Genomic DNA, 56,289 nt, shown 5'->3' with positions numbered 1-56,289 from the left:
CAGGCTCGGATTCAGGTGACCGTGGACGCCGACACTTCCGATCTGGACTCCCTGGCGAGCCTCAGCACGGAGTTGTCGGCGCTGCTGGACGACGCGGGGGATTTCGGCGAGACGCCGTACTTGCTGGAAGTCACGACTCCGGGCATCGATCGCCCCCTGACCGCCGACCGGCACTGGCGCCGGGCGCGTGGGCGGAAGGTGCGTGTCACGCTGCGCGAAGGCGCGCAGCCGCCGGAACGGTCGGCCGACTTCGAGGCTCGGGTCGGCGCGCTCACCGGTGATTCGGTGGCGCTGGTGCTCGGCGGCAAACGTGACCCACACCGGGTGACGGTCCCGCTCGCCGACATCGCCAGGGCCGTCGTACAAGTCGAGTTCTCCCCGCCCGGCGCGCGGGAACTGGAACTCGCGGGCGGCGTCGTTCCGGGGCGGCCTGTTCCGGGTCAGGAAGATGCGGTGGCGGCCGATGACGCCGCGGAACTCCGGGGAATACCGAATGCACTATCCGAATCAGTGACAGCATCCGATTCGCCGACCGAAGGGATCGTGGAATGAACATCGAAATCGAAGCCCTGCGCGCGATCGTCGCCGACAAGGGGATCTCGATCGAGACCGTGATCTCCGCGATCGAGTCGGCGCTATTGACCGCGTACCGCCACACCGAGGGCCACCAGCCCAACGCGCGCATCGACATCAACCAGAAGACCGGCGTGGTCCGGGTGATGGCGCGCGAGCTGGACGCCGACGGCAACGTGATCTCCGAGTGGGACGACACCCCGGAGGGGTTCGGCCGGATCGCGGCGACCACCGCCAGGCAGGTCGTGCTCCAGCGACTGCGCGACGCGGAGAACGAGAAGTCCTTCGGCGAGTTCTCCACCCACGAGGGCGACATCGTCGGTGGCGTGGTGCAGCGCGACGCGCGCGCCAACGCCCGCGGCACCGTGGTGGTGCGCATCGGCAGCGAGCTGCACGGCGCGGAGGGACTGATCCCGCCCGCCGAGCAGGTGCCGGGCGAGACCTACGAGCACGGCGACCGGATCAAGTGCTACGTCGTCGGGGTGTCCCGCGGGTCGCGCGGACCGCAGATCACGCTGTCGCGCACCCATCCCAATCTGGTGCGGCGCCTGTTCGCGCTGGAGGTGCCGGAGATCGCCGACGGCTCGGTGGAGATCGTCGCCGTGGCGCGTGAGGCGGGGCACCGATCCAAGATCGCGGTGCGCACCACGGTGCCGGGCGTCAACGCCAAGGGCGCGTGTATCGGCCCCATGGGGCAACGCGTACGCAATGTGATGAGCGAACTGGCCGGCGAGAAGATCGACATCATCGACTACGCCGACGATCCGGCGACCTTCGTCGGTAATGCGCTCTCGCCATCGAAAGTGGTTTCGGTCACTATCGTTGACCCGGACGCCAGGGCGGCTCGCGTCGTGGTTCCCGATTTCCAGCTCTCGCTGGCGATCGGCAAGGAAGGCCAGAATGCCCGCCTGGCCGCGCGCTTGACCGGCTGGCGCATTGATATCCGCAGCGACGCCGCACCCGATATGGGCGGCGGATCCGTTCGGACGGAGGCGCATCGCAGTTGACCGGAACCCGCCCGCGGAGTGCCCGGGATGACATGTTCGTAACTTCCGCGGGGGAGGGGTTCGGCGATCCGAGTGTGGCAGCGGTAGAGTGGTCCAAGGTTCAGTCCGAGCCTTCGGCTTCAATGCCCGATCGCACCACCGAGCAGCACTCGGCGCCCCGGCGCCCAGCCGCTCCCGTGCGAACGTGTATCGGATGCCGGAAGCGCGAACTAGCCGTCGATCTGTTGCGGATCGTGGCTCGGGACCGTGAGACCGGAGACGGCTCCCACGTCATCGAGATCGTTCCCGATTCGCGGCGCAGACTGCACGGACGGGGTGCCTGGCTGCACCCCCTTTCGGCTTGTCTGCGCGCGGCAGAACGGCGCCGAGCGATCGGCAGAGCACTACGAGTGTCCGGATATCTGGATATCTCAGCCCTGGAGCATTACCTCGAGAACAGGCACGAGCACTCATGAGCACACCGTGAAGTACCAACGATGAACGTCCATCGGAGATAACCCGAGGTCGTGCGGGCCGCCGTCCCCAGAACGGTGGAGCTGCTCGACCTCTCAGTGAGGAGAGCAGTGGCAGGCAAGGCCCGCGTGCACGAGTTGGCCAAAGAACTCGGTGTCACGAGCAAGGAACTACTCGCAACGCTCAAGGAGCAGGGCGAGTTCGTGAAGTCGGCGTCCTCGACGGTGGAAGCTCCCGTCGCGCGTCGGCTGCGTGAGTCGTTCGCGGCGAAATCCGCCCCGTCGAACGGCAACAAGTCGGGTGCACGCCCCGGACCGTCCGGCCGTCCGGCCGCCAAGCCCGCGGGCGGTGGCCCGCGTCCCGGTCCTCGTCCGCCGGCGCCCGCACCGGCGCCCACCGCGCAGGAGACCGCCGTTCCCGCCGCGCGCACCGGCGAATCCCCGGCCGTGAAGCCGGGCCCCGCCGCGCGTCCGGGACCGGCCCCGTCCGCCAAGCCCGCCGCGCGGGATTCGGTGACCCCGCAGGCCGCTGCGGCTTCGGGCGCGCCCGCGAGTTCCGCGCCCGCCCCGGCCGGACCGCGTCCCACGCCGGGTGGCCCGCGTCCCGGTCAGCAGCAGCGACCCAGCTCACCCGCCCAGGGTGGCCAGCGTCCGGGTGGCGCCGCTCCCGGCCCGCGTCCGGGGCCGAAGACCCCGCGTGTCGGTAACAACCCCTATTCGTCTGCGCCCGAGCGGCCCGCGCCGCGTCCGGCCCCGTCCCAGGGTGGTCCGCGTCCGGCCCCGTCCCAGGGTGGTCCGCGTCCTGGCCCGGCTCAGGGTGGTCCGCGTCCCGGTCCGGCTCAGGGTGGTCCGCGTCCCGGTCCGGCTCAAGGTGGTCCGCGTCCCGGCGGCCCGTCCCAGGGTGGCCCGCGTCCCGGCGGCCCGCGTCCGAGCCCCGGCTCGATGCCGCCGCGTCCGAACCCCGGCGCCATGCCGTCGCGTGCGGCCCGTCCGGGCGGCGCCGGAGGCCCCGGCGCAGGTCGCCCGGGTCGTCCCGGTGGCGCAGGCGCCGGTCGTCCCGGCGGTGGCGGCGGCGGTGGCGGTGGTTACCGCGGTGGCGGTGGCGCCCCCGGTGCGGGTACCGGCGCTCCCGGTGCCGGTGGCGCGGCTGGTGGTTTCCGCGGTCGTCCCGGTGGCGGTGGCGGCGGCGGCGGTCGTCCGGGTGGTCCCGGTGGCCGTGGCGGCGCGGCAGGCGCGTTCGGCCGTCCCGGTGGCGCGCCCCGTCGTGGCCGCAAGTCGAAGCGGCAGAAACGGCAAGAGTACGACTCGATGCAGGCGCCCGCCGTCGGCGGCGTGCGGCTGCCGCGCGGCAACGGCGAGATCATCCGGCTCGCCCGCGGCGCGTCGCTGTCGGACTTCGCGGAGAAGATCGACGCGAACCCGGCCGCGCTGGTGCAGGCCCTGTTCAACCTCGGTGAGATGGTCACCGCGACCCAGTCGGTGAACGACGAGACCCTCGAGCTGCTCGGCAGCGAGATGAACTACGTCGTCCACGTGGTCAGCCCCGAGGACGAGGACCGCGAGCTGCTGGAGTCGTTCGACCTCACCTACGGCGAGGACGAGGGCGGCGAGGAGGACCTCGAACAGCGTCCGCCGGTCGTGACCGTCATGGGTCACGTCGACCACGGTAAGACCCGACTGCTGGACACCATCCGCAAGGCGAACGTCCGCGAGGGCGAGGCCGGCGGCATCACCCAGCACATCGGCGCCTACCAGGTGCTCACCCACCTCGGCGACGAGGACCGGCTCATCACCTTCATCGACACCCCGGGTCACGAGGCGTTCACCGCCATGCGTGCCCGCGGCGCGAAGGCCACCGACATCGCGATCCTGGTGGTCGCCGCCGACGACGGCGTCATGCCGCAGACGGTGGAGGCGATCAACCACGCGCAGGCGGCCGACGTGCCGATCGTGGTGGCGGTCAACAAGATCGACAAGGAAGGCGCCAACCCGCAGAAGGTACGCCAGCAGCTCACCGAGTACGGCCTGGTCGCCGAGGAATACGGCGGCGAGACCATGTTCGTGGACATCTCCGCCAGGCAGAACATCAACATCGATGCGCTGCTCGAGGCGGTCCTGCTGACCGCGGACGCGGCGCTGGACCTGCGGGCCAACCCGGACATGGACGCTCAGGGCGTGGCCATCGAGGCGCACCTCGACCGCGGCCGAGGCCCGGTGGCGACCGTGCTCATCCAGCGCGGCACCCTGCGCGTGGGCGACTCGATCGTGGCGGGAGACGCCTACGGCCGAGTGCGCCGGATGGTCGACGAGCACGGCGAGGACGTCGAGGCGGCGTTGCCGTCGCGGCCGGTCCAGGTCGTCGGCTTCACGTCGGTGCCGGGCGCGGGTGACAACCTGCTCGTCGTCGACGAGGACCGGATCGCCCGGCAGATCGCCGATCGGCGCAATGCGCGCAAGCGCAACGCGCTGGCCGCACGCAGCCGCAAGCGGATCAGCCTGGAAGATCTGGATGCCGCGCTGAAGGAAACCAGCGAGCTGAACCTGATCCTGAAGGGCGACAACTCGGGTACCGTCGAGGCCCTCGAAGAGGCGCTGCTCGGGATCCAGGTCGGCGACGAGGTGCGGCTGCGGGTCATCGACCGCGGTGTCGGTGGCGTCACCGAGACCAACGTCAACTTGGCTTCGGCGTCGAACGCGATCATCATCGGGTTCAACGTCCGCGCCGAGGGCAAGGCGACCGAGCTGGCCAACCGCGAGGGTGTCGACATCCGGTACTACTCGGTGATCTACCAGGCCATCGACGAGATCGAGAAGGCCCTCAAGGGCATGCTCAAGCCGATCTACGAAGAGGTCGAGCTGGGCCGGGCCGAGATCAGGGCGATCTTCCGTTCGTCGAAGATCGGCAATATCGCCGGTTGCATGGTCACCTCGGGGTCGGTCAAGCGCAACGCCAAGGCGCGCTTGCTCCGGGACAACGTGGTGATCGCCGAGACGATGACGATCTCGTCGCTGCGCCGGGAGAAGGACGACGTCATCGAGGTCCGCGAAGGCTTCGAATGCGGTATGACGGTCACCTACTCCGACATCAAGGAAGGCGACATCATCGAGGCCTACGAGTTGCGCGAGAAGCCGCGCGACTGAGCGACCGAGACGAACCCGGACGCCGCGCGCCGCGCGGCGTCCGGGCTGCTCGTCCCGACAGTGGAGGGTGTGGGTGTACCTGGGTGCACTGGAATTCGACCTGCTGCTCGGCGATGTGCACTCACTGAAACAGAAGCGCTCGGTGATCCGGCCGATTCTGGCCGAATTGCAGCGTTTCGGTGTGAGTGCCGCCGAAGGCGGGGAACACGATCTATACCGTCGCTCGCTGCTGGGCGTGGCCATGGTCAGTGCCGGGATGGAGCACCTCACCGAGGTGCTGGACAGATGTGAACGGCATGTCGCGGCTCGTCCGGAGTTACAGTTGCTGGCGGTGCGCCGCCGAATCTTCGGTCCCGAAGACTGACCGCGGCCCAGCGACGGCGCGGAGGATGGAGCTGTGGTGGCCACACCGGCCCATGCTCCGACCGCTATCGAACAGAGTTAGTAGTGAGGAGGAAACGGCCATGGTGGACCAAGCCAGGGCGCGCCGACTCGCCAAGCGGATCTCCTCGATCGTCGCGACCGCGATCGAATACGAGATCAAGGATCCGCGGCTGCGTTTCGTGACCGTCACCGACGCCAAGATCACCGGCGATCTCCGGGACGCGACGGTGTACTACACCGTGATGGGCGAAACCATCGACGCCGAACCGGATTACGAGGGTGCGGCCGCCGGTCTGGAGAAGGCCAAGGGTGTCCTGCGCTCCAAGGTGGGCGCGGGAACCGGGGTGAAGTTCACCCCGACGCTGGCGTTCGTGCTGGACCGGGTGCCCGACGCGGCGCGAGAGATGGAGGAACTGCTCGCCAGGGCGCGGGCCGCGGACGACGAAGTCGCCAAAGCGGCCGCCACGGCGCGGCACGCGGGCGATGCGGACCCCTACAAGGTCGAACGCGACGTCGACGAGTGACATGCGGTAGTCGATGACGACGATGCGGGAAACGGCCGACCTGGACACGGCCGTGGCGGCGCTGGACGCGGCGCGCTCGGTGACCATCGTCTGCCATGTGCAACCCGATGCGGACACCATAGGAAGCGGACTGGCGCTGGCGCTGGTCCTGCATCGGCGCGGGGTTCCGGTACAGGTGTCGTTCGCCGAACCGGCGGAGCTGCCCGCATCCATGCGGTCGCTGCCGGGCGTGCGGCATCTGGTGGCGCCCGCCGAGGTGCGTGCCGAGGTCGACCTGCTGGTGGCGGTCGACTGCGGCAGCGCGGGCCGCCTGGGCGCGCTCGCCGACCGATTGCCCGGCGCGGCAACGACAATGGTGATCGACCACCATCGGTCCAACACGCGTTTCGCGGTGATCAACGTGGTCGATCCGGGCGCCGAGTCCACCACCAGCCTGATCGCACGGCTGCTCGACGCATGGGGCGTGCCGATCGACGCGGAGGTGGCGTATTGCCTCTATGCCGGTCTGGTCACCGACACGGGCTCGTTCCGTTGGGTGCGGCCAGGTACCCACGAACTGGCAGAACGGCTGCTGGCCACCGGGATCGACGGCGCGGAGATCGCCCGCACCTTGATGGACACGCACCCGTTCGGCTGGCTGCCGATGCTGTCGCGGGTGCTGGGGACGGCGCAGCTGGTCCCGCACGTGCGCGGCGGTGTCGGGCTGGTGTACGCGTTCGTGCGTCGCGACGACATCGATGACGTGCGGTCGGAGGAAGTCGAGAGCGTGATCGATATCGTGCGCACGACCGCCGAAGCGGGAATCGCCGCGGTATTCAAGCAATCCCGCGTGGCACCGGATCGGTGGACGGTGTCGCTGCGCTCGCGGGACAGTGGGGCGTGCGCGGGCGACGGGGTGGACGTCGCCGAGGTGGCCACCGCGCTGGGGGGCGGCGGGCACCGCTTCGCCGCCGGGTACACCGCCCACGGCGCGCCCGACGACCTGATCGGCGCATTGCTGACCGCGCTCGGGTGACCGTGGTTTTCGGAAACGTCCCGGCCCGAACCACTTACCGGTTCTGCCTCCGGATCCGTTCATGTCCGAGGCAGCGGACGGATCGATCGACGTCAGCGGCATTCGCGCGCGAGCGTGCTGATGCGCGGTCGTTCCCAGGGCCTGGTTGTCGCATTCACCTCGCTTCCACCGTTCGCTCGATTTCCGGGCGACTCGTGCCCGTCCCGACTGCTCTGGTCGGCCATCCGCCATACATGGTCGAGCTGGTCCGCAGACTCTCCCATACGGGATCGCACGTGCGATGCGTGCCGCGTCGGCCGGTGGTGCGCTCCCCGGTGTTCGTCGATGGGCCGCGCGAGGGGCACGCCCCGACCGGGATGACGGCGGTACCGGAGAAGGGAAGGTGTTCGTGAACGCGAAAGGTTCCGGTGCGGAGATCACCGGCCCGGCGTCACGATCGGGCGGGAAGCCGTCGGCCGATGTCGACCGAGCCGCCGCGGCCGGACCCAAGCGCATCTTCGGGCTCGCGTTGCCCACCCTCGGCGTGCTGGTCGCCGAACCGATCTACCTGCTGTTCGATCTGGCCGTGGTCGGCAGGCTCGGGGCGCTCGCGCTGGCCGGTCTCGCCGTCGGCGGATTGATTCTGGCGCAGACGAGCTCGCAGCTGACTTTCCTGTCCTACGGCACCACCGCGCGTTCGGCCCGTCGCCACGGCGCGGGTGACCACCGGGGCGCCGTCGCCGAAGGCGTGCAGGCCACCTGGCTCGCGGTCGCCGTCGGCGCGGCGATACTGCTACTGGTCCAGGCGTTCGCCGTGCCGGTGACGAACGCCATCGCCGGAGGCGGCGACATCGCGCGGGAAGCGCTGGCCTGGGTGCGGATCGCGCTGTTCGGCGTGCCGCTGATCCTGATTTCCATGGCGGGCAACGGATGGATGCGCGGCGTCCAGCAGACACGCAGGCCGTTGGCCTACGTGGTCGCCGGACTCGCGGTGTCGGGCATCCTCTGCCCGGTGCTGGTGCACGGACTGCTCGGCGTGCCGTACCTGGGACTGCCCGGATCCGCCGTCGCGAACGTCGCGGGCCAGGTAGTCACCGCCATCCTGTTCATCAACGCGTTGACTCGCGAACGGGTCCCGCTCGCCCCGCAGTGGCCGGTGATGCGAGCCCAGCTCGTGCTCGGCCGCGATCTCATCGCCCGCAGCTTCGCGTTCCAGGCATGTTTCGTCTCGGCGGCGGCGGTCGCCGCGCGTTTCGGCGCCGCGTCGGTGGCGGCCCACCAGCTGGTCCTGCAACTGTGGAACTTCCTCGCACTCGCCTTGGACGCACTGGCCATCGCCGCGCAAACCCTCACCGGCGCGGCTCTGGGCGCGGGTGACGCCCCGGGCGCGCGCGGCATCGCACGGCGGGTCACCCAGTGGTCGGAGATCTTCAGCCTCGCGCTCGCCGCCTGTTTCGCGGCAGGCGCGGTGGTCGTCCCGGCGCTGTTCACCGACGACCCGGGCGTGCTCGAGCGCACGCACGTGGTGTGGTGGTTCTTCGTGGCGCTCATTCCGGTGGCGGGTGTCGTCTTCGCTCTCGACGGCGTCCTGCTCGGTGCGGGTGACGCCGCCTATCTGCGCACCACCACGCTCGGGGCGGCGCTGCTGGGTTTCCTGCCCGCCATCTGGTTGTCCCTGGCCTTCGATTGGGGCGTTGCCGGAATCTGGTCCGGCCTCGCCGCGTTCATGATGTTGCGGCTGATCGCCGTCGCGTGGCGGGCGTTGTCGGGCCGGTGGGCCCTGGTCGGCGCCGAGGTGCCGAGGTGAGGTGACACCCGGCTCGGCCGGTGCGCGGGAATTCCGACGGATGTGCCAAGGTAGGTGTGGTGATACCCAAGTTGATGGCGGTGAGCGACATCCATGTCGGGCACCAGGGGAATCGGCCGGTCGTCGAGCAGATCACGGCGGACTCGCCGGAGGACTGGCTCATCGTGGCCGGCGACGTGGGGGAGAAGACCGAGGACATCCGGTGGGCGCTGGAGCTGCTGCGCGGCCGGTTCGCCAAGGTGATCTGGGTGCCGGGCAACCACGAGCTGTGGACGACGGCGAAGGATCCCGTGCAGAGGTCCGGGGTGGCGCGTTACGACTATCTGGTGTCGATGTGCCGCGACCTGGACGTGCTGACGCCGGAGGACCCCTTTCCGGTATGGCAGGGCGCGGGCGCCGAGGAGCACGGTGGATCGATCACGCTGGCGCCGATGTTCCTGCTGTACGACTACTCGTTTCTGCCGGAAGGAGCCACCACCAAGGCGGAGGGTCTCGCGATCGCTCGCGAGCGCAACGTGGTGGCGACCGACGAATTCCTGCTCTCGCCGGAGCCGTATCTGACCAGGGACGCCTGGTGCCACGCCCGCGTGCAGGTGACCAAGCGCAAGCTCGACGCGCTCGCCCCTGGCACGCCGGTCGTCCTGATCAACCACTTCCCGCTGGTCCGGCAGCCGACCGACGTGCTGTTCTACCCGGAGTTCGCGCTGTGGTGCGGCACCGAACTGACCGCGGACTGGCACACCCGCTACAACGTGGTCTGCTCGGTCTACGGTCACCTGCACATCCCGCGGACCTCGCACTACGACGGCGTCCGGTTCGAGGAGGTCTCGCTCGGCTACCCGCGCGAGTGGCAGCGTCGTGGCCTGCCCGAGCGACTGCTGCGCCAGATCTTGCCGACGCCGCAATACCCGCCGGGCACGCTGAACAAGTGGGGCGGCCACTTCCAGGTGACTCCGGAGATGGAAGCCGCCGCCGCGGAAATGCGCAGCAAAGCACAGCAGCGGCGCGGGCTGGCGTAGTCCTCGCCGACCCATCGTCGGGTGGTAAGCCGGACCCGGCGTACGGGCACCACTGCGGCCGTCGACGCAAGTGCGGTCGAGGCGGCGTCGATGATGGGCTGCCTGCGGGTGGTGAGGCGGCCGGATGGGCAGGCACACGGCGCTGTGATACCAGGTATCGCGGCTCGGCTAGGCTCTGCGGTGATGATCGAGAACATTCTGCCCGCCGGTGTGGCCACGGCCGAGTTGCTGGCGTACCCGGAGAATCTGAAGCCGCATCCGGCGGAGGAGCATCTCATCGCCAAGTCGGTGGAGAAGCGTCGCCGGGATTTCATCGGCGCGCGTCACTGCGCCCGGCTGGCGCTGGCGCAGCTCGGTGAGCAGCCGGTCGCGATCGGCAAGGGAGAGCGCGGCGCTCCGGTGTGGCCGCGCGGGATCGTCGGCAGCTTGACTCACTGCGACGGTTACCAGGCTGCCGCGCTGGGCCACAAGTTGCGGTTCCGTTCCATCGGCATCGACGCCGAGCCGCATGCCACGCTGCCCGACGGCGTACTGGACTCGGTCAGCTTGCCCCAGGAGCGGGAGTGGCTGAAGACCACCGATTCCGGGCTGCACCTGGACCGGTTGCTGTTCTGCGCCAAAGAGGCCACGTTCAAAGCGTGGTTCCCGCTGACCGTGCGCTGGCTGGGGTTCGAAGAGGCGCACATCACGTTCGAGATCGAGGACAGCACCGCCGATTCCGGGCACGGCAGCTTCCACACCGAGTTGCTCGTGCCGGGACAGGCCACCGACGGCGGCGCGCCACTGGTCTCGTTCGACGGCCGTTGGCTGATCACCGACGGGTACATCCTCACCGCGATCGCGCACGTCTGATGGACGGACTCGGCGGACTGCTCGTCATCGACAAGGACGGTGGCTGGACCAGCCACGACGTCGTCGCGAAATGCCGGAAACTGCTGCGTACGAAGAAGATCGGCCATGCGGGCACGCTCGATCCGATGGCCACCGGTGTGCTGGTGCTCGGCGTGGAGCGCGCGACCAAACTACTCGGCTTGCTCACCCTGACGACCAAGGCGTACACCGCGACCATCCGGCTCGGTCAGGCGACCACCACCGACGACGCCGAGGGCGAAGTGCTGGCCACGACTTCTGCCCGTCACCTCACCGACGCCGACATCGCCGCCCGGACAGTCGAACTGACCGGGGACATAGACCAGGTCCCGGCCACTGTGAGCGCTATCAAGGTGGACGGTGAGCGCGCCTACGCCCGCCACCGCGCGGGTGAAGACGTGCGGTTGGCCGCCCGGCCGGTCACGGTGTCGCGCTTCGACGTGCTCGCCCGCCGCGACATCGGCGATTTCGTCGATCTCGACGCGGTGGTCGAGTGCTCCTCGGGCACCTACGTGCGGGCGCTGGCCAGAGACCTGGGCGCCGCGCTCGGCGTCGGCGGCCACTTGACCGCGTTGCGGCGCACCAGGGTCGGTCCGTTCACCCTCGAACACGCCCGCACCCTGGACGACTTGGCCGCCGCCGCGGAGTCGGGCGCGCCTCCGCTGAGCCTCGACATGGATCAAGCGGTGCGCACGGCCTTCCCGCACCGTGACATCGATGCCACCCAAGCCGACGACCTGCGCAACGGTCGCTGGCTCGAACCCGCCGGGATATCCGGCGTCTACGCCGCCATCGACCCGGAGGGCCGCGCGATCGCGCTGCTGCAAGAAAGCGGCAAGCGAGCCGCGTCGGTCATGGTCGTGCGCCCGGCCAACTTGTAGGGGTCGACCTGCAAGTTCGCGAGCAGCGATATTTTGCCGCGTTCAAGGTCTTCGACGTCAACGGTGACGGCCGCATCTGCGTCGATGAACTCGAATCGCTCATCCGCCACTGCGGTGCGGGCCGGATCGATGAACCGGCGGATGCTTTGCTGGCCGCCGCCGACCGGGACGGCGACGGCTATCGTTGCCGGAATTCCGCGCGGCGCTGGGCTTTTTGTCCCGGTAGCGCCCCGCGGTCAGGAGTCGATCTGGTGGCGGAGGCGATCGACGGCGTCGTCCATGTGCTCGACGAGCAGGGCGCGGACCCGAGCGGGTTCGGCCGTGGCGATCGCTTCGCGCAGGTCGACGTGCTCGCGGGCCTGTTCCCGCAGGTCGGGGTAGGTGGTCTGGAGGGCGCCCAGGCACATCCGCGTCTCGATCAGCAGGGTGCGGGCCGCGCGCACCAGGCGCGGGCTGGCCGCGCTCTCCACCAGTGCCTCGTGAAATGCCTGGTCGGCGTCCGAGACCCCCACCGCGTCACCGCGTTCGGCGGCCGCGACCATGTCCTCCACACTGGGCCCGAGCGCCTCGAAGGCGATCGGGCGGCGACCGTCCAGGATCAACTCCAGCGCGCCGCCCTCCAGCGCCGTCCTGGCGCGGTAGATGTCGACGACGTCGTCGAGGCTCAGTTCGATGACGAAGATGCCGCGGTGACGGATGCTGTGCAGCAGGCCCTCGGACACCAGGCGTTGCATCGCCTCGCGCACCGGCCCGCGCGAGACCGCGAACCGCGCGGCGAGATCGGCTTCGCCGAGCTGCGACCCGGGCGCGAGACTGCCGCGCATGATCGCCTCGCGGAGCCGGTCGGCGATCATCTCCGCGGTCGACTGCCGGTTCACCGGCTCGAAATCAACGACGGACATCGGTCTGCCTTTCCGCGAACAGGGTGCCGAGTCCGGGAACGACCGGCTCGGCGCCGGCCAGCCGCAGACCCGCCCAGACCGTCACCTGGTTGGCCGTCAGCACCGGTTTGCCCAGCGTAGCCTCCAGCTCCGGCAGCACCGCCAGGGTGTGCATCGCGGTGTCGGGGATGAGCAGCGCCTCCGCGTCGGGATGGTCGTTGTCCACCGCCAGCCGCAGCACTCGAGCCGGAGTGAGGGTGCCCACCTCGGCGGCGGTGTCGATTCCCGCACTGGACATCGAGACGACGTCGATGCCCGCGTCGGCGAGGAAATTCACGAACAGCCGAGCGATCTCGTGGGGATAGCTCGCGGCGACCGCGACGGTACGCAGTCCGAGCGCGTGCGCGGCGTCGGCGAACGCGATGCTGGTGCTGGTCGCAGGCACGCCTGCGACCTCCCCCAAAGCGCGCGCTTGGTCGCGTGCGCCGACGGGGCCGTAGACGAAACTGCCCGAGGTGCAGGCCCAGACGATCGCGTCGGGGCGGTGGGGGGCCAGCAGGGACGCGCCGAGTCGCAATTTCTCCGGACTGCCGAGCTCCAGCAGTTCGGGGACGGCGTGCAGATCGGTGCCGTAGATGTGAGCTACCGGAAGGTGCGCGCCGAGCGCCGCCGCCGCGAGCGGATAATCGTCCTCCGCCGCGTGATCGGGATAGATGAAGCCGACGGTTGGTGCGTGCATGCGATGTTCTTTCCTTCAGAAGACGTTGAGCAGCCACTTGCCGGGGCCCATCATCGGCAGCTTCATCCGGCCGAGACATGCCCACATGGTGAGCTGGTTGGCGGTGAGCACCGGCTTGCCGAGAGCCTTTTCCAGCGGTTCGATCACGTCGTAGGTCGGCAAGTTGGTACAGCTGACGAAGACGGCCTGGGCCTCGGGATCGTCGGCGCCGACGATGCGTTCGGCGATCGTGCGGTAGCTGACCTTCCATATGCCGCCGCCGAGCCCGAGGTGGTCGGAGCGCACCACCGAACACCCGGCTTCGCCGAGGAACTCGTGCAGCCGGTGGGTGAGGATCTCGTCATAAGGGGTGAGCACGGAGATGCGGCTGAGGTCCAGGTGGCGGATCGCTTCGAGCAACGCTCCCGAGGTGGTGACCGCGTCCTGCGCCCCCGCCTGGCAGATGGTCTCGCGCAACGACTTCTCGTAGGCGAGGCCTTTGATGAAGCTGCCCGACGTGCACAGATACGCCACCACCTCGGGCTCCACGTGCAGCACGTTGCGGGTGGCCGCGGTGAGGTGCGCGGCGTCGGACACCAGTTCGGCCATCTCCAGCGACACCGGGACCGGCTCGTAGGGGGTGCGGGCGAGGTGCAGGCTCACCTCCAAGGGCGCCCAGCGCCAGAGCTCTCGTTCGAGGGCGAGATCGAACGGTGCGATGATCCCGATACCCCGTTGGGCAACGGGCCCCTCGAGGTCGGGAAAGCTCAAATCCACTACGGCCCCTCTCGCGCTCAGCCGGGACGACCTCCGAACACGATCGGATTGTTGACAATCATACGATGCCATCTTAGTGTGTCAATGTGGAACAGGGCCCGATTGTCGCCGTCCTGCACAGTGACAGTGTGCCCGACGCCGAACGAATGGACCGGGTAGCCGATCGCGCCACCATTCGTTACACCGAGGCGGCCGGGTTGGCGGGCGCCCTGCGCGGAGCGGAGATCCTGTTCGTCTACGACTTTCGCACGCGAGCGCTGCCCGGCGCGTGGCACGCCGCCGACCGATTGCGGTGGGTGCACATGGGATCGACGGGCGTCGACCCGGCGATGTTCCCCGAGCTGCGCGCGAGTGACGTGGTGGTGACCAATACCCGGGGCGTCTTCGACGCCGCGATCGCCGAATACGTGCTCGGACAGATTCTCGGTTTCGCCAAGGACCTGTCCGGCTCGCTGCTGCTGCAGCAGCGGCACGAGTGGCGTCATCGGGAATCCGAGTGTGTCGCGGGGGCGACCGCGCTGATCGTCGGCACCGGCTCGATCGGACGCCATATCGCCCGGTTGCTGCGCGCGGTCGGGATGACGGTGCGCGCGGTGGGCAGACGGGAACGCGCGTCGGATCCCGATTTCGGCGATGTCACCACCGACCTGCACGCCGGACTGGCCTGCGCCGATTACGTCGTCGCGATCGCACCGCTCACCGAGCAGACCAGGAACATGTTCGACGCCGCCGCGTTCGCCGCGATGAAACCGCACGCCAGGTTTGTCAACGTCGGTCGTGGGGAACTCGTTGTGACCGACGACCTCGTCGCCGCGCTGCGCACCGGATCGATCGCCGCCGCGGCGCTCGATGTGGTGGACCCCGAGCCGCTCCCCGCCGATCACCCGCTGTGGGAACTGCCGAATGTCCGGATCACCCCGCACAACTCCGGTGACTTCATCGGATGGCGCACCGAGATCGTCAACGCGTTCACCGAGAACTTCGACAACTGGATCGCCGGACGTCCGCTGGACAACGTGGTCGACAAAAGGCTGGGGTACGTGCCCGGCTGAAGGAGCCCATCCATGAGCTACCCCGACAAGAACCAACCCACCGACCCGACCGCTATGACGGCGGTCGAGCTGGTCTCGGCCTACGCGGCGGGCAGTCTGTCGCCCGTCGAGGCGACCGAGGCGATCCTGCGCGCGATCGCCGACCGCGACGGCGCGCTCAACGCCTTCTGTCTCGTGGATCCCGATCGCGCTCTGGTGCAGGCGAAGGATTCCGAGGCGCGCTGGCAGTCCGGCCACGCCCGCGGCCTGCTCGACGGCGTGCCGGTCTCGATCAAGGACGTCTTCCTGACCGAAGGCTGGCCCACCCGCCGGGGGTCGACCTCGATCGACCCGGCCGGGCCGTGGCCGGTGGACAGCCCGGTAGCGGCGCGGCTGCGCGAGGACGGCATGGTGTTCCTCGGCAAGACCACCACCCCGGAGATCGCGTGGAAAGCGGTCACCGACAGTCCGCTGGCCGGCGTCACCCGGAATCCGGCCGACCCGTCCACCACCGCGGGCGGGTCCTCCGGCGGGAGCGCCGCCGCCGTCGCGGCGGGCATGGGCCCGGTCTCGGTGGGCACGGACGGCGGCGGCAGTGTGCGCATTCCGGCCGCCTTCTGCGGCATCGTCGGGTTCAAGCCCACCTACGGACGGATTCCGCTGTTCCCGGCCAGCCCGTTCGGTCCACTGGCGCACGCGGGGCCGATGACCCGCACCGTCGAGGACGCGGCGCTGCTGCTGGACATCCTGTCGCTCCCGGATCCGCGCGACCCGACCGCACTGGCCCCCACGCTCACTGTATTCCGCGCCGAAATGCAGCGCGACGTGCGCGGATTGCGCGTGGCGTACTCGCCGACGCTAGGCTACGCCGCCGTCGACTCCGAAGTCGCCGCCATCGTGGACGCCGCGGTGGCTCGGCTGGCCGAAGCCGAACTCCGGGTCGGCGCCGCGGATCCGGGATTCGAGGATCCCCGCGAAGCCTTCGAACTGCTCTGGGCGGCCGGTGCGGCCACCATGCTTTCCGGCTTCCCGGAAGGCACGCGCGACCGGGTCGATCCCGGGCTGCTGGCGGTATGGGAGCGCGGTGAAACCGTCACCGCGGTCGACTATCTCGCCGCGCGCGACGTGGCGGCTCGGATCGGCATCAAGATGGGAACTTTCCACACCGATTACGACGTCCTGATCACCCCGACGGTGCCGATCCCCGCGTTCGAAGCGGGACACGATGTGCCACCGGGCAGCGGCCTGCACAGCTGGCCGGAGTGGACCCCGTTCACCTACCCGTTCAACCTCACCCAGCAGCCCGCGATCAGCATCCCGGCGGGGGTCACTCGCGCCGGCCTACCGGTCGGGCTGCAGATCGTGGGTCCGCGCCACTCCGACGATCTGGTGCTCGCGGTGGCCCGCTACGCCGAGTTCGTGCTGGCTTCCTGAACGGCGGTGGCCCCGCGGATACCGCGGGGCCACCGTACGGGGCATTCAGGCACGGGCGAACGCGAGTGTCTCACCCTGCACGCCGTGCAACCACAGCGCGTTGCACGCCGCGGCCATCTCGGCGAGCCCCTCTTCGATCGTGGCGAAGACATTGCCCGGCACCCACCCGAGGTCGCCGTTGATCAGCAAATTGTTGCGGCCGTAGAACAGCGCGAGATCGGTGGCGCCGCGCTCGTGCTCGGCCGCGGAGCCGGGCTCGTAACCGTAAGCCGGATTGCCGATCTCCCACGGCTCGAAATCGAACAGGCAGACGTCGCCGGGGATCGGCGTGACGGTCGGATTCTCTCGATGCGGTGCCGCGCCGATTCGTGGGAGCAGGGTGTACACCTCGTTGCGTGCGTACTTGGCGTGGAAGGCGTCGCCTTCTTGCGGCAGCGCGTTCCATACCGCCGCGCAGGTGCGCGGCGCCTCCTCGTCCAGCAGACGGGCGCGGCAGGTCACCGCGGCTTTGGTGAGCGTGATGGTGATGTAGCGGGCCATACGGTTCTGCTTCCTGATCGGTGCCCGCCGGGCGGGCACGGGGGCGGCGACGGTCGCGGCGCTACAACTCGGCGAGCACCTCGGACCAGATCGCCAGAGCGTCCTCGACCTGAGTATCGGTCACGATCAGCGGCGGAATCATCCGCACCACGTTCATGTGCGCGCCGCAGGTCAGCAGCAGCAGTCCCTTGTGCACCGCGGCGCGCTGGGCGGCCGCGGCGGTGACCGGGTCGGGTTCGCCTGTGGCCGTGGTGAATTCGGCGCCCGCGAGCAGTCCGAGGCCGCGTACGTCACCGATCGCCTTGGTGGCGCTGTCGCGCAGGCCGCGCAACAGCTGTGCGCCCCGTGCGGCAGCGTTGTCCACCAGCCCTTCGGATTCGATGACGTCGAGCGTGGCGATCGCCGCCGCGCACGCCACCGCGTTGCCGCCGTAGGTGCCGCCCTGCGAGCCCGGCCACGCACGCGACATCAGCTCGCGCGAGGCCGCGATGCCCGAAAGCGGGAAACCGCTGGCCAGGCCCTTGGCGATGGTGATCACATCGGGCCGCACGTCGAAGTGCTGATGCCCGAAGAACTTCCCGGTGCGCCCGAAGCCGGTCTGGATCTCGTCGAACACCAGCAGGATGCCGTGCCGGTCCGCCCGTTCGCGCAGCCCGCGGAAGAACTCGGTGTTGCCCGGGATGTAACCCCCTTCGCCGAGCACCGGCTCCACGATGAACGCCGCGGTCTCGGCGGGCGAGGTGAGAGTGGCGAACAGGTAGTCGAGTTCGCGCAGCGCGAAGGTCGTGGCCTCCTGCTCGCTCCAGCCGTAGCGGTACGCGGTGGGGAACGGCGCGACGTGCACGCCCGACATGAGCGGGCTGAACCCGGCCGAGAAACGGGTCCCTGAGGTCGTCATGGTCGCGGCGGCCACGGTGCGGCCGTGGAAGCCGCCGTGGAAGACGACGACGTTCGGCCGTCCGGTGGCCTGGCGCGCCAGCCGCAGCGCGGCCTCGATCGCCTCGCTGCCGGAGTTGGCGAAGAACAGCGCGTCCAATCCGTCCGGAAGTACCGCGCCGAGCCGTTCGGTCAGCTCGAGCAGCGGCCGGTGCAGCACGGTCGTGTACTGGCCGTGAATCAGCGAGGCGACCTGCGCCTGCGCGGCCGCGACCACGTGCGGGTGGCAGTGGCCTGTGCTGGTCACCCCGATACCCGCGGTGAAGTCGAGGTATCGGCGGCCGTCGGTGCCGTAGAGATAACACCCCGCGCCATGGTCGACCGTTACCGGAGTGGCTTGTTTCAGGATGGGAGAGAGCTCGGTCATGGTGATTCGCCTCCCGCAGCGGTGCAACCACTTGCCGGACAAATGATTGTCTATTGTCGGATTGTCTACAATATGCATAACATGGCGGCACGGGTCGCAGCAATGGCCGAACGCTGCGCGGCGACGGAAGGAGCCACCGACGATGCTCACCGAAAGCGCGCTCAGCGCCGCCGAACGAGCCGCGATCGACACGGTGCCGCGAGGCCTGTTCATCCAGGGGCGGTGGCGTTCGACCGCCCGGACGCTGCCGGTGCTCGATCCGGCGACGGGTGAACCGCTGTGCGCGGTGGCCGACGCGGACCCGGCGGACGGCTTGGCGGCGCTCGACGCGGCATGCGCGGCGCAACCGGCCTGGGCGGCCACGCCGCCGCGCGAGCGCAGCGATCTGCTGATGCGTGTGCATCGCGCTTTGCTGGCCCAGACCGACCGGCTCGGGCTGATCGCCACGTTGGAGATGGGCAAGCCGCTGGCCGAGGCGCGCGGCGAGATCGCTTACGCCGCGGAGTTCTTCCGCTGGTTCGCCGAGGAAGCCGTGCGCCTGGACGGCGGGTACATGCCCGCGCCGACCGGCGGTTCGCGATTTCTGCTCGCCCGGCAGCCGGTCGGTCCGAGTTTGCTCATCACGCCGTGGAACTTTCCCATGGCCATGGGAGCGCGCAAGATCGCGCCTGCCTTGGCCGCGGGCTGCACCTGCGTGGTGAAACCCGCCGAGCAGACGCCGCTTTCGATGCTCGCGCTCGCCGAGGTGCTGGCGGAGGCCGGGCTGCCCGCCGGGGTGGTCAACGTGGTCACGACGGCCGATCCCGCCGCCGTGATGACGCCGCTGATCCTCGACAGCCGCTCGCGCAAGCTTTCGTTCACGGGTTCGACCGCGGTCGGCAAGCAGTTGCTCGCGCAGTGTGCGCAGACGGTGATGCGCACCTCCATGGAACTCGGCGGCAACGCGCCGCTGCTGGTGTTCGACGACGCCGACCTGGACGAGGCGGTCGAAGGCGCCTTGGCGGCGAAGATGCGCAACATCGGCCAGGCGTGCACCGCCGCCAACCGCATCCTCGTCCAGCGCGGTGTCGCCGAGGTCTTCGCACGCAGGCTCGCCGATCGGATGGCGGCCCTGCCGATGGGCCGGGGCACCGAGCCGGACGTCGTGGTCGGCCCGCTGATCGACGCCGAAGCCGTCGCCAAGGTGCAGCGGTTGGTGGACGACGCCCGCGCCCGCGGCGCCACGGTGCTCACCGGCGGCACCGAGCTCGACGGACCGGGCACCTTCTATCCCGCCACCGTCCTGGTCGACGTCCCCGACGACGCCGAAATGTGCCATACCGAGATCTTCGGGCCGGTCGCCGCGATCGGCGTCTTCGACACCGAGGACGAGGCGGTGGGCCGGGCCAACGACACCCCCTACGGACTGGTGAGCTACGTGTTCACCGAGAACCTCCGGCGCGGATTGCGGGTGTGTGAAGCACTGGAAACCGGCATGGTGGGACTCAACCAGGGCGTGGTGTCGAACCCGGCCGCGCCGTTCGGCGGCGTCAAGGAATCCGGGCTCGGGCGCGAGGGCGGATCGACCGGGATCGATGAATTCCTGGAGACCAAGTACATCGGAGTGCGACTGTGAAGGAGTGCCAGTGAGCGAGTACCGCATCGCCACCATCCCGGGTGACGGGATCGGCGTGGACGTCACCGCGGCGGCGGTGCGCGTGCTCGACGCCGTGCTGCCCGGCCTGGAATGGACCGAATTCGACTGGTCCTGCGAGAACTACCTGCGCACCGGGGCCATGATGCCGCACGACGGCGCGCAGCGGCTCGCGGACTTCGACGCCATCCTCCTCGGCGCCGTCGGCTTTCCCGGTGTGCCCGACCATGTCTCGCTGTGGGGGCTGCTGATCCCGCTGCGCCGCGCTTTCGGTCAGTACGTCAACCTGCGCCCGGTGCGCCTGCTGCCCGGCACCGAGTCGGCGCTGCGCGGCCGGACCGCCGACGACTTGGACATCCTCATCGTGCGGGAGAACTCCGAGGGCGAGTACTCCCGGATCGGCGGCATCCACAACGAAGGCCGCCCCGACGAATTCGTGCTCCAGGAGTCGGTGTTCACCCGTACCGGGTGCGAGCGGATCATCCGCTACGGGTTCGAGCGGGCCGCCGAACGATCCGGTCGGCTGTGCTCGGCGACCAAGTCGAACGGACTCATCCACTCGATGCCGTACTGGGACAGCGTCTTCGATCGCGTCGCGTCCGAGTACCCGGAGGTGACGACGCGGCAGATGCACGTCGACGCGCTGGCCGCTGAACTCGTGCTGAACCCGGACCGGCTCGACGTGATCGTGGGCTCGAATCTGTTCGGCGACATCCTCTCCGACCTCGCCGCCGCCGTGACGGGAGGACTCGGTCTCGCGCCATCGGGCAACATCAATCCCGAGCGCACCGGCCCTTCGATGTTCGAAGCGGTGCACGGCAGTGCCCCCGACATCGCCGGGCAGGGCATCGCGAACCCGGTCGCGCAGATCCTCGCGGGTGCCATGCTGCTCGATCAGCTCGGCGAGTCCGCCGCGGCCGTCGCGGTGGATCGAGCGGTCTGCGACGTGCTCGCCACCGGAGAGATCCGCACCCCGGACCTCGGCGGCACCGCAACCACCGCCGAACTCGGTGACGCCATTGCCACCCGTGCGGCCGAACTGACCCGCCGCGCCGCGCCGGCCGAACTCGGCTGACCGGGTCGCGGAGGCGGTCGGGGAGCGTTCCGCCCGAGCAGGCGCAGCTGCGACAGTCGGTGTGCAGCTCTACCCGGACGTAACGGGGCAATCAGGTGATCACGCGCGGCGGTGGGAGCCGACACCGCCGTGGGAGGCGGTGACAGCGCAGACCGGGTCAGGCGGTGAGCCAGATGGCCTCGGCGGCGGGGCGCCCGAGGTCGGTCGGCGACTCGGTGGCGCCGATCCGGATGGCGATGGTGCCCGCGAAGTCGCGGCGTTCGACGACCGTGATGACGGTGTCCAGCGCGATGCCGACGGAGTCGAAGTAACGCAGCATGTCGGGATCGGCGTCGGAGATGCGCGCGACCCGGCCGGATTCGCCCGCCTGGAAATCGCTGAGCTGGCGCGCGGGCGGAGTGGGGACCGCGCCGTCCACCGACGGGATCGGATCTCCGTGCGGATCGCGGTCGGGGTAGCCGAGTTTGGCGTCGATCCGGGCCATCAGCAGCTCGGAGACCGCGTGCTCGAGCACCTCGGCCTCGTCGTGCACCTCGTCCCAGCCGTAACCGAGCTCGTTCACCAGGAACGTCTCGATGAGCCGGTGCCTACGCACCATCGCTACGGCGGCGCGACGCCCCGCGAGGGTGAGGGCGATCGCGCCGTAGCGGGCGTGTTCGACCAGTCCCTGATCGGCGAGTTTGCGGACCGCTTCGGACACGGTGGAGGCCGACACCCCGATCCGCTCGGCGAGCAACTTGGTGGTCACTTTCTCCTGCGACCACTCCTGCGCGGTCCAGATGACCTTCAGGTAGTCCTGGGCGACCGACGAGAGCACAGGCGCGATCGTCGCGGTACCGCCCTGCGCATCGCCCGGCGCCGGGGCGTCGGCCAACTCGCGTCGAGTGGCGATATCTCGTTTACCTGGCACACCCCGAGCTTAGGCACTGGCGTGCCGATGCACACATCGTCGGCCCCGTCGTCGCCCGATCGCGAACGGAACGCGATTCTCCGTTCACTCCCGGTCGGGCGCGACGACGGCCGCTCGAGCGTGTCGTCCGCGGCGGGTGGGTCACACGGTTCCCGGAACCTCCAGCGCACTGTGGAACGCGGCCACGCCGTCGAATCGCGCACCGGCCAGCCGTGCCGTGGCCGGCGCGCCGATCGGCGCACCGGACAGTTCGTAGAACGTCGCCGTGGCGAGTCCGGAGAACCGGTCCCCGGTCACCTCGAGTTCGAAGGCGACGATTCCCTTGCGCACTACGGAGGGGTCGGCTCGATCCACGGTGAACTCCAGGAACGCGCCAGTGACCCGGGAGCCGTCGGCTCGCCAACTACCCATGCCGTTGCTGTCGCTGGTGGCGCGATTGCCGTGATCGGGGTTCGACTGCAGCATCGTGCCACCCGGGTGGAACTGCATCACGTGGTAACCGAACGGAGCGCCCTCGGCGACCACCTCCCACGTGCCCAGCACCGGATGCCGATCGTTCATGCTGTGCCTGTCGAGGCCGGGGCTCCGCAGACGGCTCCCAGCAGCGCGATGCCACGGTCGATGTCGTCGCGGGGCACGTTCGCGAAGCTCAGCCGCATCGTGTTGCGGTGGCCGGTGACGTCGTCGGCGTAGAAGGCGCTTCCGGGCAGGAACGCGACCCCCCGTCGCAGCGCTTCCGGCAGCGCCGCGTCGGCATCGAAACCCGCCGGTCCCTCGACCCACAGGAACATCCCGCCTTCGGGTGCGGTCCACCGGAACCCGGCCGGGAGGTGCCCCCCGACCGCAGCGGTCAAGGCGTCCAACTTGGCCGAGTAGGCCTCGACGACGTGGGCGAGGTGCGCCGCACCGGCCGAACTGCCGAGGAATTCGGCGGCAATCGCCTGGCAGTACGTCGACGTCTGCATATCGATGCCCTGCTTCAACGCGAGCACTGTTTTCAGCAGATCCTCGGGCATGACGGTGATTCCGACACGAATCGCCGGAGCGAGAGTTTTCGACAGTGACGTGATGTAGACCGAGTTGTCCGGTGCGAAAGACCACAGCGCGGGCGGTGCGACGCCGCGATAGCGCAGGTCTGTATAGACGTCGTCCTCGACAATCAGCGTGCCGTGGCGGACGGCGATCTCCGCTATTCGTTCACGCCGCCCGGCGGGCATCGTCCGCCCGGTCGGATTCTGGAACGTGGGCAGCAGGTAGACGAATGCCGCGTCGTATCGGGCCAAAGCCTCCTCGAGCGCTTCCGGCACGATGCCGGATTCGTCGGACGGCACCGCGACGACGGTCGCTGCGTGGCTACGGAATTCTTTGACGGCCGGGCCATAGGTCGGTGTTTCGACGAGCACCACGTCATGCGGGTCGAGCACCGCCAAACACAGGTTGTGCAGAGCGCCGGATCCGCCGGTCGAGATATGCAAGCGCTCGGGCGTGCATCGAATATCGCGGTTGCGCAGCAGGTTTCGCGCTTCGACCAGCAGCGGGGCGAATCCTTGGGTCATGCCGTACTGCAGGACGGCGCTGCCGTATCTTTCGATGACGCTCTGCGAGAGCGTCGCGACGAGCTCGCCCGGGAGCAGGGCGGGGTCGGGTGCTCCGACGGCGAACGAGACGACCTCGGGGCGTCGTGCCAGCGTCGCGAAGATGTCATCGATGGGTCCGCTGCTCACCTCGGCCGCGCGGCGGCTGCGCTGCAGGCGTGTCACGTCAGGAACCGACCGGGCCGCGCCGCAAGCGGGCAACGACTTCGGGGACCCGGGCGTCGTATTCCGGCGTCAGTACCACGTCGTCGTTGAACAGGGGATCGGTCCGCATTTCCACCGCGACCAGGTCCTCGGTCTCGTCGAGGTTCACCGCCACGTGCACGACTCCGTCCGGGATGTAGATGAACTCGCCCGGACCGTGGAAATACGGGATCAGCTCCGGGCCGATCAGGGTGACCGCCCGCCCGCGCAGGCAGACGACGACGATCTCGCTGTGCGCGTGATAATGCGCTTTGGACATGGCACCGGGGGTCATGTTGACCATGCCCGCCGAGATGCCGGTAGCGCCACAGGTTTCGGTGGTGACGCAGGGGATGAGGCGTTGTCGTTGCCGCCCCATTGTTTCGGCCGCATCGGACGGGTTGATCACACGCACGTGCTTGACTGCACTTTTCATGGCTACTCCGGGGGCACTACTGTCGCCGACGAATTGGACGCTAGACCATTCCCCCTGATGGCGAGACGAGCTTGTGAGCCCGCAGAAAACCGGGGATGAATGGGCTCTTTCGCGAATACGTTCGATTCGTTTCCGGCGGGCGAAGTTTTCCCGGAGATGTCGGTGAACCCGACGTCATGGCACGGTGGCACGCAAGCTCACGGCAGTCCGGGCCATCTCCCAGCTATGCCGGGGTGGGCGCCACCGCCACCAGCGGCGTGCGGCTGGGGCTCGATCCCGCTCCGCCTCTCCGGTCGGCTCGAGCAGGCAGCCGGCATCCGCGTCGTATCCGTACCGGTGACGTAGGACCTACCGGCACTCGCATGGCTGGGGGCGGCTCGAACCAGGTCGTCGGCTCACGGCGCCGCAACCGTTGTGTGAGATCAGCACGCCCGAATACTGTTCGCTACCTGCTTTGCGTAGGCTGCGCACTGTGCAGAGATGGCGAAGTCTCGACGAAGTGCCCGCGGACTGGGGGCGCTGTGTTCTCACGATCGGTGTGTTCGACGGTGTGCACCGCGGCCACGCGCAGCTGATCAGCAGAGCCGTGAAATCCGCCGCCGCGCGCGGCGTGCCCGCGGTGCTGATGACCTTCGACCCGCACCCGATGGAAGTGGTCCGCCCCGGCTCGCACCCCGCGCAGCTGACCACACTGACCCGTCGTGCCGAACTGGCCGAGGAACTGGGCGTGGACGTCTTCTGCGTCATGCCCTTCACCCACGAATTCATGAAGCTGGCACCCGCCCGTTATGTGCACGATCTGCTGGTGGAGCGGTTGCACGTGGTCGAGGTGGTCGTCGGCGACAACTTCACCTTCGGCAAGAAGGCCGCGGGCACGGTGGAGACCATGCGCGAACTCGGCAAGCGCTTCGGCTTCGAGGTCGACGGTGTGACGCTGCTCGGCGAACACGCCGTGACCTTCTCCTCGACCTACATCCGCGCGTGCGTGGACGCGGGGGACATGGCGGCCGCTGCCGAGGCGCTGGGCCGCCCGCACCGGGTCGAGGGCGTCGTCGTGCACGGTGACGGCCGCGGCAAGCAACTCGGTTTCCCGACCGCGAACGTCGCGCCGCCCATGCACGCCGCGATTCCGGCGGACGGCGTGTACGCCGGGTGGTTCACCGTGCTCGGCCCCGGCCCGACCATAGGCACGGTCACCCCGGGCGAGCGGGCCATGGCCGCCGTCTCGGTGGGCACCAACCCGACCTTCTCCGGACGCGCCCGCACCGTCGAGGCGTACGTGCTCGACGGCGAAGCCGATCTCTACGGTCAGCACGTCGCGGTCGACTTCGTCGAGCACCTCCGCGGCCAACGCAAGTTCGAGTCGGTGGACGAGCTCGTCGAGTGCATGGGCCGCGACGTGGAGACCACGCGAAAGATCCTCACCGCCGTCGACGCCCGGTGATCGTCAGGACGTCATGAAGTCGAGCAGGTCCCGGTTGAGCTGGTCGGCATGGGTGTTGTACAGCCCGTGCCCCGCGGTCGGGTACTCCTTGTAGACGCAGTCCGGCACGAGTTTCGCGATGCGCCTGCTGCTGGCGTCGATCGGAATGGACTGATCCGGCTCCCCGTGCACGACCAGGGCGGGAATCGGCAGATTCCGCAGCGTCTCGCGATGGTCCGACACGAAGGTCGACTCCCAGACCGCGATGGTTGCCCACGCAGCGGTGGACAGGCAGCGGCGCATCTCGTGTTCGATCAGCGCGGGGGAGACGTCGTTGCCGAGGTGGGTGGCGAAGTATCCCTGTGCGCGATCGGCGAACCACTTGGGCCGATCGGTGCGCCACTGCGCGATCGAGGCCAGGCTCATCTCGTCCGGAAGCCCTTCGGGATTGTCCTCGGTCCGGCGCAGAAACGGCAGCGTGGTGGCCAGCAGCGCGATGCGCGCGACCCGTGCGGTGCCGTGCCTGGCCAGGTAACGGGCCACTTCCGCGCCGCCCGCGGAGTGGGCGACCAGGGTCAGATCGCGCAGATCCAGCCGTTCGATCAGTTCGGCCACGTCGTCGGCGCGAGTGTCCAAGTCGTACCCCGTGGACGGCCGGTCGGAGCGGCCGTGTCCGCGCCGGTCCAGCAGCACGCAGCGGTGACCCCGCTCGGCGAAGAACGGGACTTGGTACTCCCACATCTCCGTGTTGAGCGCCCACCCGGCCAAGAACACGATCGGTGCTCCGGTTCCGTAGTCCTCGTAGGCCAGGCGGGTGCCGTCGGTCGTCTCCAGGTAGGGCATCGTCGTCTCCTCGTATTCGGTGGTACGAGAGGAAGATTCGCAGCCGAAGTGCGGTGAGTCGATTACCCGGCAGGTAATGCCCACGCTTCCGTGCGACGCGCAAGCGGAGCCGTCGGCCACGCCTGCCGGTCCGCGATTTCAGGGGAAGGATCCGGTCCGGTAGGGTGGTCCCTCGGGTTTGCTGCGGTCCGCGGTGGCGCCCGCCCCGGGTAACCGGACATTCGAGCGCGGAACTGAGAAACAGGAGTGGATGCCCCATGGCGCTGACCACCGAGCAGAAGTCGGCGATCCTCGCCGAGTACGGCCTGCACGAGAAGGACACCGGTTCGCCGGAGGCGCAGATCGCGCTGCTGTCCAAGCGTATCGCCGACATCACCGAGCACCTGAAGAAGCACAAGCACGATCACCACACCCGCCACGGTCTGATGGCGCTGATCGGTCGTCGTAAGCGGCTGTCGAAGTACCTGCAGGACAACGACATCAACCGCTACCGTTCGCTCATCGAGCGGCTGGGGCTCAGGCGCTGATTCGCCGGCGCCGCGGCGCTGGGTGCTAGTGGCCCCCTTTGGCTGACGTCCGAGCGACCGCCGTCGGCGACTTCGTCGTCTATGCGGCGGCACTCGGACGGGAGCCGGGCCGCGAAGGGACCATGCTCGGTTTGCTTCGCTCGGATAACGGGTGGGGCCGGTGTGGTTCTGATTGTGGGATAGCTTGCGCGCCGATATCGCGCAGTGCTGACGTGCGGCGATTTCGATCAGCCCTGGCCGGTGCGTGTCGGGCAACTGCTCGCGCAGTTCCAGGCTGCAGTTCCAGGCTGCAGTTCCAGGCTGCAGTTCCAGGCTGCAGTTCCAGGCTGCAGTTCCAGGCTGCAGTTCCAGGCTGCAGTTCCAGGCTGCAGTTCCAGGCTGCAGTTCCAGGCTTCGGCGCGGCAGATCATCGGTGCCGTTCATGTGGTGCCCGGGTTTCGAGCTTCGCGCGATTTCCTGGTCTTGCGTGTCGCACCCGGAGAGTTCTCGGCTGAGTCCGGGGTTCGGGGACGGCTGGCGCGGCACCAGGTGCCGGCCGCTACCCGATCGCCGGGCTCATTGCGTGGTTCTATCGGGCCGACGGTGCCCGAATCTGTGGCATTCGGGCCTCGTTTCTTCGTCGATTCACGTAGGGCCCACTTCGTCCGCTGCCTGTGGGGGCGCGGCCGGGGTTCGGAGAGCGGCTGTGGCGGGGCCTGAGTGGTAAGTGTGACTCCCGACACGTGATGTCCGAGGCGGTCGCTGGTTCAGCCGAGGGGGAGACGTACAATCGCTCCGTTGGCTATTTGTGTTGAGGGGTGGATCGGCCCCGTCGCACGACAACATTGCACAGCCGTATGCACCCGCCCGCGTGGCGTCGGTCTTCGGTAGTGGCCTATCGGCAGCGAGTTGGCGCCGTCGGGCTTCGATCGATGACCGCCTCCGCGTCGCCGTTTCCAAGGGGAGACGGCCGGGTGTGCGCGTCGCAGCCACGAGGGTTGCCGCGCGTCCGTACCCGGTACGGCTGACGACAGCCGGATCGCGCCCACCGGGCGCTCGAGCCGGCGAAGACGAGAGGTTGAGAGAGAAGAATGACCGAAACAACTGAACGCAAGAGCTCCGCCGTCGAGGTCGAGCCCGGTGTTTTCGAATCCGTCGCGCTGATCGACAACGGCGCCTATGGCACCCGCACCATCCGGTTCGAGACCGGACGTCTTGCCCGGCAGGCCGCCGGTTCCGTCGTCGCCTACCTGGACGACGAGACCATGCTGCTGTCGGCCACCACCGCGGGCAAGCAGCCCAAGGACCAGTTCGACTTCTTCCCGCTGACGGTCGACGTCGAAGAGCGGATGTACGCCGCGGGCCGCATCCCCGGATCGTTCTTCCGCCGCGAGGGCCGCCCCTCCACCGACGCGATCCTGACCTGCCGCCTGATCGACCGGCCGCTGCGCCCTTCGTTCGTCGACGGCTTGCGCAACGAGATCCAGGTCGTGGTCACCGTGCTGAGCTTGGACCCGAAGGACTTCTACGACGTGGTGGCGATCAATGCCGCGTCCGCGTCCACCCAGTTCGCCGGTCTGCCGTTCTCCGGCCCGGTCGGTGGCGTTCGCGTCGCGCTGATCGATGGCCAGTGGGTCGCCTTCCCGACCACCGAGCAGCTCGAGGACGCCGTGTTCGACATGGTCGTCGCCGGCCGTGTGGTCGACTCCGGTGACGTCGCCATCATGATGGTCGAGGCCGAGGCGACCGAGAACGTCATCACGCTGATCGAGGGCGGTGCGCAGGCGCCGACCGAGGCCGTCGTCGCCGAAGGCCTCGAGGCCGCCAAGCCGTTCATCGCCCGCCTGTGCCGCGCGCAGCAGGACCTGGCCGAGCTGGCCGCCAAGCCCACCGAGGAGTTCCCGCTCTTCCCGCCGTACGGCGCGGACGTGTACACGGCCGTCGAGGGCACCGCCAAGCGCGAGCTGAGCGAGGTGCTGAGCATCTCCGGCAAGCAGGAGCGCGAGGAGAAGATCGACGAGATCAAGCTCGCTGTGCTCGAGCGTCTCGTCGAGGACTTCGCCGGACGGGAGAAGGAGCTGGGGGCGGCGTTCCGCTCGGTCACCAAGAAGCTGGTGCGCCAGCGCATCCTGTCCGACGGTTTCCGCATCGACGGCCGCGGCCTGGCCGACATCCGCGCGCTGTCCGCCGAGGTCGCGGTGGTGCCCCGGGCGCACGGCTCCGCGCTGTTCGAGCGTGGCGAGACCCAGATCCTGGGCGTCACCACCCTGGACATGGTGAAGATGGCCCAGCAGGTCGACTCGCTCGGCCCGGAGACCAGCAAGCGCTACATGCACCACTACAACTTCCCGCCGTTCTCCACCGGCGAGACCGGCCGCGTCGGTTCGCCCAAGCGCCGCGAGATCGGCCACGGCGCACTGGCCGAGCGGGCGCTGATCCCGGTGCTGCCCAGCCAGGAGGAGTTCCCCTACGCCATCCGCCAGGTCTCGGAGGCGCTGAGCTCCAACGGTTCCACCTCGATGGGTTCGGTGTGCGCCTCCACCCTGTCGCTGCTGAACGCTGGCGTGCCGCTGAAGGCGCCGGTCGCCGGTATCGCGATGGGTCTGGTGTCGGACACCATCACCAACGACCAAGGCGAGGAAGAGGTCCGCTACGTCGCGCTGACCGACATCCTCGGCGCCGAGGACGCCTTCGGTGACATGGACTTCAAGGTCGCGGGCACCCGGGAGTTCGTCACCGCGCTGCAGCTGGACACCAAGCTGGACGGTATCCCCTCGCAGGTGCTGGCCGGCGCGCTGAGCCAGGCCCACGACGCGCGCACCACGATCCTGGACGTGATGGCCGAGGCCATCGCCACCCCGGACGAGATGAGCCCGTACGCGCCGCGCGTCACCGCGATCAAGATCCCGGTCGACAAGATCGGCGAGGTGATCGGCCCCAAGGGCAAGGTGATCAACCAGATCACCGAGGACACCGGCGCCAACATCTCCATCGAGGACGACGGCACCGTGTTCGTCGGCGCGACCGACGGCCTTTCGGCGCAGGCCGCGATCGACGCGATCAACGCCATCGCCAACCCGCAGCTGCCGAAGGTCGGCGAGCGCTTCCTGGGTACGGTCGTCAAGACCACCGCCTTCGGCGCGTTCGTCTCGCTGCTGCCGGGCCGTGACGGCCTGGTGCACATCTCCAAGCTGGGTAACGGCAAGCGCGTGGCCAAGGTCGAGGACGTGGTGAACGTCGGCGACAAGCTGCGGGTGGAGATCGCCGACATCGACAACCGCGGCAAGATCTCGCTCGTGCCGGTCGAGGAGAACGCCGAGGAGCCCGGCGACGACACGGCCGATGCGGGCTCGGCCGGGACCGAGTAGTACTTGTCCCTGTGACGAAGAAGAAGACGACAACCCCTCTGCTCAGCACCGGGCAGGGGGGTTCGTCACTCGAGCTGCGGGCGGACACGGACGGGGGAGTGCGGCGCACCGTGCTGCCCGGCGGGTTGCGCGTGGTCACCGAGCATCTGCCCGGGGTCCGCTCGGCCTCTATCGGCGTTTGGGTGGGGGTCGGTTCGCGCGATGAAGGCCCGACTGTCGCGGGTGCCGCACACTTCCTCGAGCACCTGCTGTTCAAGGCGACGCCGACGCGCTCGGCCCTGGACATCGCGGAGGCGATGGACGCCGTCGGCGGCGAGCTGAACGCGTTCACCGCGAAGGAGCAGACCTGCTACTACGCGCACGTCCTGGACGAGGATCTGCCGCTGGCCGTCGACCTGGTCTCCGACGTGGTGCTCAACGGCCTGTGCCGGTCCGCGGACGTGGACGTCGAGCGGCAGGTGGTGCTCGAGGAGATCGCGATGCGCGACGACGACCCCGAGGACCTGGTCGGTGACTCCTTCCTGTCCGCGCTGTTCGGCGATCACCCGATCGGGCGCCCGGTGATCGGCTCCATCGAGTCCATCGAGGGGATGCGGGCCGCGCAGTTGCGCTCGTTCCATCTTCGGCGTTACCGGCCGGAGCGTATGGTGGTCGCGGTCGCGGGCAACGTGGAGCACGACCACACCGTGGAATTGGTGCACCGCGCTTTCGAGAACCGGCTCGACCCGGCGGCGGCGCCCGCGCCGCGGCGCGAGGGCCGATTCCGGCCGCACGGCGCTCCGCAGCTGCACTGGAGTCATCGCGACAGCGAGCAGGCTCATCTGGCTTTCGGCGTGCGCGCCTTCGGGCGCCACGAGGGAGACCTACGGTGGCCGCTGTCGGTGCTCAACACGGTGGTCGGCGGCGGGCTGAGTTCCCGTCTGTTCCAACGCATCCGGGAAGAACGCGGGCTGGCCTACTCGGTGTATTCCAGCGTCGACACCTTCGCCGACACCGGCGCGTTCTCGGTCTACATCGGCTGCCAGCCGGAGAATCTCGGCGAGGTGGCGGCACTGGCCCGCGGCGTACTGGAGGAAGTCGCCGCCGACGGCATCAGCGACGCCGAGTGCGCGCGGGCCAAGGGCTCGCTGCGCGGCGGGCTGGTGCTCGGCTTGGAGGACTCCGCCTCGCGCATGAATCGTCTGGGGCGCAGCGAACTGAGTTACGGCAACCATCGCAGCGTGTCCGAGACCTTGTCCCGCATCGACGCCGTCACCACCGACGAAGTGTCCGCCGTCGCGCGCACGCTGCTGGCGCGGCCTTTCGCCGCGTCGGTCGCCGGACCGTACAAGCGCACCCGCGATCTCCCCGCTGCCGTCCGGCGGCTGGTGCCGAGCTGATCCTGGCCCGAGCCGTGAGGGAGGGGTTCGCGGCTTGGCGTGAATTCCCTCGCCGCGATACTGTTTCGGCCGCCCGGCCGGCAATCCTCGCCGGAGGGCGTTGAACTCGATTGTCCGGGTGTCGGATCCGGCGATCTCTGGCAAGGAGTCGAGATGAACCGAACGAATCGTGCCCTTCGCGCGCTGGGCGCGGTTTCGATGCCGATCCTCGTGCTGTCCGGGTGCGGTGGAACGGACGCGGACGCAGGCAAGGCGGGCGAGCCGACCGCGTCCGCGCTGCGCGAGGAAGCCACCGAGATGAACGACGCACTGGCGAGCCACGACTACGCCGCCGCGTATCGATTCCGGTCCGCGCGTTGCAGGCTCACGCTGAACGAGGACGACTATGTGGCGGCCATGGCGCAGCTCTACGATGGACGGGATCTGAAGTCCAAGCCGTCGGAGGTCACCGTCACGACGTCGGGGTCGACGGGGACGGTCACGGTCGTGAACTTCGACGCCCGCGCGGCCGAGGACGATCCGAAGCCGAAGACGTGGACGTTCATCGACGGGAAGTGGCGGTTCGACGCCTGCTGAGCGCGCGCCCCTTCCGGATCACTCGCGGCGAGCGCGGTTGGCGGCCGCGACGATCGTCGGAACCAGTCCGGGCAGGGCGGACTCGAGGTCGTCGAGGCGCAGGCGCTGGCAGGTGTGTCCGTCGATGATCAAGCGCTCGATGACGCCCGCGTCGCGCAGGATCTTGAAATGGTGGGTGGCCGTCGACTTGTTGATCGCCTCGTAGAGCGCGCCGCAGCGCACCGCCGTGCCCGCGTTGCCGAGCCTGCGCACCATCTCGAGGCGCACCGGATCTTGCAGCGCGCTGAGCACGGTGGGCAGCGCCGCCACCGGTGGCGCCTGCTCCACGTCGCGGACATCGGACATGATCTGGCTCACTCCTAGGTTTGATAATCGTCGTACCGGATGTATCGTCGACTGCGGTTCGATCATCATCAAACTTACCTGATCGGAGGGTCGATGGCAGCGACGATGGCGGTGGCCGTCGATGAGCAGGCCTCGCAGCGCTGGGCCTACGCTCTGGTCCTGGCCGCCAGCGGTGTGGCGCTGGGGGTTTCGGGCGTGCCCGCGCCGCTCTACGGCATCTACGAGCAGCAGTGGCATCTCTCGCCGCTCACCACGACCCTGGTGTTCGCCGTCTACGCGGTGGCCGCGCTGGTTGCGGTGCTGGTGTCCGGGCGCATTTCCGACGTGGTCGGCCGGAAGCCCGTGCTGCTCGGAGCTTTCGCCACGATGGTCGCCGGACTGGGGGTGTTCGTGCTCGCCGACAGCGTGTCCATGCTGCTGCTGGCGCGTGCGCTGCACGGCCTCGCGGTGGGCTCCACGGTGGTGGCGGGCGCCGCCGCGCTGCTTGATCTGCGCCCGCACCGCGGCGCGCGATCCGGGCAGCTCAGCGGCGTCGCGTTCAATGTGGGGATGGCCGTGGCCATCCTGGGCTCGGCACTGCTGGCGCAGTACGCGCCGCATCCGCTGCGCACGCCCTACGTCGTGATCACCGTCGTCTGCCTGGCGATCGGCGTCGGCGTGCTCGCGCTGCGTGAACCGCACTCGGCCCGGGTGGCCGGACGCATCCGGATCGCCAGACCCGCGGTGCCGCAGGAGATTCGCGCCGACTTCTGGTTCTCCGCGATCGGCGTGATGGCGGCCTGGTCGGTGCTGGGCGTGCTGCTGTCGCTGTATCCCTCGCTGGCCGCGCAGCAGACCGGCATCCACAATCTGGTCTTCGGCGGCGCCGTCGTCGCCTCGACGGCGTTGTCCGGCGCCACCGCGCAACTGTTCGCGACCGGCGTGCCCGCCCGATGGGCCGCGATCCTCGGCGACACCGGCATGGCGCTGTCGCTGCTGCTGACCGTGCCCGCGCTGGCCACGCACAACTGGGTCGCGGTGCTGGCCGCGGGTGTCGCGCTCGGCGCCACCTTCGGCCTCGGCTTCGGCGGTTCGCTGCGCCACCTGTCGGAGGTCGTGCCGCAACACAAACGCGGCGAGACGATGTCGGCGTACTACTTGCTCGCTTACTCCGCCATGGCCTTGCCCACCATCCTGGCCGGTTGGGCCGCCACCACCTGGGGGCTGAGCACCGTATTCCCCTGGTTCGTCGGTGTCGTCGCTCTGGCGTGCCTGATCGCGGCCGGGCTCGGCCTGCGCCGCAACCGGGCGGCGGTCCCGCGGGCATGAACGGCGATTGGCTTTTTGTCAGGACTGTCCGCTAATGTTCTGTGTCGCATCGTGGACAACGCGATGCGAGTGCGGATGTAGCGCAGCTGGTAGCGCATCACCTTGCCAAGGTGAGGGTCGCGGGTTCGAATCCCGTCATCCGCTCCACGATTTTCCCTCTCATCGCCGTCGGCTCGGACGCGTATCTCGGTTGCGGATTCGCATGTCGCTCGGCGATCCCGATCTGTTATGCATCGGTTGATACTTCCGCCCGAGACCGCTGGATCGGGGCGGTACCGGAGCCCTGATGTCGGTTGGTGTCGATCGCCCGAAGGTCCGAGTCTCCGTGCCGCATCCGAGCGGCCGAGTCGATTCAGTGCTCCGCGCGCCGACTGCTCGCGTGGCATGGCGGCTGCGCGGATTTGTCGCGTGTCGTGGACACATGCGCAGCCCTCCGAAGCCTTCCTCTCAGCACTTGCATCAACTTTTCGACAGTGCTATAAGGAATCTGTCTGCAAAGGCATAGGTTATGTGGACTCGACAAGGCAGATGAGGTGAGTCGGGTCATCCACAGGGAAGACAAACGATGAGAAAGGCAGGTGAGCCGCGGACCAACCGAACCGTCACGTCACTCTCTTCCGAGGCGGGCCCGGCACCGGCGTCCGGGCCCGCGGCTCCCGTAGTCACGACCGCCCGCGCCCGGAGAAAGGACCAACGTGCCGAACTCGACGATTCCCACCGATAGCGTCGCCGACCACCGATAGCGGCACACGCCTGCCGACGACTATCTCTTGGCCTTCCGACCCGAATCTCGGTGCACGCTTGTCATGACCAGCACGACGCATTCCCGGATCCACACTCGACTTCCGCATCCGCTCCGCACCCACCGGGACACCCTCGTTCCGGCCACAACCACCGAATGGCGCCACGGTACCGTCGCCTGGTTCAACACCGAAAAGGGCTTCGGCTACCTCGAACCCGACGACCGCACGAGCCCGGTATTCGTCGACTTCCGCGCCATCGACACGCGCGGATACAAAACCCTCGCCCCCGGCCAGACCGTCGTGTTCACCACCACCGTCACCGACCGCGGCCCCGAAGCGGCGACCGTACGCCCGTACACAGCCCGCCCCTATCCACTCGGTAGGTGAAGGCCGCGGACCGAGCCGGGGCCGAGCTACGCTTCGGCGGCCGTCCGCCGCGACCGATCGGTTCGGTCACATCGGAAGCGACTGATCGAGTAGTTCATCGATGTCGCGGCAGACGTCCCCGGTCGGCACGCCTGCCACGAACGACACGTCGTGCGGGCATCGGGGGAGTGTCTCGTCTGTGCAGTCGCGATCGCAGACCGGGCAAGCAGTGGTCCACGGCCCGCGCAGGTCACGCAGAATCGGCTCGGCAGCGGACCGATCGGCCGACGTCGATTCGAGACGGGGTTCGAACGGTACGGGCGCCGTGCCCGCCAGGTCAACGACCTCGAGCGCTCGCAAGGTCTCGTGCTGGTGGTAGTGGAACGGCAGCGTGCGGGTCCGGGCCGCAAACTCGTCCCAGCGGGCCCGGTACCGGACGAGGGGGCAGCTGGTTCGGCGCAGGTGATCGCGTGGTTCGGCTGTCGCATGCGACCTCCTGCGGGGACTACGACGCGCCGGAAGCAATGTCGTCGCTCTACCCGAGGCCGCGGGACGCAAACCGCGCGGTGGTCGTGACTTCATGTTTCGGTGCGGTCGGTACGGGCATGTCAGCACCTATCGGGCTGTCGACGCGAGGCCCGGATCCGCTACTGCGCTAGTCGTCCAGTCGCCCTCGACGAACGGAGCCAGCAGTGAAGATCGCGATGGTGTCCGACCACGCCAGCCCGCTGGCGCAACTCGGTGGTGTCGACGCCGGTGGCCAGAACGTCCACGTCGCCGAGCTATCGGCGGCAATCGCGCGACGCGGGCACGACGTCACGGTCTACACCAGGCACGACGGCTCCCAATCCGAGCAAGAGGTTATGACCGGCGCGGGCTACCGAGTCGTCCACGTCCCGGCCGGTCCCGCCGAGTACGTGCCCAAGGACCGGATCATGCCTTACCTCGGCGAGTTCTGCGCGTTCTTGCGGGCGCACTGGGCCGCGTGCCCGCCCGACCTGGTGCACGGCCACTTCTGGATGTCGGGTGTGGCGTCCGAGCCGGCGGCGCGGCAGTTGCGGATCCCGCTCGTGATGACCTTCCATGCCCTCGGCTGCGTCAAGCGGCGGTACCAGGGGACGGCGGACACCAGCCCACCCGCGCGGGTCCATATCGAGCGGATCATCGCCCATCGCGCCGCGCACGTGGTGGCGACCTGCTCGGACGAGGTGGACGAACTGTCCGGGATGGGGGTGCCGAGGCCGCGGATCTCGGTGGTGCCCTGCGGGGTCGACCTCGACTGGTTCGCCCCGGACGGGCCCGCCGACCGGCGCGGCCGAACACACCGGCTGGTCTCCGTAGGACGGATGGTGCCGCGCAAGGGTTTCGACCTCGCGATCGCGGCTCTCTCGCGCTTGCCCGACACCGAGCTGGTCATCGCGGGAGGCGAATCCGGCGATGATCCGGAGATCCGCCGCCTTCGCGGTGTGGCTGCCGAATACGGCGTGGCGCAGCGGGTGCGCCTGCTCGGGCACATCCACCGCGCGGCGATGCCCGAGCTGCTGCGCTCCGCCGATGTGGTGCTGTGCACGCCCTGGTACGAGCCGTTCGGCATCGTGCCGCTCGAGGCCATGGCGTGCGGCAAGCCCGTGGTCGCCACCGCCGTCGGTGGCCTGCTCGATACCGTCCGCGACGGGATCACCGGACGATTGGTCGCCCCCGCCACGCCGGCGGCGGTGGCCGAGGCCGTCCGCCCACTGCTGGAGGACCCAGGCCTGCGCCAGACGTGGGGTGCGGCGGGACTGCGGCGTGTCCGCAGTGGCTACTCCTGGGACCGGATCGGCGCCCGGACGCTCGACGCCTACCGGTTCGTCACTACCGATCGCTTCGCCCACGGCGAGCCGCCCATCATCGCGCCGGGAGCGACGCCGGAGGGAGCGACGTGAACAGGCGACCGGCACGGGGACTCGGCCGGAGCGGATCGCGCGCGGCGTCGGAAGCCGTGCTGGAGCGGAAGTGACGGCAACGGGCGATCCGCTGGTCGTGATCGGCGACGCGCTGCTCGACATCGACCTCGACGGTCGGGCCGACCGGCGCTGCTCGGAGTCGGCGGCTCCTGTCGTCGATGTCGCGCACCGGACGTTCCGTCCGGGTGGCGCCGGATTGGCGGCCCGGCTCGCCGCGGCGGGCGACCGGGAAGTCGTCCTCATCGCGGGCTTCGCCGCCGACGAGGCGGCTGCTCGGCTGCGCGCGCTGCTGGACCGGCACGTGCGGGTCATCGGGCTCCCCATGTGTGGTTCGACGGTCTGCAAGCAACGAGTGCGAGCGGTCGGCTCGTGGGCGAGTCCGAACGGGCACACCCGGTCCAGGCAGGCTCGGCCACCCGTCCTGATCACCAGAATGGATTCCGGCACCGGACGAGTCGGCACGGATCCGCTGCCCGAGGAGGCGCACGCCGCGGTCGCGGCGGCGCACGCTGTACTGGTCTCGGACTACGGTCGCGGTACCGCGGCCCACCCGCGAATTCGCGCGCTGCTGCGCGACCACGCGGAACGAGTGCCGGTCGTCTGGAATCCCCACCCGCGCGGACCCGTACCGATTCCGGGGGCGGCCCTGGTCACCCCGAATCGCGCGGAAGCGCTCGATATGCTGTCCGGCCGACTCGACGAGGGGCCGGATCTGTGGAGGCTCGCCAAAGGATGGGCCGTTGCGGCGATCGCGGTCACGCTCGGGTCGGAGGGCGCCCTGGTCTGCCTGCGTGCTTCCGGTAAACGCCTGCGCATCCCGCTTCCCGCCGGCGCCAAAGCACCCGACGGCAGCGACACGTGCGGTGCGGGTGACAGTTTCTCCGTCGCTGCCGCAACCCTTCTGGGCGAGGGAAGCGAGCCGGAAAGCGCGGTGCGGCGTGCGGTGGTCGCGGCGGCCGAGTTCGTCGGCTCCGGCGCCGCCGCCGCGTTCTCGGAATCCGAATCGGCCGTGCTCTCCGGTGTGTACGCAGACAGCCGGTGGATCTGACCCGCGCGCTGCGGCTCGGGGAATTCGCCGATCGGCGTACCCGCCCAGCATGCCGGGGGATCCCGCGGAATGGGTGATGCCTGTGCCGTCTCCCGAGCATCGGGGGTCGAGGTGCCCTCGCGGCGGCGTCCTCGTCTGCGTACGCGCCGAATCGGGAGCCGAGGGCAACGGGTAGCGGATTCGCGGCATCGGCGACTCGAATGCCTTGCGTAGCAGGCGGTCGACTCATGGGAGTCCGGCAGCTCGATTCGCGTCGCCCTCCGGGCCGAAGGAGTACCGCCGTGCCGGAGCCGGCGACGGATGACATACTGGTTGGGCAGGTCACCGGCTGCCGACACGATGGGTCGCGCGCCGGCCGTTGAGTCAACAGCGGATTCTCGGCCGAAGCGCGCCCATGTCCGCGTGTCCCCTCGGGGGACGTCGGCGGTCAGGGTGCCTCGTTGCGGCCGCAAGCCCCTTGTTCGTCGGAGAGGCATTGCATTCATGATCCAACGCATCGGGCCCCGCGCGTCCGCTGTGACCACCCCGTCACCGTCGGACCAGCCCGCGATCGGAAGTTTCCGGTTCTGGTTCGGCACTCGCCGCTGGGAGTGGTCTCCCGAGGTCTATCGCATGCACGGGTATCGGCCCGGTGAGATCGAACCCACCACACAGCTGCTCTTGGCGCACAAACATCCCGACGACCGCACGCACGTCGCCGAGACCATCACTCGCGCAATCGACCACGGCGAGCCCTTCTCGAGCCGGCATCGGTTCATCGACCTGTCCGGCCAGGAACACACCGTGCTCGTCGTCGCCGATCGGATACTGGACGACACGGGCGCCGCGGTCGGCACCTCCGGTTTCTACGTCGACTTGTCCCATACTCTCGCCGAGGCTCATCAAGCCATGCTCGCCGCGACTCTGCCCGGGCTTTACGAGAATCGCGCGGTGATCGAGCAAGCCAAGGGCGTGCTCATGCGCATCTACCAGATCAACGCCGATCAAGCGTTCCAGGTCTTGCGGTGGCGTTCCCAGGAAACCAACACCAAGCTGCGCGCGCTCGCCCAGCAGTTGATCGCCGAACTTCCGCTGGTGCCGCCGCCCCCACCGGATCTGGTCGCCGCGTTCGACCACATCTTGCTCACCGTCCACCACCGCATACCGCGCGACTGATCGTGGTGGAGGCGGTCCGCGCGAGTCCCGGTCGTCCGGCGCCGTGCGGGCGGATGACGCGACGGTACGGACCGAAGGCGGTTCAGGGAGACATCGCGGGAACTTCGTGGACGAGGCCCACCGGCAGCACTCCTCCGGTGGCGCGCCGCAGCCGCTGCGGCATCTCCTCGACGACGGGGGTGCCGAGAACGAACAACTATCCCGCCACCTGTCCGAAATACGAATAAGACCGCCCACGAACGCTTGACGTAGTCGCAGGACGGTACTCGGCGATCGTCGCCTCGTTCACGAACTCGCGAGCGCGTCGATCGCTGGAAGAGAAAATCGAGGAAGCTCATGGCATTGGCGACCGCGCACAGGACCGCGACGCCGCGCCGGACGCGGCGCGGAACCGACAGCTACGACGGCATCGAACCGTGGCTCGAGAAATTGTCCGCGATGGACGACAGCGACCCCGGACGTCCGCAGTTGCGGGAAGCGATCGTGCGCCGGTGCCTGCCGCTGGCCGAGCACATCGCCCGCCGCTTCGTCGGTCGCGGGGAGAACTATGAGGATCTCTACCAGATCGCCTCGGTGGGGCTGGTCCTCGCGGTCGACCGTTTCGACCCGGCGCGCGGACCCTCGTTCCTGTCGTTCGCCGTCCCGACGATCATGGGCGAGGTGCGCCGCCATTTTCGCGACCACAGCTGGGCCGTGCGGGTGCCACGCCGGATCAAGGAGATCCAGCTGTCCATCGGTCCGGCCGTGGAGAAGCTCTCCCAGCGCTTGCAACGGATGCCCACCGCCCTCGAGATCGCCGTGGAGCTGAACATCGACCTGCTGGAGGTCACACAAGCGCTGCTGGCGGGCAACGCCTACTCCACCAACTCGATCGACGCTGTCATCGAGGACGACGACACCGGCAGCGCGCCGATCGCCGAGACATTCGGCGCGGAGGATCCTTCCTACGAGCTGACCGAAGAGGCCCTCGCGGTCGCTCCCTTGCTCGCCGAACTGCCCGAGCGCGAGCAGCGGGTGCTGCGCATGCGCTTCTTCGAGGGCCGTACGCAAGCGCAGATCGCCGCGGTGCTCGGCGTCTCGCAGATGCATATCTCCCGCGTCTTGTCGCGAACCCTCGCCGACCTGCGAGAACGCGCCCTTCGCGACTGATCGCGGTACCGATACCGTCCGCGCGAGGCCGACCAGCCACGCCGGACGGTCAGGATTGGAGAGTCGTATGCGGGGATCGGCCGTACGCCTCGCGGTAGGCGGTCGCGAATCGTCCGGGATGAGCGAAGCCCCACGCTCCGGCGATCGAGGTGACCGTGTGACCGTCGTCGGGCGAGCCGTCGCGCAGTTGTTCGTGCGCACCGCGCAGGCGAAGCCGCCGCAGATACGTCATCGGCGTCGTGTCGAGGTGGCGCCGGAACGCCAGTTGCAGCGCACGAGGGGTGACGTAGGCGGCCGCGGCGATATCGGCGACGGCGATGTCGTCGCACACATGTGATTCGAGGTACGCCAGTGCCCGCCGCACCGTATCGGGATGGGCGTCGTTGCGATCGCTCGCCGTCGGATCGGTGTGGGCGGTACTGGGGAGGGCGTGCAGCACGCTGGCGGCCAGGTACTGCGCGGCGTTCGAGGTGATCAGCGGTTGTTCGCGCGTCGTATGGTCGGCCGCGATGCCGCGCATGTGCTCCAGCACGGAGGACAGGTGCCGAGCGGCGGCCGGTGAGACCGGCCGGTGACCCGTCAGCCGCACCGGTTCCGCGTCGTGGCCGGGGGTGGCGGCGGCGACCCGGGTCAGCAGGGCGGGGTCGAACATCGTGATGCTGTAGCGGGCGTGGTGGATCACGCCGGAATACGGCAGGTCCGGGGGAGTCAGCAGCCCGACCTCTCCGGGGCGGAAGAAATCGGTACCGCTGTCGAAATAGTTCTCTTCGATCGCGCCGGTCTCCACGTGGCACAGGCAAATCTTGCCCAACGGCTGCGCGTTGTAGCTCATGTCGAAGCGCAGCTCGAAATCGTCCAGGTCGACCGGACCCAGCAACGTCCGGGTGATGGTCGTCCGAACCGGTCTCCCGGTATCGTTGCCGATCCGCATCTTGGTGTAGTTGAGGTTGAGGAATTCCTCGGTATCACTCAAGCTGTCGCTCTGGAAGGCGAATGACTCCATCGATGCGACACTCCTGCTCATTCCGGTGCGGCGTCCCGTCTCGCCAGCGCGTCGTAGTAGTGGTTCATCGAGCGGCTCTGCTCGGCGTACGGACTGGTCACAACCGTTGACGTCGGTAGACGGGTGGCTAGGAGCGGTTGGTACCACGCGGCGCGACCGCGCTCGCAAGCCCGGACACACGAATGGGCGAATACCCGATCGACCCGGCTTCAATCGTCGGACGTGCACGCTCCTGCCGTGCGGCACTCGTGCCGAACCGAGTCCAGCGGCTCACCGCAGGTTCCTCGCCGCCGCTCGCGGAAGTGTTTCGTCCTCGCCCGAGCGGCCACCCTGATCGAGAGGGTGCATCGTCGCCCCTCCACACGAAACCGTCCGGAAAGACGAGGAGGCCCCATGGTTTCGCAGGACACGCTCGCGCAACTGCGGCAGGACATCACCACCGCCGAGGACGCGGGCGACGAGGCGAACGCCGAGCGTCTACGCCGTGAGCTCGCCGAAGCGATGCGGGAAGCAGGCAAGAGCACCGAGACCGATCAGCGGTGACCGATCGGCGGCCGTGGAGGTCGGCGGCGCCGTGCCGCCGACCTCCGGAACGGTCATCCGGCGTTCTCCCGGTTCCAGAGCCCGACGGCTTCGGCGAGTTCCTCGCGGTGACGCCGCAGTTCGTCCGGGCGGGTTTCGGTTACCGCCACCGGCTCGGCTCAAATGCCGTGGAGCCGTGGTCAACTCGTCACCGTCTCGGTCTTTCGGCCGCAGATGTCCGCGGATTCCTTGCCGCGCTTGCTCATTCGTCGGGATCGTCGCGCGGCGGTAGATAAGGCTCGGCGTCTTCGGGATGACCGTGGGCGATGTTGCGCGCCCGTGCCAGTTCGGCATCCAGCTCCGCCCCGAGCAAGACCGCGATATTCGAGATCCACAACCACACGAGGAAGACGACGACGCCGCCCAGCGAGCCGTATACCCGGTTGTAGGAGCCGAAGTGGCTGACGTAGAACGCGAATCCCCAGGACGCCCCCGCCCAGAGCAGGACAGCCAGCGCGCTCCCCGGCGTCAGCCACCGGAACCCCGGCTGTCGCACGTTCGGCGCCGCCCAGTACAGCAGAGCGAACACCAGGCTGATCAGTGCCATCATGATCGGCCACTTGGCGATGCCCCAGACCGTGATCGTGGCCTGCCCCAGCCCGAGCCACCGACCGACCTGGTCGGCCAGCGACCCGCTGACCACGACACCGACCGTGCAAACGCCTAGCAGCGCGACCACCGTGGCGGTCAGGGCCACCCGCACCGGCACCGTCTTCCAGATCGGCCGTCCTTCCGCGATGTCGTAGATCGCGTTGGTCGCGCGCATGAACGCGCCGATGTAAGCGGACGCGGTCCACAGCGCGGACGCCAACCCGAGCAACGCCAGGGGGCCGGCCGGGGCTTGCGCCTCGTGAATATCGTTGATCGCGTCGATGAGCAGATCCGTTCCGCTGCCCGGCCCGATCTCGCGAATGGCGTCGACCAACGTCAGGGTGTCGTCCCGTCCGAGCATGCCCAGCCCGGCGGTCAACACGATCAAACCCGGAAACAGCGACAGCACACTGTAATACGTGAGAGCCGCGGCCCAGTCGCTGAGATTGTCCTCTTGGAACTCGACGACCGACCGCTTGACCACACCCCACCACGACCGCCCGGGCAGATCCGCGGGCCCGCGCAGCCGACGGTGCGGCGCGAACTTCTTCTGTAGGTCTTGCGCCACCTCGCACCTCCCGCTGGCGGCGCGATACCCGCCGTGCGCGCCTCGAAACCGCCGTGACCTCCGAGGGGTTCGATGATCCGCGGCCCCGTGGGCGGCCTTCATCGGAACGCCGACTCGGTCACCGGACGGAGACCGACCAGCCGGAAAATCCGTTGTTCGGTCAGCACGCCGACCGTAGCCTCGCTTCGGTTCTGTCCACCGATCAACCGAAGGAGCTTTCGTCATGGAACCCGTCACCGAACGCGACATCAGATCGTCGTTCGTCAACTGTTCGAAAGGAGACGCCAAGCGGTTGCCCGTCCCGAGGGACCTGGACGAGCGACCCTGGGCGGACCTGGACTTCCTCGGCTGGAGCGATCCGTCCTTCCCCGGACGCGGCTACCTGGTCGTCCCGCAGGACGATCGCCTGGTCGGCGTCGCACTGCGGTTTGCCACCGGCGGCACCGGACGGGCGCAGATGTGCACGATCTGCCTGACCACCCACACCGGCGGAGGGGTCTCGCTGATGACCGCGCACAAAGCCGGGGAATCCGGCCGCAAGGGTAACTCGGTCGGCGCCTATATGTGCACCGATCTCGCCTGCTCGCTATACGCGCGGAACAAGAAGCGGCCCGCGCTCGGGAGCCGTTACCGGGAAGATCTCACGACCGTCGAGAAGGCCGAGCGGGTGCGCGACAACATGAACACGTTCCTCGCCAAGCTCTACTCCTGATCACTTCGCCCATCCATCAGGCAGCCGGCGCGCTGTCCGCACGAACGGAGGTAGATGCCATGTGCCGACACTCGAGAACCGCGCGGTCGAGCCACCCGGGTTTTCCTATCCTGCAGCAGCCTTGGTGGCCGTGATTCCTCGCCGGTCGAGTCGGTCCGGATCGGCCGGACCGTCCCGTCCGGCGAGGAATCACGGCTCCGGAAGCATTGAGCGCCTAGCCCGGCGAGTCGTGGCGCGTGGGTTCCCACACCTCCCGCAGGCTGGGGGCGCCCGGGACGAGATCGGGCAGGTCGGGTATCGCTTCGGTTTCGGCGACGAGCGGGGCGATGATCGCCGCGTGCTGGTCACGAGCCAGCTGCGCCGCCTGCCTGCCCGCTTCGGTGACCGAACGGCCCAGCTGTTCCGGTGTGCTTTTCACAGCGGTGGGGCTGAACCGCACGTCTACGAGGACGCCCCCGGCGTCCACGGTCACTTCCACCAGCTTGTCCGCCGACTCGGCCGTGCACCGCACCGCCGACAGCTTCTCGCGCACCTCCGACAAGTGGGTACGCTGCTCGGCGAGCGCATCCAGGATGTGCTCCACCTGATTGCGCATTCCACTGTTGGCCGAGCGCAGCCCGTCGCGTTCCCACCGATCCACCGGCACCGACCTCCTCGAGTCCGTCGTCCCGGACCGTCGAAGCGCGGGTTCGCCGCATACGCCGAATCGCGACCGGCGACGCACCCGCGTCCGAGAACGTAGGCGGGAATTGTCCGGCACCCGGGGCGCCGCCGCAGCACGCACATCCCCCTGGCTGGGAATGGTCAGGCCGGCACGGCCTCGGTTTCGTGCACCGTCAGCCAGCGGACCTCACCGGGATCGCCGATCGTCAGCACGGCTGTCACCCGACGGTGGGTGACGTTCTCCGCGGCCCGCTGCGTCTCCAGGAAACGCACGACCGCGATGTCGCCGGACCACAGGAGTTCTTCGACGTCGGATATCTCGATGCGCAAGCCGGGCGCGGAGTTTCCCGCACCGCGCAGCCCCGCTGTCAACGCGCTGCGCCCCAGCACCTCGCCACCGGTCGTCACCATGCTGAAGCGCTCGTGCTGCGCCGCCGCGAACCGCTCGAAGACCTCGATCGGCGCCTGCGACCCGAGCCACGTCGCGAGGTCGGCGTGCAAGCGCTCGACCACGTCGACCAGATCGACACCCATGCGCGGCATCGTACGCGCCGCTGGTCGCCGCTTGCGGGACAAGCTCTTCGGTGCGTCATCGGGTCTCGGTAGCGCGGTCCGGACGGGCGTCAGCTCAGCCGCCGCCGTACGGGACGGTGATCAACTCCAGGAAGTGACCGCTGGGATCCAGGAAGTACACCCCGCGACCGCCGTCGTTGTGATTGATCTCGCCGGGCCGCCGCTGCTGCGGGTCGGCCCAATGATCCACCTCGTACCGCCGGATCTTGGCGTAGGCCGTGTCGAATTCGGTCTCGGAGATCAAGAAGGCGTAGTGCTGGGGTTGGATGTCGGTGATCTGGGCGGGCACGTTCGCGAAGTCGAAGGTGACGCCGCCGGGCAAGGAGACCGGAATGAAGGGCCCCCAGGGGGCGCCGACTTCCAGTCCCAGGATGTCCGCCCAGAATTCGGCGGATATGCGATGGTCCCGGCAGCCGACAATGGTGTGATCGAACTGTACGGACAGTGGAGTCTCTCCTCTGAAACGTGACGGTCCCGACCCCGGGCTCGGTACAAGGCGGCCAACGGGAGCACCGTCACGGCCGACCAACTTAACACCAGCTTCGCGCGACCGCCAGTGCTCCGACCCGGTGTGCCGAGCCGTCGTGGGGGTAGCGTCGGCGGGATGAAGATTCGTGGAGCGGTCTTGGAGCGGATCGCGGCGCCGGCGCCGTTCGCCGGATCGACGCCGATCACCGTGTGCGATCTGGAGCTGCGCGAGCCGGGGCCGGGCGAACTGCTGGTCCGGATCGAGGCGGCGGGGCTGTGCCATTCGGACCTGTCCGTGGTGGACGGCAACCGAGTGCGGCCGGTGCCCATGCTCCTCGGACACGAGGCCGCGGGGCGGGTGGCCGCGGTCGGCCCGGGTGACGGCGACATCGCGGTCGGGCAGCGCGTGGTCATGACCTTCTTGCCGCGATGTGGCGAATGCGCGGGTTGCGCGACCGACGGCCGCACGCCCTGCGTGCCCGGCAGTATCGCCAACAACGCGGGCGAACTGCTCAACGGTGGGCGGCGACTGGTTCGCGACGGGGTCGAGGTGCACCACCACCTGGGTGTGTCCGCGTTCGCCACCTACGCGGTGGTGGATCGCAGATCGGTGGTCGCGGTGGACGACGACGTGCCGCCCGAGGTCGCGGCTGTCCTCGGCTGCGCTGTGCTGACCGGCGGTGGGGCACTCCTCAATTCGGCGCGGCCGGGAACCGGGGACCGGATCATGGTCGTCGGTCTCGGCGGCGTCGGTATGGCGGCGGTGCTGGTCGCGGTCTCGCTCGCCGCGGAGGGACACGAGGTGATCGCGGTCGACACCGTGCCGGACAAACTCGCCCTGGCACGGGAATTGGGCGCGCATGCGGCGTACACGCCGGCCGAGGTCGCCGAGCTGGGTGTGCAGGCCGAGGTGGTGGTCGAGGCCGCGGGCAACATCCGCGCCTTCGAGACGGCCGTCGCGGCGACCGCGCCCGGTGGTACGACGGTCACCGTCGGACTGCCCGCCCCCGATGCCCGCGCCGCGATCTCCCCGCTGGCCTTGGTCGCCCAAGGGCGGTCCATCGTCGGCAGCTACCTCGGTTCCGCCGTGCCGTCCCGCGACATCCCCGAGTACGTTCGGATGTGGCGCGCGGGACGTCTGCCGGTGGAGCGGCTCGTCTCGGCGCACGTCGGCCTCGGGGACATCAACCGCGCCATGGACGAACTCGCCGCCGGCCACGCATTGCGCCAGGTCATCGTCTTCGACTGAACGGGCCTGCCGACAGTCTCGCCCGGATTCCGTGACCATCGGGTCACGACGGCCGCTCAGTCGGCGATCCGATCCATTCCGTCGACGAATCGTTCCAGCAGCCGGGCGAATTCGACCCGCTCGGCGGGTGTCCACTCCGCCATGGCCGCGGCCATGGCGCTGCACCTGTCCGCTCTGGCCTCGGCCGTGGCCCGGCGCCCGGTGGCGGTCAGGCGCAGGACCGAACGCCGCCCGTCGCGCTGATCGGCGACCCGCTCCAGCAGGCCGGAGGAAACCGCCTGCGCCACCAGGCGACTCGCCCGCGGCTGGTCGACACCGAGCGCGGGAGCGAGGCCGCCCACCGTGTCGGCCGCGCCGTCGGCGACGGCGTCGAGTACGCGGAACACCGCGACGGGAATCGCGCCGTCGCTCAGCGCGCCACGGGTCTGCCTGCGGCGGATCCGCACCATCGCCGCTGCCACGGCGATGGTGATCGTGTCGTGCTCGTCCATTCGCTCCATCCGTCACGGCCGCTATTTGTATGTAAAATTACATGTAATTGTAGCTTGGTATGCACGGGAGCTGAACATGGCCATCCAGCGCGGAATCGGGTACTGGCTCGTAGAACTCGATCGACTGATAAACCAGCGCTTCGACGAAGACCTCGCCGCGGGCGGGCTCAGTCGTAGACGCTGGCAGACCTTGCATTCGCTGGCGAAGGGGCGGCAGCGCGCCGACGACGTCCACGACGCCCTCGACGCCTTCTGGGCCGACGATGCCGAGTGGCCCACCGAACTGGCCGAGCTCACCGCCGCCGGGCTGGTCCGCGACGACGGAGGCGTGCTCTCGCTGACCGAGTCGGGCCGTCGCGCGCACGACGAGGCCTTCGCCCGGATCGGCCTGCGCAGGCGCCAGATGGCGGAGGGCATCACCGACGAGCAGTTCGCCGAGACCGTGCGGTCGCTGCAACGGATGGCGGGGAACCTCGCGGCCCCGCCCGGCGACCGCGAGCCGGTGGGATAGGCGGCCCGCCTCCTCGCTGGGACCGGCACGGGCGGCGACCGGACTGCCTCCTGCCGCGCCCACTAGGCTGATCCCCGACCGAAGCGGAACGAGGAGGTGCGGTGACCATTCGGGTCGGAGTGCTCGGAGCGCGTGGCAAAGTCGGACAGGCGATCTGCGCGGCGGTGACGGCGGCGGAGGACCTGGAACTGGTCGCCGCCGTCGACAAAGAGGATTCGCTCGACACGTTCACCGCGGCGAATACGCAGGTCGTCGTCGATTTCACCCACCCGGACGTGGTGATGGGGAATCTGAGGTTCCTGGTGGAGCACGGCATCCACGCGGTGGTCGGCACCACCGGCTTCGACGACGCCCGCTTGGCGCAGGTGCGCGAATGGCTGGCCGGTCATCGGGAGGTCGGCGTGCTGATCGCACCGAACTTCGCCATCGGCGCGGTGCTGTCCATGCGTTTCGCCGAGCAGGCCGCCCGGTTCTTCGAGTCGGTGGAAGTCATCGAACTGCACCATCCCAACAAGGCCGACGCGCCGTCCGGCACGGCCTATCGCACCGCGGGCCTGATCGCCGCCGCACGCGACAAAGCGGGTCTGGACCGCAGTCCCGACGCCACGACCACAGAGTTGGAGGGTGCGCGCGGCGGCGACGTGGACGGAGTGCGGGTGCACTCGGTGCGCCTGGCCGGTCTGGTCGCTCACCAGGAGGTGCTGTTCGGCACCCAGGGCGAAACCCTCACCATCCGGCACGACTCGATCGACCGCTCGTCGTTCGCCCCCGGTGTGCTGCTCGGCGTGCGGGAGATCGCGAACCGCCCCGGTCTCACCGTCGGGCTCGACCCGTTCCTGGACCTGTGAGCGAGCGGTGGCGAGCACACCGGATGGCGCCGAACCCCGGCGGAGCGCGACGGTGAGCGGCGCGGAGCCGGCGGATCGGAAGGGCAGCGGGGAAGTCGTCAAGGTGGTCGCGCTGATCGCGGCGCTCATCCTGGTGCTCGGCTTCTATTTCCTGTTGCTCGGCCGGATAGCGGTCGGTCTGATCGGTTCCGGCGACGTGGCCGCGATCGTCATCGGCGTGGGCGTGCTGATCCTGCCGCTGCTGGGCGTGTGGATCGTCGTCGCCACCGTGCGCGCCGCGCTCGCCCATCAGCATCTGGCACGGCGCATCCACGACGAGGGCCTCGAACTCGACACCTCGCAGTTGCCACGGCTGCCGTCCGGCCGCATCGAACGCGCGGCCGCCGACGAACTGTTCGCGACGGTCAAGGCGGAGTGGGAGGCCGACCCGGACAACTGGCGCGTCTCCTACCGTCTCGCGCGCGCCTACGACTACGCCGGTGACCGCACCAGGGCCAGGGAGACGATGCGCCGTGCGGTCGCACTGGAACGGCACGAGCGCGACACCCGCTGACAGCGGGCCGATACCATCGCAGGGGTGGCCCGGTTGCTGATCATCCATCACACGCCGTCTCCGCATATGCAGGCGATGTTCGAGGCCGTTGTCTCCGGCGCCACCGACCCCGAGATCGAAGGTGTCGAGGTCGTGCGCCGCGCGGCACTGGCCGTCACCGCTCCCGACGTACTGGCCGCCGACGGATACCTGCTGGGCAGCCCGGCGAACCTGGGTTACATGAGCGGCGCGCTCAAACACGCCTTCGATACGATCTACTATCCGTGTCTCGATTCCACGCGCGGCCGCCCGTACGGTTTGTACCTGCACGGCAACGAAGGCACCGAGGGCGCCGAGCGCGGGGTCGCCGGCATCACCACCGGACTGGGGTGGGAGCAGGCCGCCGCCACGGTCGTGGTCTCCGGTCCGCCCGCCAAAGAGGACCTCCAGCGGTGCTGGGAGTTGGGCGCCACGCTCGCCGCCGGGCTCATGGCCTGAATCCCCCGAATTCTGGTGTCTGACCATCGCGCACCATCACCCGGCATACTGTCTGCGATTGTTGTTGCGGTGGGGACGTGGACGAGTAGCTCGGGATGGGAGAGCCAGGTGACCTGGGTCGAAGGGAGCGAGAACGCACCGCGGCGGATCGGATTGGTCGAAGACCACGAGTCGGTCGCGATCGGTCTCGCCGCGATGCTTGCGCCGCAGACCGATCTCGATCTGGTGCTGACCGCGGGCACCGTGCCGGAACTGCTCGCCGCCGTCGACGGCGAGCCGAAGCTGGATCTGGTGGTGCTGGATCTGCGGCTGGCCGACGGGTCCTCGCCCGAGGACAACGTGCGCGCCCTGCGTGACCGCGGCATGGAGGTGCTGGTCTTCACCGGCGCGGACAACGCCTTTCTCGTGCGCTCCGCCGCGCGCGCCGGGGTGCTGGGCGTGGTCCGCAAATCCGAGGACGTGCCGACCGTCGTCGCCGCCGTGCGCCGCGCGGCCAGCGGCGAACAGGTGGTCACCACCGACTGGGCGGCCGCCATCGACGGCGACCCGCAACTGTCCGAGGTGGGCCTGAGCCCGCGCCAGGAAGAAGTGCTCATGTTGTACGCGTCCGGCGAGAAGGCCTCCCGGGTCGCGCGGTTGACGGGTCTGTCCGAGCAGACGGTCAACGACTACCTCGGCCGGATCCGGCAGAAGTACGCCGATGCCGGTCGTCCGGCGCCGACCAAGACCGACCTGTACAAGCGGGCGGTCGAGGACGGATGGCTGCCGGTTCCCGAGCGGCACCCACGCGGATGATCGCGTCCAGCATGCTGGGCACCCCGTCGCACTCGCGCTCCCTCCGGCTCTACCGACTCCGCGCGAGGCGTTTGCGCCACGGAGTCGCCGCACTGTCCAGGGGGAAAGCCTCCGAGGGCGCCGCCGACCGCATCCTGCACAGGCTCGGGCTGGCCATCGGAATCGCCGGGGTGATCGCCGCGATCGTCGAACTGCCCGAGATCGCCGATCAGAGTCGCTTCGTGCCCGTCCGGTGGACGGTGGTCGAAGTGGTGCTGGCGTTCGGGCTGTTCCCGGTCCTCGCGGTCGTCTCGGTCAGCCTGAGCGCCCGAATGATCCAGCGGGTCGCCGGTGCGGCAGCGGTGAGTTTCCTCGGAGCCACGGCGGTGGTTCCATTCGTGTATGTGGTGCCCGAAGCCTTAGGATCGGCGTCGCTCTGGCTGTACCGGGTGCTGGCGCTGGGAGTCCTGGCGGCCGTGCTCGCTTGGCGTCCACCGCTCGCAGTGGCGTATCTGGTGGTGGGCTCGGCGTTCAGCGCGCTGGCGAATCTCGTCGTGCTCGAGGACACCACCGCCCTGGCGCTGCTCGGCTATTTCGCCAGGGCGGCCGGGCTGAGCGCGCTGTTCCTGTGGTGCGTGATCTATGCCAGGGCCGCGGCCGCCCGAGTGGATCGCGAGTCGGCCATCGAAAGCAGCCGGGCCGCGGCGGTCGCGGGCGCGGCCGCCCGCGAACGGGAACGCGCGCGCTTCGCCGCGCTGATCCACGACGCGGTGCTGTCCACCCTGCTGGACGCCTCCCGCGCCGGGACCGAATCGCCGGTATTGCGCAGGCAGGCCGAACGGACCCTCGAACAACTCGACGAGTGCCGGGTCGGGAACAGCGAACTCGACCGGCTGGACGCGCAATCCGCGATCGGGTTCCTCCGCTCCGCCGTGCACGAAGTGAATCCCGATACCCGGTTCACCGCGCGGCGCTGGGCCGGATTCGACGATCTGCGTCTACCGGTGGACGCCGCGAGCACGATCGCCGCCGCGCTCGCCGAGGCCGTACGAAACAGCCTGCGTCACGCCACTGTTCCCGGGCGTGCGGTCCGCCGCACCGTCACGGTGACGATCAGCGCGGGCGGTATTCGAGTGGTGTTCCGTGACGACGGCGCGGGTTTCGACCTGAGTGAGGTGCCTGTCGATCGGCTCGGTATCTCGGTGAGCATCCTGGGCCGCATGCGTCAGCTGCCGGGCGGCGCCGGGTTCGTGGAATCCGAGCCGGGCGAGGGTACGACCGTGACGCTGGTGTGGGGCGGAAATGGCTGAGCGGGAAACCGAAGTTGGACTGCGCGATCTGCTCGGCCTCCGTGGCCGCGCGGCGTGGCTGTACCTGGTCATTCTCGAAGTGACCATAGTGCTGTGCATGGTCCAGAACTTCTCCGAATCGCTGGTGGCCGCCGTGGCCGCCGCCCTGGTCGTCCTGGCGTTGGCCGGTGTCGTGGTGCTGCTGGCGCCGACCGATCCGCTGCCTTGGCCCGCGACCGTGTTCGTCTCCGCCTCCGGGCCGCTGGCCGCGGCCCTCACCTCGGTCGATGTCGAGCACGCCTGGTCGAAGCAGGTGTGGACGGCGTTCGCCGCCTCGTATGTGCTCGCCGTGCTGGTGTTGCGCGGACGTCTGGCCGCGGCCTGGCTCGGCGTCGTCGGCACCGGCGCGGTGATCGCTGTGGTCGGTGTGGCGGCCGGTCTGCAGGTGGGCGTCGTCGTAGGGTCGATCGTGCCGGTCGCCACGGTTGCTGGGGTTTCCCTGTTCGCGGCGATAATGCGCCCCACCCAGCGTTCGCTGCGGCTGCTGCGTGAGGAGGCGGCCATGCGCGCCGCCGCCGAGGCCGCGATGGCGGCGGAGAACGGGGAACGCACCCGTCAGCTGGCTCGGCTGGACGCGGTGGCGCGCCCGATCCTGGAACGCATCGCCGACGGCGACGACCTCACCGCCGCCGAGCGCGAACAGTGCAGGCTCCTGGAAGCCGAACTACGCGACGGCCTCCGCGCCCCGCAACTGGCCACCGACCAGCTCAGCAGCGCCGCCCGCGGAGCTCGCTCCCGCGGCGTCGAGGTGATCCTGCTCGACGACGGCGGTTTCACCGGGGTCCCGCGCCGGGTGCGCCAGCAGGTGATCGACGCCGCCACGAGAGAACTCGACGCCGCGGACGAGGGTTCGGTCACCGTCCGCATCCTCCCGACCGGCCGCCGCATCCTGGCCACCGTCCTGGCCACGGCGACGGACCGGGACCGCCGCACCGAAATCGACGCCACCGGCGCGATCACCGTCTCCACGTGACGTCCTCGGAGGTCGCGACGCCATCCGAATCGCGTGCCGACCACCACCCGACCGCATCGGCCCAGCTCCCGGTTTGGAGCGCAGCGAGATCGAGCGTTGTCTCGTTCGCGGCCTGGTTCGTCTTCGAGTGGCCGCCGCGTAGGTGGGGAAGGAGTCGCCGGTCACCGAGAACGGCGAACCCGAGGTCTGACGATCACCGGCTCACGCATCCGCATCGGCCCAGCTCCCGGTTTCGAGCGCAGCGAGATCGAGCGTTGTCTCGTTCGCGGCCCGGCTCGCGTCCGAGTGGCCGCCGCGTAGGCGACGAAGGAGCAAGCGGCGGTCGCTCGGACGCGAGCCACCAAGGGGCCGAGAACACGCCGCGCCCGCGCGGCCGAGAACACTGTCGGTGACTCGTGGCATTGTTGCCCTCATGCGGAAGATGGGCGCGGCGGCGGCGCGGCGAACGGCGTTGGCGGCGCAGGGTTTCGGGGCGCGTAGGCCCGGTCGGGTCACCCGGCGAACGGTGCTCGGGGTGCTGGAGCGGACCCAGTTACTGCAACTGGATTCGGTGTCCGCGGTGGTGCGGGCGCATTACGCGCCGGTGTTCAGCCGGATCGGGCCCTACGATCGTGCTCTGCTCGATCAGGCCGCGTGGAGCAATGGCGCGCGGCGGCCGCGGGCGCTCGTCGAGTACTGGGCACACGAGGCCGCCCTCATCCCGGTCGAGGACTGGCCGCTGCTGCGCTGGCGGATGCGGCAGTACGAGCACGGACGCTGGTCCGGTATGCGCAAGGTGGTCGAGCGCAATCCCACTCTCGGCAAGGACATCTTGGATGTGATCACCGAAGTGGGCGCGGCCACGGCCGGGGAGGTCGAGCGCCACTTGGAGCTGGACAAGCCGCGGCCGAAGGGATCCTGGTGGAATCTCAGCGATACGAAGATGATCTGCGAGCAGCTGTTCGCGGCTGGCGCGTTGTCTGTGGCCACCCGGGTCGGATTCACCAGGCACTACGACCTGGCCGAGCGGGTGCTGCCGCCGGAGGTGCTGGCGCGCGAGGTCTCCGAGCCGGACGCCGTCCGCGAACTGGTGCTTCGCGCGGCCACCGCCCACGGCATCGGCACCGAAGCGGACCTGCGTGACTACTACCGTCTCCAGCGCACCCAGACCGAACCGGCCATCGCCGAGCTGGTGGACGCGGGCGAGTTGATCCCGGTGGAGGTGGCGGGCTGGGCGAAGCCGGCTTATCTGCGGGCGGGCGCGCCCACACCGCGTCGCATCGAAGGCGCCGCGCTGCTGTGCCCGTTCGACCCGCTCATCTTCTTCCGCGCACGCACCGAGCGTATTTTCGATTTCCACTACCGGATCGAGATCTACACCCCGGAGCACAAGCGAGTGCACGGCTATTACGTCTTCCCGTTCCTGCTCGACGGGGAGCTGGTCGGCCGTGTGGATCTGCGCGCCGAGCGCGCGAACGGCCGGTTGTGGGTGCCGGCCGCGTTCGCCGAGCCCGGGTACGACACCCCCGCCACCGCGCACGCCCTCGGTGGTGCGCTGCGCGAGCTGGCCGATTGGCTCGAACTGGACGAGGTCGCCATCGGTGATCGCGGCAATCTCGCCGCGTTGCTGTAGCGCTACTGAGTCAGATGTCGCGTTTGGGCCCGTACCCGCGCATCTGGTCGCGCAGCGCTCCGTGGACGGCGCTCGACAGCCACGAGTTGAGGGACTGACCGCTCTGTGCGGCAGCCTCTTCCGCGCGTGCCTTCATCTGCTCCACCAGCCGCAGCGTGACCCTGCTGATGTCTCCGGTCATCTCCTCGAAGGTGGGTGGCTCGTCGCCCTCCGTGCTCTTGCGCACATCGATGGAAGCCTCCGTGCCGTCCACCGACACGTGCACCGCGCGGTCGCCGAGTGCCGCACTGACCTCGGCGGCGAGGTCCGACAGGGCCGTGAGCAGGACCATGCGGGCGGACGCCTCCGTCGCCGCTGCCAGGGCGGCCGCCGTGGCCTGGGTCTTCTCGTCGCCCAGCGCCGCGGCGGCGATCAGGCTCTCGCGCAGCTGGCTGGTGTACTTGTTCAAGTCCATGACATCAGTGTGACGTCATTTATGATGTCCAGCAAGAAACGGTATGGCATCACCGCGCCGTCATCGCGAGACATTCGCGTCTTTGTTGCGGCTTGATCGCCGACGACGGTGTCGAGGGCGTGTCCCGGACCGGGTAGCCTTTCTGACCATGACGAACGGTGAATCGACGCCAACGGAGCTGCGTGCGTCCGGCACGGTAGGTGTCGCGATGGTGACCCCCTTCAGTGCCGACGGCAAGCTCGACGTCGATGCCGGGGTCGCGCTCGCGGCCCGCCTGGTCGACCGCGGTGTCGACCTGCTCGCGATCTCGGGAACCACTGGTGAATCGCCGACCACCACCGAATCGGAGAAGGCCGATCTGCTGCGCGCCGTCGTCGACGCCGTGGGCAAGAGCGCGACCGTGATCGCGGGTGCGGGCACCTACGACACCGCCCACTCGGTCGAACTGGCGCGCAACGCGCAGCGGGCGGGTGCACACGGTTTGCTCGTGGTGACGCCGTACTATTCCCGGCCCTCCCAGGAGGGGCTGATCGCCCATTTCACCGCCGTCGCCGACGCCACCGACCTGCCGGTCACCCTCTATGACATCCCGGGGCGGTCGGTGGTGCCGATCGCCAGCGACACCGTCCGCAAGCTCGCCGAACATCCGCGCATCGTCGCGGTCAAGGACGCCAAGGGTGACCTGAACATGGGCGCCGAACTCATCGCCAGCACCGGCCTGGCGTTCTATTCCGGTGACGACGCGCTCAACCTGCCCTGGCTGTCGGTGGGCGCGACCGGATTCATCAGTGTGATCGGACATCTCGTCCCCGAACGGCTGCGCGCGCTGCTGGAGGCTTATACGGCGGGGGAGGTGGTGCGCGCCCGGGAGATCAACGTCACCTTGCTGCCGCTGCACTCGGCGATGGCCAGGCTGGGCGGTGTCGCGATGAGCAAGGGCGGATTGCGGTTGCTCGGCGTGGAGGTCGGGGAGCCGCGGCTGCCGCAGCTGATGCCGACGGGTGAGCAGTTGGAGTCGCTTGCCGCGGACCTGCGAGCGGTGGGAGTGCTGTGATGAGCGAGTCCCTATCCCGTCGCCGCCGCAGCGCTTCCCGCCCCGCGGGAGCGCCCGCCCCGTCCGCGCCGGTCGAGCGGGTGACGCCGCCCGCGCCGTCGGAATCCGTAGCGATGCCCGAGTCCGCGCTCGACGTGGCGACGGTGGACGAGGCCGCCAAGGCCGCCGATGCCGTCGTGCGTACCGAGCAGCCCGCGCCCGCGCGGGCGCGCCAGGAGACCCGGGGCCAGGGTGCGGCGACCCGGCGACCGAGCCGTGGACGTGCGCAGTCCAGCCCGCGGCGCGGCGAAGAGCCCCCGCCGCAGGCGGATCCGATCGCCGCGCACGACCGTCTCGGCGCCCCGCCTGCCCTGCCCGAGAACGGCCTGCGTGTGTTCGCCCTCGGCGGCATCGGCGAAATCGGCCGCAACATGACGGTTTTCGAGTACGGCGGCAAATTGCTGATCGTCGACTGCGGCGTC

General features: G+C 69.1%; 57 protein-coding genes, 1 tRNA gene and 1 pseudogene (2 of these 59 running past the window's edge). 41 read left to right on the top strand and 18 right to left on the bottom strand.

Going from position 1 to position 56,289, the window contains the following annotated elements:
• The 12 genes and pseudogenes from rimP to GVY39_RS35160 all read left to right on the top strand — a co-directional run.
• Positions 1-552 carry the 3' portion of a ribosome maturation factor RimP gene (gene rimP / locus GVY39_RS01955; RefSeq protein ID WP_159919773.1) on the top strand. The gene continues 114 nt to the left of window position 1, outside the view, so 552 of the gene's 666 nt are visible here — the last part of the coding sequence; the start codon falls outside the window, past its left edge; its stop codon occupies positions 550-552.
• On the top strand, positions 549-1,580 hold the full coding sequence (nusA, locus tag GVY39_RS01950) for a transcription termination factor NusA (RefSeq protein ID WP_159919771.1): 1,032 nt from the start codon (positions 549-551) through the stop codon (positions 1,578-1,580). Before rimP ends, nusA begins: the two co-directional genes overlap by 4 nt.
• A gap of 122 nt (positions 1,581-1,702) precedes the next feature.
• On the top strand, positions 1,703-2,035 hold the full coding sequence (locus GVY39_RS01945; RefSeq protein ID WP_159919769.1) for a YlxR family protein: 333 nt from the start codon (positions 1,703-1,705) through the stop codon (positions 2,033-2,035).
• A 108-nt stretch (positions 2,036-2,143) separates the two neighbouring features.
• Positions 2,144-5,173, top strand: coding sequence for a translation initiation factor IF-2 (gene infB / locus GVY39_RS01940; RefSeq protein WP_159919767.1), 3,030 nt, complete (start codon positions 2,144-2,146; stop codon positions 5,171-5,173).
• Positions 5,174-5,246: 73 nt separating this feature from the next.
• Entirely contained in the window at positions 5,247-5,537 is a 291-nt protein-coding gene (locus GVY39_RS01935; RefSeq protein WP_043728501.1) for a DUF503 domain-containing protein, read from the top strand.
• 100 nt (positions 5,538-5,637) lie between these two features.
• The gene (rbfA, locus tag GVY39_RS01930; RefSeq protein WP_159919766.1) at positions 5,638-6,081 is read left to right on the top strand and encodes a 30S ribosome-binding factor RbfA; all 444 of its coding nucleotides are present in this window, start codon (positions 5,638-5,640) and stop codon (positions 6,079-6,081) included.
• A gap of 13 nt (positions 6,082-6,094) precedes the next feature.
• Positions 6,095-7,096, top strand: coding sequence for a bifunctional oligoribonuclease/PAP phosphatase NrnA (locus GVY39_RS01925; RefSeq protein WP_159919764.1), 1,002 nt, complete (start codon positions 6,095-6,097; stop codon positions 7,094-7,096).
• Between the two features lie 493 nt (positions 7,097-7,589).
• A complete protein-coding gene (locus GVY39_RS01920) occupies positions 7,590-8,882 on the top strand; it encodes an MATE family efflux transporter (protein ID WP_236565273.1) in 1,293 nt (430 codons plus the stop codon).
• A 59-nt stretch (positions 8,883-8,941) separates the two neighbouring features.
• On the top strand, positions 8,942-9,901 hold the full coding sequence (locus GVY39_RS01915; RefSeq protein ID WP_159919762.1) for a metallophosphoesterase: 960 nt from the start codon (positions 8,942-8,944) through the stop codon (positions 9,899-9,901).
• A gap of 183 nt (positions 9,902-10,084) precedes the next feature.
• Complete coding sequence (npt, locus tag GVY39_RS01910; protein ID WP_159919760.1) at positions 10,085-10,753, top strand: 4'-phosphopantetheinyl transferase Npt; 669 nt, start codon at positions 10,085-10,087, stop codon at positions 10,751-10,753.
• Complete coding sequence (gene truB / locus GVY39_RS01905; RefSeq protein ID WP_159919758.1) at positions 10,753-11,652, top strand: tRNA pseudouridine(55) synthase TruB; 900 nt, start codon at positions 10,753-10,755, stop codon at positions 11,650-11,652. The genes npt and truB overlap by 1 nt, the downstream gene beginning before the upstream one ends.
• Positions 11,544-11,774, top strand: a pseudogene (locus GVY39_RS35160) (EF-hand domain-containing protein); the annotation flags it as partial. The gene truB and the pseudogene GVY39_RS35160, both read left to right, overlap by 109 nt.
• 114 nt (positions 11,775-11,888) lie before the next feature.
• On the opposite strand, the gene GVY39_RS01895 reads toward GVY39_RS35160, so the two are convergent.
• Genes GVY39_RS01895 through GVY39_RS01885 form a run of 3 tightly spaced genes read right to left on the bottom strand, consistent with a single transcriptional unit; the run spans position 11,889 to position 14,028 of the window.
• Complete coding sequence (locus GVY39_RS01895; RefSeq protein ID WP_159919756.1) at positions 11,889-12,554, bottom strand: GntR family transcriptional regulator; 666 nt, start codon at positions 12,552-12,554, stop codon at positions 11,889-11,891.
• Complete coding sequence (locus GVY39_RS01890) at positions 12,541-13,272, bottom strand: aspartate/glutamate racemase family protein (protein WP_159919754.1); 732 nt, start codon at positions 13,270-13,272, stop codon at positions 12,541-12,543. Before GVY39_RS01890 ends, GVY39_RS01895 begins: the two co-directional genes overlap by 14 nt.
• Positions 13,273-13,287: 15 nt before the next feature.
• On the bottom strand, positions 13,288-14,028 hold the full coding sequence (locus tag GVY39_RS01885) for an Asp/Glu/hydantoin racemase (RefSeq protein ID WP_159919752.1): 741 nt from the start codon (positions 14,026-14,028) through the stop codon (positions 13,288-13,290).
• 86 nt (positions 14,029-14,114) lie between these two features.
• Here GVY39_RS01885 and GVY39_RS01880 point away from each other — a divergent pair, with 86 nt between their 5' ends.
• Together GVY39_RS01880 and GVY39_RS01875 are read left to right on the top strand one after the other, a co-directional pair.
• Positions 14,115-15,080 (top strand): D-2-hydroxyacid dehydrogenase, encoded by a 966-nt coding sequence (locus GVY39_RS01880; RefSeq protein ID WP_159919750.1) that lies wholly within the window; start codon positions 14,115-14,117, stop codon positions 15,078-15,080.
• A gap of 12 nt (positions 15,081-15,092) precedes the next feature.
• The gene (locus GVY39_RS01875; protein WP_159919748.1) at positions 15,093-16,493 is read left to right on the top strand and encodes an amidase; all 1,401 of its coding nucleotides are present in this window, start codon (positions 15,093-15,095) and stop codon (positions 16,491-16,493) included.
• A 45-nt stretch (positions 16,494-16,538) separates the two neighbouring features.
• On the opposite strand, the gene GVY39_RS01870 is transcribed toward GVY39_RS01875, so the two are convergent.
• Together GVY39_RS01870 and GVY39_RS01865 are read right to left on the bottom strand one after the other, a co-directional pair.
• A complete protein-coding gene (locus tag GVY39_RS01870; protein WP_159919746.1) occupies positions 16,539-17,033 on the bottom strand; it encodes a DUF3830 family protein in 495 nt (164 codons plus the stop codon).
• A gap of 61 nt (positions 17,034-17,094) precedes the next feature.
• Positions 17,095-18,336, bottom strand: a complete 1,242-nt coding sequence (locus tag GVY39_RS01865; RefSeq protein ID WP_159919744.1) for an aspartate aminotransferase family protein — start codon at positions 18,334-18,336, stop codon at positions 17,095-17,097.
• A gap of 142 nt (positions 18,337-18,478) precedes the next feature.
• Here GVY39_RS01865 and GVY39_RS01860 point away from each other — a divergent pair, with 142 nt between their 5' ends.
• The gene (locus tag GVY39_RS01860; RefSeq protein WP_159919742.1) at positions 18,479-19,951 is read left to right on the top strand and encodes an NAD-dependent succinate-semialdehyde dehydrogenase; all 1,473 of its coding nucleotides are present in this window, start codon (positions 18,479-18,481) and stop codon (positions 19,949-19,951) included.
• Between the two features lie 10 nt (positions 19,952-19,961).
• Entirely contained in the window at positions 19,962-21,044 is a 1,083-nt protein-coding gene (locus GVY39_RS01855) for a tartrate dehydrogenase (RefSeq protein ID WP_369412106.1), read from the top strand.
• Between the two features lie 157 nt (positions 21,045-21,201).
• On the opposite strand, the gene GVY39_RS01850 is transcribed toward GVY39_RS01855, so the two are convergent.
• The 4 genes from GVY39_RS01850 to GVY39_RS01835 all read right to left on the bottom strand — a co-directional run bounded on the left by GVY39_RS01850 (position 21,202) and on the right by GVY39_RS01835 (position 24,168).
• Complete coding sequence (locus tag GVY39_RS01850) at positions 21,202-21,870, bottom strand: metal-dependent transcriptional regulator (RefSeq protein ID WP_195070573.1); 669 nt, start codon at positions 21,868-21,870, stop codon at positions 21,202-21,204.
• A gap of 225 nt (positions 21,871-22,095) precedes the next feature.
• Entirely contained in the window at positions 22,096-22,515 is a 420-nt protein-coding gene (locus GVY39_RS01845) for a hypothetical protein (RefSeq protein ID WP_195139047.1), read from the bottom strand.
• Positions 22,512-23,714 carry a PLP-dependent aminotransferase family protein gene (locus GVY39_RS01840; protein WP_236565243.1) on the bottom strand — a complete coding sequence of 401 codons (1,203 nt, stop codon included), beginning with the start codon at positions 23,712-23,714 and terminating at the stop codon, positions 22,512-22,514. The genes GVY39_RS01845 and GVY39_RS01840 overlap by 4 nt, the downstream gene beginning before the upstream one ends.
• Before the next feature lies 1 nt (position 23,715).
• The gene (locus tag GVY39_RS01835; RefSeq protein ID WP_159919738.1) at positions 23,716-24,168 is read right to left on the bottom strand and encodes a cupin domain-containing protein; all 453 of its coding nucleotides are present in this window, start codon (positions 24,166-24,168) and stop codon (positions 23,716-23,718) included.
• Positions 24,169-24,640: 472 nt separating this feature from the next.
• Here GVY39_RS01835 and GVY39_RS01830 point away from each other — a divergent pair, with 472 nt between their 5' ends.
• A complete protein-coding gene (locus GVY39_RS01830; RefSeq protein WP_159919736.1) occupies positions 24,641-25,612 on the top strand; it encodes a bifunctional riboflavin kinase/FAD synthetase in 972 nt (323 codons plus the stop codon).
• A gap of 3 nt (positions 25,613-25,615) precedes the next feature.
• Here the strand turns inward: GVY39_RS01830 and GVY39_RS01825 are convergent, their stop codons facing one another.
• Positions 25,616-26,434 carry an alpha/beta fold hydrolase gene (locus tag GVY39_RS01825; protein ID WP_159919734.1) on the bottom strand — a complete coding sequence of 273 codons (819 nt, stop codon included), beginning with the start codon at positions 26,432-26,434 and terminating at the stop codon, positions 25,616-25,618.
• Positions 26,435-26,691: 257 nt separating this feature from the next.
• Between GVY39_RS01825 and rpsO the strand changes: the two genes are divergently transcribed.
• The 4 genes from rpsO (at position 26,692) to GVY39_RS01805 (ending at position 32,263) form a co-directional block, all read left to right on the top strand.
• Positions 26,692-26,961, top strand: coding sequence for a 30S ribosomal protein S15 (gene rpsO, locus GVY39_RS01820; protein ID WP_039799352.1), 270 nt, complete (start codon positions 26,692-26,694; stop codon positions 26,959-26,961).
• Between the two features lie 1,070 nt (positions 26,962-28,031).
• Positions 28,032-30,308 (top strand): polyribonucleotide nucleotidyltransferase, encoded by a 2,277-nt coding sequence (locus GVY39_RS01815; RefSeq protein ID WP_159919732.1) that lies wholly within the window; start codon positions 28,032-28,034, stop codon positions 30,306-30,308.
• Between the two features lie 38 nt (positions 30,309-30,346).
• On the top strand, positions 30,347-31,687 hold the full coding sequence (locus GVY39_RS01810) for a pitrilysin family protein (RefSeq protein WP_159920282.1): 1,341 nt from the start codon (positions 30,347-30,349) through the stop codon (positions 31,685-31,687).
• Positions 31,688-31,840: 153 nt separating this feature from the next.
• Positions 31,841-32,263, top strand: coding sequence for a hypothetical protein (locus GVY39_RS01805; protein ID WP_159919730.1), 423 nt, complete (start codon positions 31,841-31,843; stop codon positions 32,261-32,263).
• Positions 32,264-32,281: 18 nt separating this feature from the next.
• On the opposite strand, the gene GVY39_RS01800 is transcribed toward GVY39_RS01805, so the two are convergent.
• Positions 32,282-32,608: a helix-turn-helix transcriptional regulator gene (locus tag GVY39_RS01800; protein ID WP_159919728.1), complete on the bottom strand. Its 327-nt coding sequence runs from the start codon at positions 32,606-32,608 to the stop codon at positions 32,282-32,284.
• A 93-nt stretch (positions 32,609-32,701) separates the two neighbouring features.
• On the opposite strand from GVY39_RS01800, the gene GVY39_RS01795 reads away from it, so the two are divergent.
• From GVY39_RS01795 to GVY39_RS01765, 7 genes are all read left to right on the top strand, one after another.
• On the top strand, positions 32,702-33,916 hold the full coding sequence (locus GVY39_RS01795) for an MFS transporter (protein ID WP_223512913.1): 1,215 nt from the start codon (positions 32,702-32,704) through the stop codon (positions 33,914-33,916).
• A 71-nt stretch (positions 33,917-33,987) separates the two neighbouring features.
• Positions 33,988-34,063 (top strand) — tRNA-Gly (locus GVY39_RS01790).
• A 659-nt stretch (positions 34,064-34,722) separates the two neighbouring features.
• Positions 34,723-35,046: a cold shock domain-containing protein gene (locus tag GVY39_RS01785; protein WP_159919726.1), complete on the top strand. Its 324-nt coding sequence runs from the start codon at positions 34,723-34,725 to the stop codon at positions 35,044-35,046.
• Between the two features lie 671 nt (positions 35,047-35,717).
• A complete protein-coding gene (locus tag GVY39_RS01780; RefSeq protein WP_159919724.1) occupies positions 35,718-36,950 on the top strand; it encodes a glycosyltransferase in 1,233 nt (410 codons plus the stop codon).
• Between the two features lie 70 nt (positions 36,951-37,020).
• Complete coding sequence (locus GVY39_RS01775; RefSeq protein WP_159919722.1) at positions 37,021-38,019, top strand: PfkB family carbohydrate kinase; 999 nt, start codon at positions 37,021-37,023, stop codon at positions 38,017-38,019.
• Positions 38,020-38,502: 483 nt separating this feature from the next.
• The gene (locus GVY39_RS01770; protein ID WP_159919720.1) at positions 38,503-39,174 is read left to right on the top strand and encodes a PAS and ANTAR domain-containing protein; all 672 of its coding nucleotides are present in this window, start codon (positions 38,503-38,505) and stop codon (positions 39,172-39,174) included.
• A gap of 336 nt (positions 39,175-39,510) precedes the next feature.
• Positions 39,511-40,323 carry an RNA polymerase sigma factor SigF gene (locus GVY39_RS01765; RefSeq protein WP_159919718.1) on the top strand — a complete coding sequence of 271 codons (813 nt, stop codon included), beginning with the start codon at positions 39,511-39,513 and terminating at the stop codon, positions 40,321-40,323.
• Positions 40,324-40,372: 49 nt separating this feature from the next.
• On the opposite strand, the gene GVY39_RS01760 is transcribed toward GVY39_RS01765, so the two are convergent.
• Positions 40,373-41,326: an AraC family transcriptional regulator gene (locus GVY39_RS01760; protein WP_159919716.1), complete on the bottom strand. Its 954-nt coding sequence runs from the start codon at positions 41,324-41,326 to the stop codon at positions 40,373-40,375.
• A gap of 393 nt (positions 41,327-41,719) precedes the next feature.
• Here GVY39_RS01760 and GVY39_RS01755 point away from each other — a divergent pair, with 393 nt between their 5' ends.
• On the top strand, positions 41,720-41,869 hold the full coding sequence (locus GVY39_RS01755) for a hypothetical protein (RefSeq protein WP_159919714.1): 150 nt from the start codon (positions 41,720-41,722) through the stop codon (positions 41,867-41,869).
• A 241-nt stretch (positions 41,870-42,110) separates the two neighbouring features.
• Here the strand turns inward: GVY39_RS01755 and GVY39_RS01750 are convergent, their stop codons facing one another.
• On the bottom strand, positions 42,111-43,067 hold the full coding sequence (locus tag GVY39_RS01750; protein WP_223512925.1) for a YihY/virulence factor BrkB family protein: 957 nt from the start codon (positions 43,065-43,067) through the stop codon (positions 42,111-42,113).
• Between the two features lie 223 nt (positions 43,068-43,290).
• Between GVY39_RS01750 and GVY39_RS01745 the strand changes: the two genes are divergently transcribed.
• On the top strand, positions 43,291-43,779 hold the full coding sequence (locus GVY39_RS01745) for an FBP domain-containing protein (RefSeq protein ID WP_159919710.1): 489 nt from the start codon (positions 43,291-43,293) through the stop codon (positions 43,777-43,779).
• Positions 43,780-43,993: 214 nt separating this feature from the next.
• Here GVY39_RS01745 and GVY39_RS01740 read toward each other — a convergent pair whose 3' ends face one another.
• The 3 genes from GVY39_RS01740 to GVY39_RS01730 all read right to left on the bottom strand — a co-directional run bounded on the left by GVY39_RS01740 (position 43,994) and on the right by GVY39_RS01730 (position 45,460).
• The gene (locus GVY39_RS01740) at positions 43,994-44,425 is read right to left on the bottom strand and encodes a YbaB/EbfC family nucleoid-associated protein (RefSeq protein ID WP_159919708.1); all 432 of its coding nucleotides are present in this window, start codon (positions 44,423-44,425) and stop codon (positions 43,994-43,996) included.
• A 158-nt stretch (positions 44,426-44,583) separates the two neighbouring features.
• Complete coding sequence (locus GVY39_RS01735) at positions 44,584-44,976, bottom strand: DUF4440 domain-containing protein (RefSeq protein WP_159919706.1); 393 nt, start codon at positions 44,974-44,976, stop codon at positions 44,584-44,586.
• Between the two features lie 94 nt (positions 44,977-45,070).
• Positions 45,071-45,460 (bottom strand): VOC family protein, encoded by a 390-nt coding sequence (locus GVY39_RS01730; RefSeq protein ID WP_159920278.1) that lies wholly within the window; start codon positions 45,458-45,460, stop codon positions 45,071-45,073.
• Positions 45,461-45,619: 159 nt separating this feature from the next.
• On the opposite strand from GVY39_RS01730, the gene GVY39_RS01725 reads away from it, so the two are divergent.
• Complete coding sequence (locus GVY39_RS01725) at positions 45,620-46,732, top strand: alcohol dehydrogenase catalytic domain-containing protein (protein ID WP_159919704.1); 1,113 nt, start codon at positions 45,620-45,622, stop codon at positions 46,730-46,732.
• A gap of 56 nt (positions 46,733-46,788) precedes the next feature.
• Here GVY39_RS01725 and GVY39_RS01720 read toward each other — a convergent pair whose 3' ends face one another.
• Entirely contained in the window at positions 46,789-47,223 is a 435-nt protein-coding gene (locus GVY39_RS01720) for a MarR family winged helix-turn-helix transcriptional regulator (protein ID WP_159919702.1), read from the bottom strand.
• A 76-nt stretch (positions 47,224-47,299) separates the two neighbouring features.
• On the opposite strand from GVY39_RS01720, the gene GVY39_RS01715 reads away from it, so the two are divergent.
• From GVY39_RS01715 to GVY39_RS01680, 8 genes are all read left to right on the top strand, one after another.
• Entirely contained in the window at positions 47,300-47,734 is a 435-nt protein-coding gene (locus GVY39_RS01715; RefSeq protein WP_159919700.1) for a MarR family transcriptional regulator, read from the top strand.
• 101 nt (positions 47,735-47,835) lie between these two features.
• Entirely contained in the window at positions 47,836-48,582 is a 747-nt protein-coding gene (gene dapB, locus GVY39_RS01710; protein WP_159919698.1) for a 4-hydroxy-tetrahydrodipicolinate reductase, read from the top strand.
• A gap of 52 nt (positions 48,583-48,634) precedes the next feature.
• Positions 48,635-49,135: a hypothetical protein gene (locus tag GVY39_RS01705; protein WP_159919696.1), complete on the top strand. Its 501-nt coding sequence runs from the start codon at positions 48,635-48,637 to the stop codon at positions 49,133-49,135.
• Positions 49,136-49,159: 24 nt separating this feature from the next.
• A complete protein-coding gene (locus GVY39_RS01700; protein WP_195070501.1) occupies positions 49,160-49,612 on the top strand; it encodes a flavodoxin family protein in 453 nt (150 codons plus the stop codon).
• A 108-nt stretch (positions 49,613-49,720) separates the two neighbouring features.
• Entirely contained in the window at positions 49,721-50,407 is a 687-nt protein-coding gene (locus tag GVY39_RS01695; RefSeq protein ID WP_159919694.1) for a response regulator transcription factor, read from the top strand.
• Positions 50,371-51,696, top strand: coding sequence for an ATP-binding protein (locus GVY39_RS01690; protein ID WP_236565242.1), 1,326 nt, complete (start codon positions 50,371-50,373; stop codon positions 51,694-51,696). The genes GVY39_RS01695 and GVY39_RS01690 overlap by 37 nt, the downstream gene beginning before the upstream one ends.
• Positions 51,689-52,708: a hypothetical protein gene (locus tag GVY39_RS01685; protein ID WP_159919692.1), complete on the top strand. Its 1,020-nt coding sequence runs from the start codon at positions 51,689-51,691 to the stop codon at positions 52,706-52,708. The genes GVY39_RS01690 and GVY39_RS01685 overlap by 8 nt, the downstream gene beginning before the upstream one ends.
• A 412-nt stretch (positions 52,709-53,120) precedes the next feature.
• On the top strand, positions 53,121-54,320 hold the full coding sequence (locus GVY39_RS01680; protein WP_159919690.1) for a winged helix-turn-helix domain-containing protein: 1,200 nt from the start codon (positions 53,121-53,123) through the stop codon (positions 54,318-54,320).
• 10 nt (positions 54,321-54,330) lie between these two features.
• Here the strand turns inward: GVY39_RS01680 and GVY39_RS01675 are convergent, their stop codons facing one another.
• The gene (locus GVY39_RS01675) at positions 54,331-54,774 is read right to left on the bottom strand and encodes a hypothetical protein (RefSeq protein WP_159919688.1); all 444 of its coding nucleotides are present in this window, start codon (positions 54,772-54,774) and stop codon (positions 54,331-54,333) included.
• 148 nt (positions 54,775-54,922) lie between these two features.
• On the opposite strand from GVY39_RS01675, the gene dapA reads away from it, so the two are divergent.
• Positions 54,923-55,828, top strand: coding sequence for a 4-hydroxy-tetrahydrodipicolinate synthase (dapA, locus tag GVY39_RS01670; RefSeq protein ID WP_159919686.1), 906 nt, complete (start codon positions 54,923-54,925; stop codon positions 55,826-55,828).
• Positions 55,828-56,289, top strand: partial view of a ribonuclease J gene (locus tag GVY39_RS01665; protein WP_159919684.1) — the beginning only. It continues 1,539 nt past the right edge of the window; 462 of the gene's 2,001 nt are visible here — the first part of the coding sequence; the start codon lies at positions 55,828-55,830; the stop codon falls past the right edge of the window. Before dapA ends, GVY39_RS01665 begins: the two co-directional genes overlap by 1 nt.

The sequence above is a fragment of the Nocardia sp. CY15 genome, assembly GCF_009829295.1.
Taxonomy (GTDB): domain Bacteria; phylum Actinomycetota; class Actinomycetes; order Mycobacteriales; family Mycobacteriaceae; genus Nocardia; species Nocardia sputi.
The sequence above is the reverse complement of the archived record's forward strand: the minus strand, read 5'-3'. Positions and strand labels throughout refer to the sequence as shown.

Bases quoted from the DNA above. Each gene is read 5' to 3' on its own strand.
- nusA (WP_159919771.1), top strand. From the start codon at position 549: ATGAACATCGAAATCGAAGCCCTGCGCGCGATCGTCGCCGACAAGGGG.
- GVY39_RS01945 (WP_159919769.1), top strand. From the start codon at position 1,703: ATGCCCGATCGCACCACCGAGCAGCACTCGGCGCCCCGGCGCCCAGCC.
- rbfA (WP_159919766.1), top strand. From the start codon at position 5,638: ATGGTGGACCAAGCCAGGGCGCGCCGACTCGCCAAGCGGATCTCCTCG.
- GVY39_RS01925 (WP_159919764.1), top strand. From the start codon at position 6,095: ATGACGACGATGCGGGAAACGGCCGACCTGGACACGGCCGTGGCGGCG.
- npt (WP_159919760.1), top strand. From the start codon at position 10,085: ATGATCGAGAACATTCTGCCCGCCGGTGTGGCCACGGCCGAGTTGCTG.
- truB (WP_159919758.1), top strand. From the start codon at position 10,753: ATGGACGGACTCGGCGGACTGCTCGTCATCGACAAGGACGGTGGCTGG.
- GVY39_RS01895 (WP_159919756.1), bottom strand. From the start codon at position 12,554: ATGTCCGTCGTTGATTTCGAGCCGGTGAACCGGCAGTCGACCGCGGAG.
- GVY39_RS01890 (WP_159919754.1), bottom strand. From the start codon at position 13,272: ATGCACGCACCAACCGTCGGCTTCATCTATCCCGATCACGCGGCGGAG.
- GVY39_RS01875 (WP_159919748.1), top strand. From the start codon at position 15,093: ATGAGCTACCCCGACAAGAACCAACCCACCGACCCGACCGCTATGACG.
- GVY39_RS01870 (WP_159919746.1), bottom strand. From the start codon at position 17,033: ATGGCCCGCTACATCACCATCACGCTCACCAAAGCCGCGGTGACCTGC.
- GVY39_RS01865 (WP_159919744.1), bottom strand. From the start codon at position 18,336: ATGACCGAGCTCTCTCCCATCCTGAAACAAGCCACTCCGGTAACGGTC.
- GVY39_RS01860 (WP_159919742.1), top strand. From the start codon at position 18,479: ATGCTCACCGAAAGCGCGCTCAGCGCCGCCGAACGAGCCGCGATCGAC.
- GVY39_RS01845 (WP_195139047.1), bottom strand. From the start codon at position 22,515: ATGAACGATCGGCATCCGGTGCTGGGCACGTGGGAGGTGGTCGCCGAG.
- GVY39_RS01835 (WP_159919738.1), bottom strand. From the start codon at position 24,168: ATGAAAAGTGCAGTCAAGCACGTGCGTGTGATCAACCCGTCCGATGCG.
- GVY39_RS01825 (WP_159919734.1), bottom strand. From the start codon at position 26,434: ATGCCCTACCTGGAGACGACCGACGGCACCCGCCTGGCCTACGAGGAC.
- rpsO (WP_039799352.1), top strand. From the start codon at position 26,692: ATGGCGCTGACCACCGAGCAGAAGTCGGCGATCCTCGCCGAGTACGGC.
- GVY39_RS01815 (WP_159919732.1), top strand. From the start codon at position 28,032: ATGACCGAAACAACTGAACGCAAGAGCTCCGCCGTCGAGGTCGAGCCC.
- GVY39_RS01805 (WP_159919730.1), top strand. From the start codon at position 31,841: ATGAACCGAACGAATCGTGCCCTTCGCGCGCTGGGCGCGGTTTCGATG.
- GVY39_RS01800 (WP_159919728.1), bottom strand. From the start codon at position 32,608: ATGTCCGATGTCCGCGACGTGGAGCAGGCGCCACCGGTGGCGGCGCTG.
- GVY39_RS01795 (WP_223512913.1), top strand. From the start codon at position 32,702: ATGGCAGCGACGATGGCGGTGGCCGTCGATGAGCAGGCCTCGCAGCGC.
- GVY39_RS01785 (WP_159919726.1), top strand. From the start codon at position 34,723: ATGACCAGCACGACGCATTCCCGGATCCACACTCGACTTCCGCATCCG.
- GVY39_RS01770 (WP_159919720.1), top strand. From the start codon at position 38,503: ATGATCCAACGCATCGGGCCCCGCGCGTCCGCTGTGACCACCCCGTCA.
- GVY39_RS01765 (WP_159919718.1), top strand. From the start codon at position 39,511: ATGGCATTGGCGACCGCGCACAGGACCGCGACGCCGCGCCGGACGCGG.
- GVY39_RS01760 (WP_159919716.1), bottom strand. From the start codon at position 41,326: ATGGAGTCATTCGCCTTCCAGAGCGACAGCTTGAGTGATACCGAGGAA.
- GVY39_RS01755 (WP_159919714.1), top strand. From the start codon at position 41,720: ATGGTTTCGCAGGACACGCTCGCGCAACTGCGGCAGGACATCACCACC.
- GVY39_RS01745 (WP_159919710.1), top strand. From the start codon at position 43,291: ATGGAACCCGTCACCGAACGCGACATCAGATCGTCGTTCGTCAACTGT.
- GVY39_RS01735 (WP_159919706.1), bottom strand. From the start codon at position 44,976: ATGGGTGTCGATCTGGTCGACGTGGTCGAGCGCTTGCACGCCGACCTC.
- GVY39_RS01725 (WP_159919704.1), top strand. From the start codon at position 45,620: ATGAAGATTCGTGGAGCGGTCTTGGAGCGGATCGCGGCGCCGGCGCCG.
- GVY39_RS01720 (WP_159919702.1), bottom strand. From the start codon at position 47,223: ATGGACGAGCACGACACGATCACCATCGCCGTGGCAGCGGCGATGGTG.
- GVY39_RS01715 (WP_159919700.1), top strand. From the start codon at position 47,300: ATGGCCATCCAGCGCGGAATCGGGTACTGGCTCGTAGAACTCGATCGA.
- GVY39_RS01690 (WP_236565242.1), top strand. From the start codon at position 50,371: ATGGCTGCCGGTTCCCGAGCGGCACCCACGCGGATGATCGCGTCCAGC.
- GVY39_RS01685 (WP_159919692.1), top strand. From the start codon at position 51,689: ATGGCTGAGCGGGAAACCGAAGTTGGACTGCGCGATCTGCTCGGCCTC.
- GVY39_RS01680 (WP_159919690.1), top strand. From the start codon at position 53,121: ATGCGGAAGATGGGCGCGGCGGCGGCGCGGCGAACGGCGTTGGCGGCG.
- GVY39_RS01675 (WP_159919688.1), bottom strand. From the start codon at position 54,774: ATGGACTTGAACAAGTACACCAGCCAGCTGCGCGAGAGCCTGATCGCC.
- dapA (WP_159919686.1), top strand. From the start codon at position 54,923: ATGACGAACGGTGAATCGACGCCAACGGAGCTGCGTGCGTCCGGCACG.